Source organism: Streptomyces sp. NPDC017936 (genome assembly GCF_044328485.1).
Taxonomy (GTDB): domain Bacteria; phylum Actinomycetota; class Actinomycetes; order Streptomycetales; family Streptomycetaceae; genus Streptomyces.
The window spans coordinates 1-54108 of the sequence record NZ_JBIRHK010000005.1; the positions used below are offsets into that span (position 1 = coordinate 1).

55 protein-coding genes and 1 rRNA gene (1 of these 56 only partly in view) are annotated in these 54108 nt (G+C 72.3%); 28 read left to right on the top strand and 28 right to left on the bottom strand.

Annotation, left to right across the window (positions count from 1 at the left end; all coding sequences use genetic code 11):
• Nucleotides 1–128 precede the first annotated feature (128 nt).
• Together rrf and ACH4F6_RS11760 are read left to right on the top strand one after the other, a co-directional pair.
• Nucleotides 129–245, top strand: a 5S ribosomal RNA gene (gene rrf, locus ACH4F6_RS11755).
• 90 nt (nt 246–335) lie between these two features.
• Nucleotides 336–890, top strand: coding sequence for a GNAT family N-acetyltransferase (locus tag ACH4F6_RS11760; RefSeq protein WP_397959851.1), 555 nt, complete (start codon nt 336–338; stop codon nt 888–890).
• A 37-nt stretch (nt 891–927) separates the two neighbouring features.
• On the opposite strand, the gene ACH4F6_RS11765 is transcribed toward ACH4F6_RS11760, so the two are convergent.
• The 6 genes from ACH4F6_RS11765 to ACH4F6_RS11790 form a co-directional block, all read right to left on the bottom strand.
• Nucleotides 928–2484, bottom strand: a complete 1557-nt coding sequence (locus ACH4F6_RS11765) for a TraM recognition domain-containing protein (protein WP_397959852.1) — start codon at nt 2482–2484, stop codon at nt 928–930.
• A 13-nt stretch (nt 2485–2497) separates the two neighbouring features.
• Nucleotides 2498–3925: an ATP-binding protein gene (locus ACH4F6_RS11770; protein WP_397959853.1), complete on the bottom strand. Its 1428-nt coding sequence runs from the start codon at nt 3923–3925 to the stop codon at nt 2498–2500.
• Between the two features lie 8 nt (nt 3926–3933).
• A complete protein-coding gene (locus ACH4F6_RS11775) occupies nt 3934–5493 on the bottom strand; it encodes an SCO6880 family protein (protein ID WP_397959854.1) in 1560 nt (519 codons plus the stop codon).
• Nucleotides 5490–6854 (bottom strand): hypothetical protein, encoded by a 1365-nt coding sequence (locus ACH4F6_RS11780; protein WP_397959855.1) that lies wholly within the window; start codon nt 6852–6854, stop codon nt 5490–5492. Before ACH4F6_RS11780 ends, ACH4F6_RS11775 begins: the two co-directional genes overlap by 4 nt.
• Nucleotides 6844–7659 (bottom strand): hypothetical protein, encoded by an 816-nt coding sequence (locus ACH4F6_RS11785; protein ID WP_397959856.1) that lies wholly within the window; start codon nt 7657–7659, stop codon nt 6844–6846. Before ACH4F6_RS11785 ends, ACH4F6_RS11780 begins: the two co-directional genes overlap by 11 nt.
• Nucleotides 7660–7843: 184 nt before the next feature.
• Nucleotides 7844–8152 (bottom strand): hypothetical protein, encoded by a 309-nt coding sequence (locus tag ACH4F6_RS11790; protein ID WP_004000049.1) that lies wholly within the window; start codon nt 8150–8152, stop codon nt 7844–7846.
• Nucleotides 8153–8546: 394 nt separating this feature from the next.
• Between ACH4F6_RS11790 and ACH4F6_RS11795 the strand changes: the two genes are divergently transcribed.
• Nucleotides 8547–8693: a GNAT family N-acetyltransferase gene (locus ACH4F6_RS11795; protein ID WP_397959857.1), complete on the top strand. Its 147-nt coding sequence runs from the start codon at nt 8547–8549 to the stop codon at nt 8691–8693.
• A gap of 79 nt (nt 8694–8772) precedes the next feature.
• Here ACH4F6_RS11795 and ACH4F6_RS11800 read toward each other — a convergent pair whose 3' ends face one another.
• The gene (locus ACH4F6_RS11800) at nt 8773–9054 is read right to left on the bottom strand and encodes a DUF397 domain-containing protein (RefSeq protein WP_397959858.1); all 282 of its coding nucleotides are present in this window, start codon (nt 9052–9054) and stop codon (nt 8773–8775) included.
• Between the two features lie 254 nt (nt 9055–9308).
• On the opposite strand from ACH4F6_RS11800, the gene ACH4F6_RS11805 reads away from it, so the two are divergent.
• The 3 genes from ACH4F6_RS11805 (at nt 9309) to ACH4F6_RS11815 (ending at nt 13138) form a co-directional block, all read left to right on the top strand.
• Entirely contained in the window at nt 9309–11120 is a 1812-nt protein-coding gene (locus ACH4F6_RS11805) for a serine/threonine-protein kinase (RefSeq protein WP_397959859.1), read from the top strand.
• Between the two features lie 48 nt (nt 11121–11168).
• Entirely contained in the window at nt 11169–12188 is a 1020-nt protein-coding gene (locus ACH4F6_RS11810) for an NlpC/P60 family protein (RefSeq protein ID WP_397959860.1), read from the top strand.
• A gap of 239 nt (nt 12189–12427) precedes the next feature.
• The gene (locus ACH4F6_RS11815; protein WP_397959861.1) at nt 12428–13138 is read left to right on the top strand and encodes a phosphatase PAP2 family protein; all 711 of its coding nucleotides are present in this window, start codon (nt 12428–12430) and stop codon (nt 13136–13138) included.
• Between the two features lie 136 nt (nt 13139–13274).
• Here the strand turns inward: ACH4F6_RS11815 and ACH4F6_RS11820 are convergent, their stop codons facing one another.
• The gene (locus tag ACH4F6_RS11820) at nt 13275–13466 is read right to left on the bottom strand and encodes a hypothetical protein (protein WP_397959862.1); all 192 of its coding nucleotides are present in this window, start codon (nt 13464–13466) and stop codon (nt 13275–13277) included.
• Between the two features lie 157 nt (nt 13467–13623).
• On the opposite strand from ACH4F6_RS11820, the gene ACH4F6_RS11825 reads away from it, so the two are divergent.
• Entirely contained in the window at nt 13624–14460 is an 837-nt protein-coding gene (locus ACH4F6_RS11825; RefSeq protein ID WP_397959863.1) for a hypothetical protein, read from the top strand.
• Nucleotides 14461–14595: 135 nt separating this feature from the next.
• Nucleotides 14596–14763: a hypothetical protein gene (locus ACH4F6_RS11830; protein ID WP_397960353.1), complete on the top strand. Its 168-nt coding sequence runs from the start codon at nt 14596–14598 to the stop codon at nt 14761–14763.
• Nucleotides 14764–14850: 87 nt separating this feature from the next.
• Here ACH4F6_RS11830 and ACH4F6_RS11835 read toward each other — a convergent pair whose 3' ends face one another.
• Nucleotides 14851–15249, bottom strand: coding sequence for a metal-sensitive transcriptional regulator (locus ACH4F6_RS11835; protein ID WP_397959864.1), 399 nt, complete (start codon nt 15247–15249; stop codon nt 14851–14853).
• Between the two features lie 227 nt (nt 15250–15476).
• Here ACH4F6_RS11835 and ACH4F6_RS11840 point away from each other — a divergent pair, with 227 nt between their 5' ends.
• Nucleotides 15477–16097, top strand: a complete 621-nt coding sequence (locus ACH4F6_RS11840) for a DUF47 domain-containing protein (RefSeq protein WP_189942130.1) — start codon at nt 15477–15479, stop codon at nt 16095–16097.
• Between the two features lie 7 nt (nt 16098–16104).
• On the top strand, nt 16105–17103 hold the full coding sequence (locus ACH4F6_RS11845; RefSeq protein WP_397959865.1) for an anion permease: 999 nt from the start codon (nt 16105–16107) through the stop codon (nt 17101–17103).
• 237 nt (nt 17104–17340) lie between these two features.
• Here the strand turns inward: ACH4F6_RS11845 and pstB are convergent, their stop codons facing one another.
• From pstB to ACH4F6_RS11900, 11 genes are all read right to left on the bottom strand, one after another.
• Entirely contained in the window at nt 17341–18117 is a 777-nt protein-coding gene (gene pstB / locus ACH4F6_RS11850; RefSeq protein ID WP_397959866.1) for a phosphate ABC transporter ATP-binding protein PstB, read from the bottom strand.
• 71 nt (nt 18118–18188) lie between these two features.
• Complete coding sequence (pstA, locus tag ACH4F6_RS11855) at nt 18189–19250, bottom strand: phosphate ABC transporter permease PstA (RefSeq protein WP_397959867.1); 1062 nt, start codon at nt 19248–19250, stop codon at nt 18189–18191.
• Nucleotides 19247–20260 (bottom strand): phosphate ABC transporter permease subunit PstC, encoded by a 1014-nt coding sequence (gene pstC, locus ACH4F6_RS11860; protein ID WP_397959868.1) that lies wholly within the window; start codon nt 20258–20260, stop codon nt 19247–19249. Before pstC ends, pstA begins: the two co-directional genes overlap by 4 nt.
• Nucleotides 20261–20396: 136 nt before the next feature.
• Nucleotides 20397–21524 carry a phosphate ABC transporter substrate-binding protein PstS gene (gene pstS, locus ACH4F6_RS11865; protein ID WP_397959869.1) on the bottom strand — a complete coding sequence of 376 codons (1128 nt, stop codon included), beginning with the start codon at nt 21522–21524 and terminating at the stop codon, nt 20397–20399.
• A 327-nt stretch (nt 21525–21851) separates the two neighbouring features.
• Nucleotides 21852–22274 carry an NUDIX hydrolase gene (locus tag ACH4F6_RS11870; RefSeq protein WP_397959870.1) on the bottom strand — a complete coding sequence of 141 codons (423 nt, stop codon included), beginning with the start codon at nt 22272–22274 and terminating at the stop codon, nt 21852–21854.
• Nucleotides 22275–22403: 129 nt separating this feature from the next.
• Nucleotides 22404–23714, bottom strand: coding sequence for a CHAD domain-containing protein (locus ACH4F6_RS11875; protein WP_397959871.1), 1311 nt, complete (start codon nt 23712–23714; stop codon nt 22404–22406).
• Nucleotides 23695–26049 carry an RNA degradosome polyphosphate kinase gene (locus ACH4F6_RS11880; protein WP_397959872.1) on the bottom strand — a complete coding sequence of 785 codons (2355 nt, stop codon included), beginning with the start codon at nt 26047–26049 and terminating at the stop codon, nt 23695–23697. The genes ACH4F6_RS11875 and ACH4F6_RS11880 overlap by 20 nt, the downstream gene beginning before the upstream one ends.
• A gap of 244 nt (nt 26050–26293) precedes the next feature.
• Nucleotides 26294–27298, bottom strand: coding sequence for a hypothetical protein (locus ACH4F6_RS11885; RefSeq protein WP_397959873.1), 1005 nt, complete (start codon nt 27296–27298; stop codon nt 26294–26296).
• Nucleotides 27295–28320 carry an ABC transporter permease gene (locus tag ACH4F6_RS11890; RefSeq protein ID WP_397959874.1) on the bottom strand — a complete coding sequence of 342 codons (1026 nt, stop codon included), beginning with the start codon at nt 28318–28320 and terminating at the stop codon, nt 27295–27297. Before ACH4F6_RS11890 ends, ACH4F6_RS11885 begins: the two co-directional genes overlap by 4 nt.
• Nucleotides 28317–29207, bottom strand: a complete 891-nt coding sequence (locus tag ACH4F6_RS11895) for an ABC transporter ATP-binding protein (RefSeq protein WP_397959875.1) — start codon at nt 29205–29207, stop codon at nt 28317–28319. The genes ACH4F6_RS11890 and ACH4F6_RS11895 overlap by 4 nt, the downstream gene beginning before the upstream one ends.
• The gene (locus tag ACH4F6_RS11900) at nt 29204–29656 is read right to left on the bottom strand and encodes a GntR family transcriptional regulator (RefSeq protein WP_397959876.1); all 453 of its coding nucleotides are present in this window, start codon (nt 29654–29656) and stop codon (nt 29204–29206) included. The genes ACH4F6_RS11895 and ACH4F6_RS11900 overlap by 4 nt, the downstream gene beginning before the upstream one ends.
• A gap of 336 nt (nt 29657–29992) precedes the next feature.
• Between ACH4F6_RS11900 and ACH4F6_RS11905 the strand changes: the two genes are divergently transcribed.
• From ACH4F6_RS11905 to ACH4F6_RS11930, 6 genes are read left to right on the top strand one after another with little or no spacing between them, the layout of a single operon-like run.
• Nucleotides 29993–30535 (top strand): RNA polymerase sigma factor, encoded by a 543-nt coding sequence (locus tag ACH4F6_RS11905; RefSeq protein WP_397959877.1) that lies wholly within the window; start codon nt 29993–29995, stop codon nt 30533–30535.
• Nucleotides 30532–30666, top strand: coding sequence for a hypothetical protein (locus tag ACH4F6_RS11910; protein ID WP_397959878.1), 135 nt, complete (start codon nt 30532–30534; stop codon nt 30664–30666). The genes ACH4F6_RS11905 and ACH4F6_RS11910 overlap by 4 nt, the downstream gene beginning before the upstream one ends.
• Nucleotides 30663–31499 carry a zf-HC2 domain-containing protein gene (locus ACH4F6_RS11915; protein ID WP_397959879.1) on the top strand — a complete coding sequence of 279 codons (837 nt, stop codon included), beginning with the start codon at nt 30663–30665 and terminating at the stop codon, nt 31497–31499. Before ACH4F6_RS11910 ends, ACH4F6_RS11915 begins: the two co-directional genes overlap by 4 nt.
• A gap of 47 nt (nt 31500–31546) precedes the next feature.
• Complete coding sequence (locus ACH4F6_RS11920; protein WP_397959880.1) at nt 31547–32416, top strand: ABC transporter ATP-binding protein; 870 nt, start codon at nt 31547–31549, stop codon at nt 32414–32416.
• Nucleotides 32413–33963 (top strand): ABC transporter permease, encoded by a 1551-nt coding sequence (locus ACH4F6_RS11925; protein WP_397959881.1) that lies wholly within the window; start codon nt 32413–32415, stop codon nt 33961–33963. The genes ACH4F6_RS11920 and ACH4F6_RS11925 overlap by 4 nt, the downstream gene beginning before the upstream one ends.
• A complete protein-coding gene (locus ACH4F6_RS11930; RefSeq protein WP_397959882.1) occupies nt 33951–34730 on the top strand; it encodes an ABC transporter in 780 nt (259 codons plus the stop codon). The genes ACH4F6_RS11925 and ACH4F6_RS11930 overlap by 13 nt, the downstream gene beginning before the upstream one ends.
• 323 nt (nt 34731–35053) lie before the next feature.
• Here the strand turns inward: ACH4F6_RS11930 and mshD are convergent, their stop codons facing one another.
• Entirely contained in the window at nt 35054–35980 is a 927-nt protein-coding gene (gene mshD / locus ACH4F6_RS11935; protein ID WP_397959883.1) for a mycothiol synthase, read from the bottom strand.
• A 238-nt stretch (nt 35981–36218) separates the two neighbouring features.
• On the opposite strand from mshD, the gene ACH4F6_RS11940 reads away from it, so the two are divergent.
• From ACH4F6_RS11940 to ACH4F6_RS11955, 4 genes are all read left to right on the top strand, one after another.
• Nucleotides 36219–38021 carry a bifunctional metallophosphatase/5'-nucleotidase gene (locus ACH4F6_RS11940; protein WP_397959884.1) on the top strand — a complete coding sequence of 601 codons (1803 nt, stop codon included), beginning with the start codon at nt 36219–36221 and terminating at the stop codon, nt 38019–38021.
• Nucleotides 38022–38251: 230 nt separating this feature from the next.
• Nucleotides 38252–38377, top strand: a complete 126-nt coding sequence (locus ACH4F6_RS11945; protein WP_397959885.1) for a hypothetical protein — start codon at nt 38252–38254, stop codon at nt 38375–38377.
• Nucleotides 38378–38430: 53 nt separating this feature from the next.
• Nucleotides 38431–38562: a hypothetical protein gene (locus ACH4F6_RS11950; protein ID WP_397959886.1), complete on the top strand. Its 132-nt coding sequence runs from the start codon at nt 38431–38433 to the stop codon at nt 38560–38562.
• Nucleotides 38563–38677: 115 nt separating this feature from the next.
• Entirely contained in the window at nt 38678–40426 is a 1749-nt protein-coding gene (locus tag ACH4F6_RS11955) for an ABC transporter ATP-binding protein (RefSeq protein ID WP_397959887.1), read from the top strand.
• Between the two features lie 138 nt (nt 40427–40564).
• Here the strand turns inward: ACH4F6_RS11955 and ACH4F6_RS11960 are convergent, their stop codons facing one another.
• The 7 genes from ACH4F6_RS11960 to ACH4F6_RS11990 all read right to left on the bottom strand — a co-directional run bounded on the left by ACH4F6_RS11960 (nt 40565) and on the right by ACH4F6_RS11990 (nt 48698).
• On the bottom strand, nt 40565–42664 hold the full coding sequence (locus tag ACH4F6_RS11960; RefSeq protein WP_397959888.1) for a pectinesterase family protein: 2100 nt from the start codon (nt 42662–42664) through the stop codon (nt 40565–40567).
• Nucleotides 42665–42774: 110 nt separating this feature from the next.
• Nucleotides 42775–44274, bottom strand: coding sequence for a sensor histidine kinase (locus tag ACH4F6_RS11965; protein ID WP_397959890.1), 1500 nt, complete (start codon nt 44272–44274; stop codon nt 42775–42777).
• Nucleotides 44271–45008, bottom strand: a complete 738-nt coding sequence (locus ACH4F6_RS11970; RefSeq protein WP_397959891.1) for a response regulator transcription factor — start codon at nt 45006–45008, stop codon at nt 44271–44273. The genes ACH4F6_RS11965 and ACH4F6_RS11970 overlap by 4 nt, the downstream gene beginning before the upstream one ends.
• Before the next feature lie 104 nt (nt 45009–45112).
• Nucleotides 45113–45328: a hypothetical protein gene (locus ACH4F6_RS11975; RefSeq protein ID WP_397959892.1), complete on the bottom strand. Its 216-nt coding sequence runs from the start codon at nt 45326–45328 to the stop codon at nt 45113–45115.
• Nucleotides 45329–45357: 29 nt separating this feature from the next.
• Nucleotides 45358–46563, bottom strand: coding sequence for a S1C family serine protease (locus ACH4F6_RS11980; RefSeq protein ID WP_397959893.1), 1206 nt, complete (start codon nt 46561–46563; stop codon nt 45358–45360).
• A 227-nt stretch (nt 46564–46790) separates the two neighbouring features.
• Nucleotides 46791–47813 carry a LacI family DNA-binding transcriptional regulator gene (locus tag ACH4F6_RS11985; protein WP_397959894.1) on the bottom strand — a complete coding sequence of 341 codons (1023 nt, stop codon included), beginning with the start codon at nt 47811–47813 and terminating at the stop codon, nt 46791–46793.
• A 105-nt stretch (nt 47814–47918) separates the two neighbouring features.
• Nucleotides 47919–48698, bottom strand: a complete 780-nt coding sequence (locus ACH4F6_RS11990) for a winged-helix domain-containing protein (protein WP_397959895.1) — start codon at nt 48696–48698, stop codon at nt 47919–47921.
• 171 nt (nt 48699–48869) lie between these two features.
• On the opposite strand from ACH4F6_RS11990, the gene ACH4F6_RS11995 reads away from it, so the two are divergent.
• The 8 genes from ACH4F6_RS11995 to ACH4F6_RS12030 form a co-directional block, all read left to right on the top strand.
• Nucleotides 48870–49709 (top strand): alpha/beta hydrolase, encoded by an 840-nt coding sequence (locus tag ACH4F6_RS11995; protein WP_397959896.1) that lies wholly within the window; start codon nt 48870–48872, stop codon nt 49707–49709.
• Between the two features lie 41 nt (nt 49710–49750).
• A complete protein-coding gene (locus tag ACH4F6_RS12000; protein ID WP_397959897.1) occupies nt 49751–50005 on the top strand; it encodes a MoaD/ThiS family protein in 255 nt (84 codons plus the stop codon).
• Between the two features lie 2 nt (nt 50006–50007).
• Nucleotides 50008–51441, top strand: a complete 1434-nt coding sequence (locus ACH4F6_RS12005; protein WP_397959898.1) for a hypothetical protein — start codon at nt 50008–50010, stop codon at nt 51439–51441.
• A 123-nt stretch (nt 51442–51564) separates the two neighbouring features.
• The gene (locus ACH4F6_RS12010) at nt 51565–52290 is read left to right on the top strand and encodes a DUF2993 domain-containing protein (RefSeq protein WP_397959899.1); all 726 of its coding nucleotides are present in this window, start codon (nt 51565–51567) and stop codon (nt 52288–52290) included.
• A gap of 289 nt (nt 52291–52579) precedes the next feature.
• On the top strand, nt 52580–52660 hold the full coding sequence (locus ACH4F6_RS12015; RefSeq protein WP_350751515.1) for an Ms5788A family Cys-rich leader peptide: 81 nt from the start codon (nt 52580–52582) through the stop codon (nt 52658–52660).
• Nucleotides 52661–52795: 135 nt separating this feature from the next.
• Nucleotides 52796–53641: a sulfurtransferase gene (locus ACH4F6_RS12020; protein WP_397959900.1), complete on the top strand. Its 846-nt coding sequence runs from the start codon at nt 52796–52798 to the stop codon at nt 53639–53641.
• Nucleotides 53642–53686: 45 nt separating this feature from the next.
• On the top strand, nt 53687–53974 hold the full coding sequence (locus tag ACH4F6_RS12025; protein WP_004986406.1) for a DUF1416 domain-containing protein: 288 nt from the start codon (nt 53687–53689) through the stop codon (nt 53972–53974).
• Between the two features lie 88 nt (nt 53975–54062).
• A protein-coding gene (locus tag ACH4F6_RS12030) for a DUF3099 domain-containing protein (protein WP_397959902.1) crosses the window boundary here: on the top strand, nt 54063–54108 show its start. The gene runs 215 nt beyond the window's last position; the window shows 46 of its 261 coding nt (coding positions 1–46); it begins with the start codon at nt 54063–54065; the stop codon falls past the right edge of the window.

Genomic DNA, 54108 nt, shown 5'->3' on the forward strand with positions numbered 1-54108 from the left:
TGTGGAGGTGACCGGTACTAATAGGCCGAGGGCTTGTCCTCAGTTGCTCGCGTCCACTGTGTTGGTTCTGAAACCACGAACAGCCCCATGCGTGTGCGCATGGTGCGGCGTTCACAGTTTCATAGTGTTTCGGTGGTTATAGCGTGAGGGAAACGCCCGGTCACATTCCGAACCCGGAAGCTAAGCCTTACAGCGCCGATGGTACTGCAGGGGGGACCCTGTGGGAGAGTAGGACGCCGCCGAACAAATTGTGAGAAAACCCCCGTGCCGTTCGGCACGGGGGTTTTCTGCATTCGGAGTTCTTTTTAAATGCCCCGGGTACTACGGTGAACCGCATGAGCTACGTGATCCGGTCCGTGCGTGCCGACGAGTGGGCTGCCGCAAGGGAGTTGCGGCTCCTGGCGCTGCGGGACCCGATCGCACACCTCGCCTTCCTGGAGACGTACGAGGAGGCCCTGGCGAAGCCGGACTCCTTCTGGCGGGAGCGGACGGCCGGCGTCGCCGCGGACGTCGAGGGGGCGCAGCAGGTCATCGCGGAGGGCCCGGACGGGGAGTGGGTCGGGACGTTGACCGTGCTGCTCGAGGAGGCCGGCACGAAGGACTGGGCGGGGCTGCCCGTCGAACGGTTCCAGGGGCACGTCGTCGGCGTGTTCGTACGGCCCGAGCACCGCGGATCGGGTCTGACGGAGGTGCTGTTCGACGCCGGGCTGGAGTGGGCCTGGGCGCGGGGAGTGGAGCGGGTGCGGCTCATCGTGCACGAGGACAACGGACGGGCGCGGGCCTTCTACCGCAGGGCGGGTTTCGAGCCGAGCGGGGTGGTCGTGCCGCTGCCGTCGGATCCGGACGCTCGTGAGCTGGAGTTCGTCATGGAGCGCCCCGAGGAAGCGTGAGACCGGCGGCCTCCGCCCCACAGGCCGCGGGCCCCGACTAGACCGGCAGTTCGGTGTTCGGCCAGCGGGTGCGGGCCTGTTCGCGGGACCGCAGGAGAGCCAGGGTGGGCAGGCCGCGGTCCCTGCCGGTGGCCAGGAGGTGCGGGAGCTGGGGGAGAGGGGCCACGGCCGCGATGTCGTCCAGGACCAGCGTGAGTGGTGGGTCGAGGCGACCGGAGGATGACCGTTCGGCCATGCGCCGGCCGCGCTCGACCACGCTGGAGACGAGGGCCGTGAGGAAGGGCATGGCGCCGGGACGGGTCCTCGGGTCCTCGATGGATTCGCCTACCACGTAAAGCGTTCCCCCTTCGTTCACAAAGGAATCCAAGGCGAGGGCATCACTTCGGTGCGGAGTGCACGCCTCGCGGATGTTCACCGTGGAAAGGGCGGAGAGGGCGCGGGTCGTCAGTTCCTGGGCGATGTCCCGGCGTTCGGGGTGGGAGGTGAGGGCCGCTTCGAGCTCGCCGGCCGCGCCGGAGGCCGCCTTGGGGTTCGTCCGGAGGATGCGCACCGCTTCCTGGACGGCGGTGCCCTGGGACCAGCGGTGGACGTGGCGGATGGTGCGGCCGTCGGCGGCGGCCGCGTGGAGGTAGCTGCGCAGGAGCGTTTCGGCGGTGTCGGTGACGGCCTGGTCGAGGCGGGCGGTGGGGCGTACGGGGGCCAGGAGGGCGGTGGCCCTGGCGGCCGCCGTCGCTCTGTCCTCGCAGCCGGCGATGGGGGACCAGTGCAGGCGGGCCGGGGTGTCGCAGCGGTGGGCGGGGTCGTAGAGGAGGACCGGGCCGAGCTTGGCGCGGGCGTCCTTGGTGTGCTGCCAGAGGGCGGCGCTGGAGGTGACGACGAGGACGGGCCCCTCCGCGTCGCGCACGGCCTGGGACGCGGTGACGTGGCGGACCTCGGCGGGCGCGTACAGCACCGGGCCGTCGGCACGGGCGGCTTCCCGGGCACCGGCCGGTTCGCCCGGGGACGACGGGACGGACGACGGGGGGTGCGGCACCGGCTCCGTCCTCGGCTCCGGGTGCCCCCACCCCTCCGGTCGCCTTCCCGGCTCCGGCTGTCCCCCGGCTTCCGCCGACGGTCCCGCTTCCGGCTCCGTCCGGGGGGTGGGGACCTCGTGGGGGACGGTCGGCGGGACCGGCGCCGTGTGCGGGGGAGGGGTCGGGATTCCGGCCCTGCGGCGTGCCCGTACCGCTCTCCACCGGGTCACCGTGCCGATGACGAACACCGTGAGGACGAACAGCAGCATCAGCTGGCCGATGAACAGGCCCCAGAAGAGGCCGTAGCCGGAGAGCGCGGTGGGGGCGGCGTCCGGCCAGGCGCCCGCGACGTCGTGCGGCCGGGTGATGAGGTGGCGCATGGCCAGGGGGGTGCGGCCGAAGGTGACGCCGCCGGGCCAGGCGCCGTGGGCGAGCACGGCGGCCAGGCCGGTGGCCGTCCAGACCAGCACGGCCATGCCGAGCAGGAACGCGAGCATGCCGACCAGGAGGCCGTCGGGGACGCCGCCCTGACCGCCCGCCCCGTGACCTCCCCGGCCCCGACGGTCGTCACCCGGTCTCATGGCGCCCTTCCCCTCACGCCACCGTCGACTCGGACGAGCCGTCCAGGTCGGCCGCCAGGTGCTGTTCCATGTAGGCCGCCGCCCGCTGTTCCTGCTCCAGTTCGGCGGCGCGCAGGACGTCGTCGTCGGCCAGGTCGGCGGACGACTCGGTCATGGCGCGGTCGGTGAAGACCAGGGAGCGTTCCGTCTCGGTGACCAGGTGTTTGACGACCTGGACGTTGCCGTTGACGTCCCAGACGGCGATGCCGGGGGTGAGGGTCGGGATGATCTCCACGGCCCAGCGCGGCAGGCCGAGGACACGGCCCGTCGCCCTGGCCTCGTCGGCTTTCTGGGCGTAGATGGTCCTGGTCGACGCCATCTTCAGGATCGCGGCGGCCTCCTTGGCGGCCGCGCCGTCGACGACGTCCGACAGGTGGTGGACGACGGCGACGAAGGACAGGCCGAGCCGGCGGCCGAACTTCAGCAGGCGCTGGAAGAGCTGGGCCACGAAGGGGCTGTTGATGATGTGCCAGGCCTCCTCGACCAGGAAGATGCGCTTCTTCCGGTCGGGGCGGATCCAGGTGTGCTCCAGCCAGACGCCGACGATCGCCATCAGGATCGGCATGGCGATGGAGTTGCGGTCGATGTGGGAGAGGTCGAAGACGATCAGCGGGGCGTCCAGGTCGATGCCGACCGTCGTGGGGCCGTCGAACATGCCGCGCAGGTCACCGTCGACCAGCCGGTCCAGGACGAGTGCCACGTCCAGGCCCCAGGCCCGTACGTCGTCCAGGGCGACGTTCATCGCCTCCGCCGACTCCGGTTCGGGGTGGCGGAGCTGCTCGACGATGTCGGAGAGGACCGGCTGGCGTTCGACGATCGTCTCGTTGACGTAGGCGTGGGCGACCTTCAGGGCGAAGCCGGAGCGCTCGTCCAGGCCGTGGCCCATGGCGACCTCGATGATCGTCCGGAGCAGCGCGAGCTGCCCGGTCGTCGTGATCGCGGGGTCGAGCGGGTTCAGGCGGATGCCGTGGTCCAGGGCCGCCATCGGGTCCAGACGGATGGGAGTTATTCCCAGCGCCTGCGCGATGAGGTTCCATTCGCCGACGCCGTCCTCGCCCTGGGCGTCCAGGACGACGACCTGGCGGTCGCGGAAGCGCAGCTGGCGCAGGACGTACGTCTTCTCCAGGGCGGACTTGCCGTTGCCGGACTCGCCGAGGACCAGCCAGTGCGGGGCCGGCAGCTGCTGGCCGTACAGCTGGAACGGGTCGTAGATGTAGCCCTTGCCGGAGTACACCTCGCGGCCGATGATCACGCCGGAGTCGCCGAGGCCGGGGGCGGCGGTCGGGAGGTAGACCGCCTGGGCCTGGCCGGTGGAGGTGCGGACCGGCAGACGGGTCGTCTCGACCTTGCCGAAGAGGAAGGACGTGAAGGCGTCGGTGAGGACGGACAGCGGGTCCCGCATGTGAAGCCCTACCTTCGGATGCCGGTGGCGAACGGGAGTGTGTTCACGAAGGCGCGGTGGTGCTCTCGGTCGCACCACTCCAGCTTGAGGTACGACTTTCCGGCGGACGCCCTTATCGTCCGCTTGTCGCGGGCGAGGGCCTCGGGGGTGCGGGAGGAGACGGTGATGTAGCCGACCAGGTTGACGCCGGCGGCGCCGCTGGCCAGGTCCTCGCCGCGCTGGTCGAGGCGGGAGTGGGCGGCGACGTCGCGGGGGTCCACGGTGCGGTTCATCTTGGCGGCGCGGCTCGCCTCGGCCTCGTCGTTGGTCTTCTCGGTCAGCATGCGCTCGATGGCCACCTCGGTGGGTTCGAGGTCCATCGTCACGGCGACCGTCCGGATGACGTCCGGGGTGTGGACGAGGAGCGGGGCGAGGAAGTTCACGCCGACCGGGGTCATCGGCCACTCCTTGATCCAGGCGGTGGCGTGGCACCAGGGGGCGCGGGTGGTGGACTCGCGGGTCTTCGCCTGGAGGAACGTGGGCTCCATGGCGTCGAGCTCGGCCGGCCAGGCGTTGCGCCGGGTCATCGCCTGGATGTGGTCGATGGGGTGGTCCGGGTCGTACATGGAGTGGACGAGCGACGCGAGGCGGCCCTGGCCGAGGGGCTGGCGGACGCGGATGTCCGCCTCCTGGAGGCGGGAGCAGATGTCGGTCAGCTCGCGGGCCATGACGACGGCGAGGCCGGCGTCCCGGTCCAGCTTGCGGCCGGTGCGGGGGCGGGCGGCGCGGGCCATGGCGTGGGCCTCGGCGGCCAGTTCGCGGGTGAAGTGCATGCAGGCGACGAGGTAGGCGCGGTGCTGCTCGCTGCTCGTCGACACCATGGACTGGAGCTGGTCGTACGAGGTCTGGAGCCACGGCAGGGACTTGTCGTCGCCGCGCTGGGCGACGTCCTTGGCGTGGGCGTCGGGGTCGGCGGGGAGGGTGCGGGCGAGCATCTGCAGGCGGGTGACGAAGCCGTCGCCGTTGGCCACGTGCTTGAGCAGGGTGCCGAAGCGGTCGACGAGGGCCTCCTGGTCCTCGCTGTCGCGCAGGCCGACGCCGGGTCCCTCGATCTCGATCGCGGCCGTGACGGTGCGGCGGTCGGCGTGCAGGAGGACGGCGATCTCGTCGGGGCCGAAGGGGGCGGCGAGCCAGGTGATGCGGCCGATGCCCGGGGGCGGGCCGACCTCGACCTCCTGGCCGTCGAGTCGGGTGCCGGCCTCCATGGCGCCGGAGCGGTACGTGGTCCCCTGGCGCAGGGTGCGCTTGTAGCTGCGGTTGATCTCGAACCACTTGTAGAACGTGCGGTGCTTGTACGGCATGTAGACCACGGCCAGCGCGAGCATGGGGAAGCCGGCCAGCAGCACGATGCGCAGGGCGAGGAGGGGGACGAGGAGCCCGCACATCATGCCGAGGAACGCGCCGACGACGATGAGCGCGATCTCGCCGGTCTCGCGGTTGCGGCCGACGATCGCGTTCGGCCGGGCGCGGCCGATCAGGTATGTCCGGCGGGGCGCGATCGTGTGGGACACGTGGGACTCGGTCGTCAACGCCCTTCACCTCCCGTGCGGTTGGTACTGCTGTTGCGGGTGTTGCTGGCGTGCGGGGTGTTGACCGCGCTGCTCGTGCGGGGCGGGGGTGCGGCGGAGGGGACAGATCCGCCGCCCCCGTTCGAGGTGCGCGAGCTGTGCGCGGCAACGCCGCCGGCGGCCTGGTTGGCCGGGCGGGGGCCACTGGAGGCGGACGCGCCGCCGCCGTTGCTGTCGGCGCGGGTGCTGTGCGTCTTGATGCCCTGGGCGACGAGGGTCGCCGGGGAGCTGATGACGGCGGCGGCCTTGCCCTCCGCGCCCTGCATGATGCGGTTGTTGCGGCTGCCCGCGATCTCGTCGCCGAAGCCGGGGACGAAGCGGTAGATCATCGCGCTGGCGAAGATGGCGAGCAGGATGATGGCCAGGCCGGAGACGACCGCGGAGAAGGCGTCGGGGCCGTCGTCGGCGGACAGGGCGCCGGCGAGGCCGAGCACGATCACGATGACCGGCTTGACCAGGATGACCGCGATCATGATGCCCGCCCAGCGGCGGACGTGGCCCCACAGGTTCTTGTCGACCAGGCCGGCGTAGACGACCGTGCCGAGCAGGGCGCCGACGTAGAGGAGGGCGGCCCTGATGACCAGCTCCAGCCAGAGCACGCCGGCGGCGAGGATGGAGACCAGGGAGACCACGATCAGCATGATCGGGCCGCCGCCGATGTCCTCGCCCTTCTCCAGGGCGGCGGAGAAGGTGCCGAAGAAGGTGTCGGTCTGGTCGCCGGTCGTCTTCGCGAGGACGTCCGTGATGCCGTCGGTGGCGGACACGACGGTGTAGAGGACCAGCGGGGTGAAGGCGGAGGCCAGGACGGTGAGCCAGAGGAAGCCGATGGCTTCGCCGATCGCGGTGGTCAGGGGGACTCCGCGGACCGCCCGCTTGGCCACGGCCAGCAGCCACAGCAGGAGCGTCAGGACGGTCGAGGCGGCGAAGACGACGGCGTACTGCTGGAGGAACTTGGGATTGGTGAAGTCGACGTTCGCCGTGTCCTTCACGGCCTCGCTGAGCTTGTCGACGGTCCAGGCGGCGGCGTCGGCGCAGCCCTTGGCGAGGGAGGAGAGGGGGTCGAGGGTGTCGGAGACGCCGGGGTTGGTGGTGGTGCCGGAGCGGCTCTCGCCCCTGTTGCAGTAATCCGCGGCGGGCCCACGGATGAGGTCGCAGGTGCTGTCGCTCGGAGAGGGCGACGCCGAGGGGGACGGGGCCGTCGAACCGGAGGGGGACGGATCGGGGGTCGGCACGGCGAAGGCACGGGTCGCCAGCAGGACTGCGGTGGTCTGAACGGCGACGACGGCAGCCGTCAGTTTCAGGGAAAGGTGCTTAGCGCGCATACGTGAACCCTCCGTACTCCTCGACGGCCTTCGTCATGTCGTCGGCAGTGGAGGCCTTCTGGTCGCGCCCGACCGGCACGGGTCCGTCCTTCTGCTGGAAGTCGGTGACCTTCCAGTCGTCGTTGACCCACTCGAGCCGGTACGTGGTGGTGTACCAGCTCTCGGACACGGGGTTGGTGGAAGCTTCGCCGGAGAGACCGAAGAGCGATGTGTACCAGACCTCGACGGTGGCGTCGTTCGCGCTGACCGCCGTGACCTTGGTGCCGACCGGGATGACCCGGGAGACGAAGTTCTGACCGTCCGGCGCGGTGCCGTCCTTGTCCAGGCCGATGTTGCTCAGGAACGTCGCGTTCGAGTAAGCGGTGTCCAGGGCGGACTGCCGGGCAGCGGCGACATCGGGCGCGTACACGGCGTTGACGATCTCGTGTCGTCGGGTCCCGTTGAACATCTCGGCGGATCCGAGGACCACGCAGTAGTTGGCAGCCGCGCTCTGCGCTCCCTGCCCGTCGCGCGCGAATCCCGAGGGGATCCCCGCGCTCTTCGTCTCCACCGGTTTGGTGCCGCTCGCCGCCGTGGTCGCCGTTTCCGGCTTGTCGGTCCCGGTGCGGGCGGCGGGGGAGTCGGAGTCGTCGCCCCCGCGGTTCGCGAAGGCGATCGCGGCGATGAGGAGGACGACCACGCCGACCACCGTGACCAGGCTCCGTGAGGACGAGCGGCCGGGGCGGCGGGCGCCGCCGTAGGGGTCGGCGTCGGGCAGGCGCATGCGGGTGCCCGACGGCTCGCCGTAGTCGTGTTCGTCGCTCATGCCGTGTACGCCCCCTCGTTGCCGTACCGGAACGCGTAGAAGTACGACGGTAGCCGTGCTGGTTCCCGCGCGGGCGCGGTGTGGTGACTCGACATCAGGGAGACGCAACCTCAGCCGGTGGGCGCGACGGGTGGGTGGGGTGGAGGGGGCCGGGCGTGCCCGGACGGGACTGGGGAAGGTGCGGCTACACGGCCATGCCGTACACGATCGTGAACAGTGTGCCGAGTGATCCGATGATGAAGACGCCCGTCAGACCGGCGATGATGAGGCCCTTGCCCTGTTCCGCGCTGAAGGTGTCCCGCAGGGCCGTGGCTCCGATGCGCTGCTTGGCGGCGCCCCAGATGGCGATGCCGAGGCAGATCAGGATGGCGACCGCCATCACGACCTCGATCATCACCTTCGCCTCGTTGCCCAGGCTGCCGAAGGGGCCCCAGTCCGGAGCGATCCCGCCGATGATGGTGTTGATGTCTCCCTTGTCGGCCGCAAAGAGCATGTAAGTCACCGCCCCTGGTGGGTTGTTCCACGGTCGCCCCCTGCGGTGTGCAGAGGTCACGCCTCATTCTCGCCGACAAAGCCGCCGTCGTATGTCGACTTGGCGTCTTTGGCGGTCGGGATCCGTACGAACGGCTCGTACGGTCACTCTGTGTATCACGGCAGGTCACGCCCGGCAATGAAGTCCGTGCGGAACCTGTCGTGTGGTTCCGTCGTTGACCCACTTCACGGCGTCCTGCCGCTTCTGACGGCCGGTCGGGTGAGGGGCCCTCTCGATGGTCTCATGCCGACGGGCGGTGCGCGGCGAGCGGACGGCGGCCGGATTCCACGACTCCGCCAGGTGCGGTGACGGACGGTCAGCCGATCCGTGCCCGTCCTCGGGGGACCGGAGGGCGGTGCGGCGGCTGACCCGGTGGGCCTTCGACGAACTCGGACTGCACCGGCTCCGGCTGTGCCACGCCGTGGCGAACGAGGCGTCGTGCCGGGTGGCGGGGAAGGCGGGGTACGCGTACGCGGGGACCATGCGGGGGGACGCCGTGTGAGGCTCCCGGGGACGGGGACGGGGACGGGGACGGGGACGGGGACGGGGACGGTGGTGGTGCCGGGCCGTCTGTGGGCGCGTCAGCTTTCGGCTGCCGCGTCCCCAGGTCCCGCCACGCCCTCCACCCCCTCCGCTCCCTCCACGAAGTGGTCGAACTCGCCCGCCTGCACCCCCAGGACGAACGCGTCCCATTTCCGGCGGTTCGTCGTGACGACGTTCTCCGGGTCGCTGGTCTCGCGGAGGTAGACCGGGGCCTCGCCGTCCTCGCCCTCGCCGAAGGCGATCTCGATCCAGGGGCCGGGGCCGGTCGCCTCCGGCGGGGCGGCGCGGACCCAGGTGAGGTCCGGGGGGATGTCGGGCATGGGGGCGTCCTCCTCCGGTGTGAGGGTGGTGAGCTGCGCGGCGAAGGCGGCCGGGGCCGCCGTGAGCGTCGACGTCCTCGCAGTGGTCGGCTTCCGTCCCCACCGTAGCCGCGCCCTGGTCCTGCCCCCTCCGACTTCCTGATGGCGCAAGCACACCGGGGATCGCCCGAACACCCTGCGGGCGGTCCGGGGCGGGCGGGAGCCGGCGCAGGGGTGCGGGGCCACCCGGCCGACCCCTGTGGCATGGTCATGCGGTGGATGCACTGAAAGCACACGACCCCGCCCGGATAGGGGCACACACCCTTCTCGCCCGCCTCGGCGCCGGCGGCATGGGCCAGGTCTACCTCGGCCGCTCCCCCGGCGGCCGGCTCGTCGCGCTCAAGGTCATCCGCGACGAGATCACCGACCATCCGGAGGCGCTGGCCCGGTTCCGGCGCGAGGTGGAGACGGTGCGGGCGGTGCGGAGCGCGTACACGGCGAACCTGATCGACGCGTCGCTGGAGACGGCGCCGTACTGGCTGGCGACCGAGTACGTCCCCGGGCCGACGCTGAGCAAGGCCGTGGCGGCGCGGGGGCCGATGCCCGCCGAGACGTGCCGCGCGCTGCTCGCGGCGCTGGCCGAGGGCCTCGCGGCCGTGCACGCGCACGACGTCACCCACCGGGACCTCAAGCCGCAGAACGTCATCCTCGCCGCCCAAGGCCCGCAGCTCATCGACTTCGGGATCGCGCGCAGCGCGGCGCAGACGGCGCTCACCGAGGCGGGGTTCGCGCCCGGCACGCCCGGCTACACGGCCCCCGAGGTGCTTCTGCGCAACGAGGTCGGGCCGGCCGCCGACGTCTTCGCGCTCGGTGCGACGCTCGCCCATGCCGCCACCGGCCGGTCGCCTTTCGGGTACGGGGAGCCCACAGGGGTGAACTACCGCGCCGTGCACGAGGCCATCGACCTCGGCGGCGTGGAACCGGACCTGGCCGCGCTCGTCGAGTCGTGCGTCGCCAAGGACCCGGCGGCCCGGCCCGGCCTCGCCGAGGTGATCGCGCGCTGTGGGGTGCGGACTGCGCTCATCGAGGACGCGTTCTACGGCGGGCTCGCCGGACTGGCGGAGACCCCTCCGCCGTCCCTCGTGCCGGCAGAGCCGTCCCCCGCGGCGGCAGCGGCATCGTCCGTGACGCCGCCCGGGTCCGCGGCACCGGCACCGCCGGCCCACCCGCCCTTCGGCACCCACGACCTGCCCACGGCGACCTCCCCGAACGGCAACGGCCACGGGTACACGCCCACCCAGCTGCCCCCGACGACCCCGCCGTCCCCGGCCGGCCGGCCGCGCCCGAAGGCCTGGCTGTTCGCCGGGGCGGCCGGCCTGGCCGTGGGAGTGAGCGTGGCCGCGGCACTCACCTTCCTGCCCGGGGGGAACGACGACACCGGCAGGGACAAGCTCGGCGCGGCAGGACCGGGCACCACCTCGGCGTCGGCCAGGACCTCGGTGCCGGCGAGCGCCACCACGGCGACGCCCGGCATCACGACGACGCCCAGTGCGACGGAGGACGACGGGCCGGCGCTCCAGCCGCCCGCCTACGTCGAGCAGACGAACCCCTCGCGGGACTTCTGGACGACCGACGAGTCGGCCTGGGGCGGAGGGCAGTGCAATCTGCCGGCGGAGGAACGCAGCGATCAGTTCCAGAGCTCGATCTCGGCCGCGGATTCCGACGACCCGTACACCTCGGGCAAGGGCAGGATCGGGATCCGGCTCAAGTACGAGTCCGAGGAGCCGTACTACGTCTCCGTGGCCGTGAAGTCCCCGCACGAGATCGACGCGGACACCGGCAGGCCCATCGAGGGGTCCCCCGCCCAGAACCTGGGCCTGGGGTACACCAGCAAGCCCGTCGCCATCGGCACGGACTGGACGTACCTGACGTACCCCGACGACTTCCAGCAGAACGTGCTGGGCAAGAAGTACAGCGACGCCATTCCCGTCGAGAACGACCCCGGTGACTGGACGGTGCTGTTCCTCCACGTACGGGGGGCCAAGGAGTACGCGAGCATCGACTGCCGTGGTTTCCTCTCGAAGTAGCGCACGCGACACCGACAGTCGCACGAAAGGCCGGTAAACACCGTTGTGATGGGGGAGGGTTGGGACGTGCGAAAAGTCTGGATGGTGGGCGGAGCCGCGGTCGGGCTCGGGCTGAGCTTTGTGATGCTCCTCGTCGTCGGGGTGTACGTCGTGGCGGGCAACCTCGTCAACGGCGTCGGCAAGGGGAGCGTCGGGCTGGCCAAGGGAGCCGTGCCGACGGCCTATCAGGCGCTGGTCCAGAAGTGGGGCAACCTCTGCTCCAGCATCAACCCGGCGCTTCTGGCCGCCCAGTTGTACCAGGAGAGCGGCTGGGATCCGGATATCGTCAGCCACGCCGACGCCCGCGGCATCGCCCAGTTCATCCCCGGCACGTGGGCCGCGCACGGCATCGACGGCGACGGGGACGGGGACCGCGACATCTGGGACCCGAACGACGCGATTCCCTCGGCCGCGTCCTACGACTGCGAACTCGCGAAATACGTCAAGGACGTACCGGGCGACACGACCGACAACATGCTCGCGGCCTACAACGCCGGCGCCTACCGGGTCATCAAGGCGGGCGGCGTTCCGTCGATCCGAGAGACGCAGAACTACGTCAAGACGATCCGCACCCTCGAGAAGTCCTTCGCCGCCCCCGTCACCCGGGTCGATCCCTCCGAGCAGGCCGCCGGGGCCATCTACTACGCGCAGAAGAAGCTCGGGACGCCGTATCTGTGGGGCGGGAACGGTACGCCGGAGCAGGGCGGGCGGTTCGACTGCTCGGGGCTGACCAAGGCGGCCTACGCGAGTGTCGGGATCACCCTGCCCCGGGTCGCGAACGACCAGTACAACGCCGGGCCGCACCCCGCGCGGGACGAGCTGCTGCCGGGGGACCTGGTGTTCTTCTCGCCCGACCCGCACAACTCCCGCGCCATCGATCACGTGGGGATCTACGTCGGCGGCGGATACATGATCGACGCGCCGTACACCGGTGCCGTGATCCGCTTCGACCCGATCGACACCCGCAAGTACTTCGGCGCCACCCGGGTGACCGAAGATGGCGCGAAAGCGCTCCCCACGACGATCTGAACCGGACGCTTCTCACCTTTCTGATCTGCGACGACGTATCTCTCTTCGATAACGTCTGCGTGATCATTCAGTGGAGAGTGGAACGTATCAAGCGGGGCCGTGCGTTCCTGTTGACGTAGCCGAGCAATGCCTGTGACCGAATGGACCGGCGGAAAGCGGATCTACGACCCACGGGGGTGGGCACGAGCGGCGCGCGTGAGGCGTGCGCCGGGCAGAACACGACGAAGGGCCGCAGCACCATGGCTGGACTCGCCGCATCCGGGTCGAACCCCGACGTCGACCTGCTCTACGACATCAACGGACTCGCCAAGGACGCTCCGCACTGGCTGGACCGGGTCGTCGAGTTCGTCGGCGAGTACGGGCTGCTGTTCGCCATGGTCCTGCTGGTGCTGTGGTGCTGGTGGACCGTCCGGCGGCGGCCCGGCACGGCCGAGGACGCCGCCGCCGCGGTGGCCGCGCTGGTGTGGGTGCCGCTGGCCGCCGCCGTCGCCGTGCTGGTGAACGTGCCGATCCGCGGGTTCGTGGAGCGGCCCCGGCCGTTCCTCGACCACCAGGGGCTGGAGGTGCTCGTCTCCGGCAAGACCGACTACTCCTTCGTCAGCGACCACGCCACCATCACCATGGCGATGGGCGTCGCGCTGTTCGTCGCCCACCGGAAGTTCGGGCTCGTCGGGATAGGGCTGGGGCTGCTGGAGGGCTTCTGCCGGGTGTACATGGGCGTGCACTACCCGACCGACGTGGTCGGCGGGTTCGCGCTCGGTACGGCCGTGGCGCTGCTGCTGTCCCCGGTGGCCGCGCTGCTCCTCACCCCCGTGCTGAAGGCGGTGGAGCGCTCACCCCGGGTGGGGTGGGTCGTGCGCAGCCGCTCCGCCCGGAGGTCGCAAGGAGACGCCGTGATCCCCGGGAACCGGGTGGACCCGGCCAGTGAGGAACGGGACCTCGCGGCGTAACGGCGCCGACGTCCCTCCGGCCCTCGTAGGGGCCGGAGAAGCCCCGCGGATCACGTTCCGCGCCGCGCCTTCCACAGGCTTCGTGGAGCGCGACCGCGGCGCGCGGCGGCGGGTTCCCCGGGCGGTGCGTGGACCCTCAGCCCCGGGCGTGGCCCTCGGCGTCCGCTCTGGCCAGGCTTCTGGCCCGGCGCGCCGGACCGCGCCAGCCGCAGGAGCAGCGGGCCAGGCAGAACGGGCCTTGTTCGACGGTCGAAGTGCGGTGGACTTCCTCGCCGGAGGGGGCCGGGGCGAGGGCGGAGGCCGGGGCCGAGCGGTCCTGCTGGGTCACAAGGAGAACGTTACCCAGCCCCGGCCCGCGGACTCGCACGGCGAGCGCACGTCTTCGGCCGGGCCCGCCGGAACCGCGTGACGGGGCCCGCCCGACCGTCGTTAAGCGCTGCGACGGGGGGCCCGTGACGGACGTACCGGCTGGGGGTAGGCAGGCGATGGCGGAGCGGCAGCAGCGGCGGTGGGGAACGGCGGTCGTCGCGGGGCTCGTGGCCGGGATCTGCGCCGGCGCCGCCGGATGCTCCGGCAGCGGGGCCGCCGCCGAGGACGCGCAGCCGGGCGACCCCGTCGGGACGCTGCGCCGGGCCGCCGACGCCCTGGTGGCGGCGGGCAGCTCGAAGGCGCGGACGTCGATGGAGATGGCGACCGGCGGGACCCGGGTGACCATCCGGGGCGAGGGCGTCTACGACTACCGCAGGCAGCTCGGCCGGCTGAAGGTCGTCCTGCCGCAGGACCCGGCCGGGACCAGCGCGCACCGTCCCATCACCGAGCTCCTCGCCCCGGGTGCCCTGTTCATGAAGAACCGGGGCGCCGGCGTGCCCGCCGACAAATGGGTGCGGCTGGAGACGGCGACCCTGTCCGACGGCAACCTGGTCACCGGCGGCGCCACCGACCCGTACACGGCCGCCGAGGTGCTGCGCGGGACGCGGACGGCGACGTACGTCGGGACGATCCGGCTGGCCGGCGCGCAGGTGCGGCACTACCGCGGGACGGCCGACCTGGCCGCGGCCGCGCGGGACGCCTCCGCGGGCGGCCGTGGACCGCTGGGCGCGGCGGCGCTGGGGTTCGCCACGGCCGAGGTGCCCTTCGACGTCTACCTCGACGAGCAGGGCCGCATCCGCAAGGTCCGCCACCGCTTCAGCTACGTCAACGGCGCGCGGAGGGAGGCCCTCGCGGTCGCCTCGACGACGCTGCTGTACGACTTCGGGGTCCCCGTCGATGTACGGCTTCCGGCCGTCCGGGACATCTACGCGGGCCGGATCGCCGAGGAATGAGCGGGGCCGGCGAGCCGGAGAAGGAGCGGTTTCGGACACGGGACGGGCACAAGGACTAGCCCGTCCGTGCCATGCGCGGCGTGTGGACCGCTCCTTACTCTAGGAAGCGGTGACGGCAGAGACGAGGTGACGTGCGTGGCTCCGGTCGGCGGTACGGCGGTGCAGGACCACGTGGCCCTCGCCGAGATCGAGCTGTGCGGTGAGCTGATCATCGCGGCTTCGGAGGCCGAGGAGCGGCTCAGCCTGGAGAGCATCGACGAGGTGCTCAGGGTGAGGGAGGAGCGGGAGGTCTCCGGCCGCTGAGCCGGGTGCCCGTGATCCCGCTCCGGTGACACCCGGTGCCGGGACTGCGCGAGTCGCCCATGTCACATCTGTCGCTCACGTCACGCGTCACGTCCGCAGCAGGCGGCCGATCGCCTTCGTCGCCTCCTCCACCTTCGCGTCGATCTCGTCGCCGCCCCGGAGGGCCGCGTCGGCGACGCAGTGGCGCAGGTGCTCCTCCAGCAGCTGCAGCGCGAAGGACTGGAGGGCCTTGGTGGACGCCGAGACCTGGGTGAGTATGTCGATGCAGTAGGTGTCCTCGTCGACCATGCGCTGCAGGCCGCGGATCTGGCCCTCGATGCGGCGCAGGCGCTTGAGGTGCTCGTCCTTCTGCTTGTGGTACCCGTGCACCGCCGGGTGGGCCTCGGTGGGCTCGGCCGCGGTCTCGGAGGCGGCTCCGGGAGCAGCCCCGAGTGCGGTCTCGGATGCGGCGGAGGGCGCTGCCGCGCCGGCCTCGGTGGTGGTCATCGCGTCCTCCAGATATATACCCCTACTGGGTATATCGTACCGAACTTTCCCGGGTAGGGAGCCTGTGGCCGCCGCCGTTGTGGACGGCCCCCGGACGGGACCACCCGGCAGCCCCGCTGCCGGTCCTCCCGCCCGATGGGCGACACTGGGAGACGGCCCATTAGCCGTGGCCGGATGATGCGCCTAGCATCACCCTGACCGAAACCGATGCATCCTGAGGACCCCACGTGCGCTTTCGTCTGACCCCCAGGGAGACGAGCTTCTACGACATGTTCGCCGCGTCCGCGGACAACATCGTCACCGGCTCGAAACTCCTGATGGAACTGCTCGGGGCGGACACCGCCGGCCGGGCCGAGATCGCAGAGCGTATGCGGGCCGCGGAACACGCCGGTGACGACGCCACGCACGCGATCTTCCACCAGCTGAACTCCTCGTTCATCACGCCGTTCGACCGCGAGGACATCTACTCCCTCGCCTCGTCCCTCGACGACATCATGGACTTCATGGAGGAGGCCGTCGACCTGGTCGTCCTCTACAACGTCGAGGAACTGCCCAAGGGCGTCGAGCAGCAGATCGAGGTGCTGGCGCGGGCCGCGGAGCTGACCGCGGAAGCGATGCCGAACCTGCGGACCATGCAGAACCTCACCGAGTACTGGATCGAGGTCAACCGGCTGGAGAACCAGGCGGACCAGATCCACCGGAAGCTGCTCGCCCACCTCTTCAACGGCAAGTACGACGCCATCGAGGTGCTGAAGCTCAAGCAGATCGTGGACGTGCTGGAGGAAGCGGCGGACGCGTTCGAGCACGTGGCGAACACGGTGGAGACCATCGCCGTCAAGGAGTCCTGAGCCCTTCATGGACACCTTCGCTCTGATCGTGACCATCCTGGTCGCGCTCTTCTTCACGTACACCAACGGCTTCCACGACTCGGCGAACGCGATCGCCACCTCGGTGTCGACGCGGGCGCTGACGCCGCGCGCCGCGCTGGCGATGGCGGCGGTGATGAACCTCGCCGGCGCCTTCCTGGGCTCCGGGGTCGCCAAGACCGTCAGCGAGGGGCTGATCCAGACGCCCGAGGGCTCGAAGGGGATGGGCATCCTCTTCGCGGCGCTCGTCGGCGCGATCACGTGGAACCTCATCACGTGGTACTTCGGACTGCCCTCGTCCTCGTCGCACGCGCTGTTCGGCGGCATGGTGGGGGCGGCCCTGGCCGGTGGCACGACGGTCTACTGGAACGGGGTGCTGGACAAGGTCGTCATCCCGATGTTCCTGTCGCCGTTGGTCGGCCTGCTGGTCGGCTACCTGGTCATGACCGCCATCCTGTGGCTCTTCCGGCGGGCCAATCCGCACAAGGCCAAGCGGGGCTTCCGGATCGCGCAGACGGTGTCGGCGGCCGGCATGGCGCTGGGACACGGTCTCCAGGACGCGCAGAAGACCATGGGCATCGTGGTGATGGCACTGGTCATCGCGGATGTCGAGGACTACGGGGATCCGATCCCGGTGTGGGTGAAGATCGTGTGCGCGGTGATGCTGTCGCTGGGGACCTACGCGGGCGGGTGGCGCATCATGCGGACGCTCGGGCGGAAGATCATCGAGCTGGACCCGCCGCAGGGGTTCGCCGCGGAGACGACCGGGGCGTCGATCATGTTCACGACCGCGTTCCTGTTCAAGGCGCCGATCTCGACGACGCACGTGATCACTTCGGCGATCATGGGTGTGGGGGCGACGAAGCGGATCAACGCCGTGCGGTGGGGGGTCGCCAAGAACATCGTCCTCGGCTGGTTCATCACGATGCCGGCGGCGGCGGTGGTGGCGGCGTGCGCGTTCTGGATCGTGAACCTGGCGTTTCTGTAGGCGGGGGTCTGCCCACCCACCTGCCCGTCCCGGTCGGCTGACAGCCCGGGGGTCCGGGGGCTCCGCCCCGGACCCCCGGGCTGTGCCGCGACACGTCCGCAGGGCGGGGCGTCCTGCCGACGGTGCCTTCTCCCGCCCCCGACGACACGGGCCCGCCCCCCGGGATGCAGGGGGCGGGTCCTTTGTGGCCTCGCGGTGGCACCGCCATGCAGCACCGCGAGGGGATCGGGGGGAGGGTCAGCCGAAGCGGCCGGAGATGTAGTCCTCCGTGGCCTGGACCGAGGGGTTGGAGAAGATGCGCTCCGTGTCGTCGATCTCGATGAGCCTGCCGGGCTGGCCGACGGCCGCGAGGTTGAAGAAGGCCGTGCGGTCGGAGACGCGGGCGGCCTGCTGCATGTTGTGGGTCACGATGACGATCGTGAAGCGTTCCTTCAGCTCGCCGATCAGGTCCTCGATGGCGAGGGTGGAGATGGGGTCCAGGGCCGAGCAGGGCTCGTCCATGAGGAGGACCTTCGGCTCCACCGCGATGGCGCGGGCGATGCACAGCCGCTGCTGCTGGCCGCCCGACAGGCCGGAGCCCGGCTTGTTGAGGCGGTCCTTGACCTCGTTCCAGAGGTTCGCGCCCTTGAGGGACTTCTCGACGATGTCGGCCAGCTCGGACTTCTTGTAGTTGCCGTTCAGGCGCAGACCCGCCGCCACGTTGTCGAAGATCGACATCGTGGGGAAGGGGTTCGGGCGCTGGAAGACCATGCCCACCTCGCGGCGCACCGACACGGGGTCGATGCCCTGGCCGTACAGGTCCTCGTCGTCCAGGAGCACCTTGCCCTCGACCCGGCCGCCCGGGGTCACCTCGTGCATACGGTTCAGCGTGCGCAGGAACGTCGACTTGCCGCAGCCGGACGGGCCGATGAACGCCGTCACCGAGCGCGGCTCGACCGTCATCGAGATGTCCTCGATCGCCTTGTGGGAGCCGTAGTAGGCGGTCAGTCCGCTTACGTCGATTCGCTTGGCCATGTCTCTACTTCACTTCCAGGGTCCGGGGGTCGCTGAGTGGCCCCGTGCGGCGACAGCCGCGGATCGATGCTTTAGCGACCGGTCTTCGGGGCCTTCCAGCGGGCGATGCCGCGGGCCACCAGGTTGAGGATCATCACGAAGGCGATCAGCGTGAGCGATGCCGCCCAGGCGCGGTCGTAGGCCGCCTGTGAACCTGCGCTCTGCGAGTACTGCTGGTAGATGTACAGCGGCAGCGAGGCCTGCGCACCCTCGAAGGGGTTGGCGTTGATGAAGGGGTTTCCGAAGACGAGCAGCAGGACGGGAGCCGTCTCGCCGGCGATGCGCGCCACGGAGAGCATGACGCCGGTGATGATGCCGCCGATGGAGGTGGGGACGACCACCTTCAGGATCGTGCGCCATTTCGGTACGCCCAGTGCCAGGGAGGCCTCGCGCAGCTCGTTCGGGACGAGCTTGAGCATCTCCTCCGTCGAGCGTACGACGACCGGCATCATCAGGATCGCCAGGGCCAGCGAGCCGGCGAACCCGAAGGGCTGCATGTCGAACATCAGCATGAGGCTGAGGATGAAGAGACCGGCGACGATGGACGGGATGCCCGTCATCACGTCCACGAAGAAGGTGACGGCCTTGGCCAGGCTGCCCCGGCCGTACTCCACCAGGTAGATCGCGGTGAGGATGCCGATCGGGGCGCCGATCAGGGTGGCGAGGCCGACCTGCTCGAGGCTGCCGAGGATGGCGTGGTAGATGCCGCCGCCCGGCTCGGAGTCGGCGACGACGCCCATGGAGTGGGTCAGGAAGTAGACGTCCAGGACCTCCGTGCCGCGCTGGACCGTGGCCCAGATCAGGGAGGCCAGCGGCACCACGGCGAGGAGGAAGGCGACCCAGACCAGGGCGGTCGCGATGCGGTCCTTGGCCTGGCGGCGGCCCTCGACGCGGGCCGCGATGACGTAGGTGCCGAGGACGAAGAGGAGCCCGGCGATCAGGCCCCACTGGACACGGCTGTCCAGGCCGGTGCCGAGGCCGATGGCGACGGCGGCGGCGACGGAGCCGGCCGCGATGGCCCAGGGGGTCCACTTGGGCAGGCTGGCGCCGCGCAGGGTGCTGGGGCGCTTGTCGGTGACGGCTGCGGTGCTCATGCGTTGGCCCCCGAGTACTCCTTGCGGCGGGCGATGATCGCGCGGGCCGCGCCGTTGACCAGCAGGGTGATGACGAACAGGACCAGACCGGAGGCGATGAGCGCGTCGCGGCCGAACTCCGTCGCCTCGTTGAACTTGCTGGCGATGTTCTGGGCGAAGGTGCCGCCGCCGGGGTTCAGCAGGCTGGCGTGGATGTCGAAGTCCGGGGAGAGGACGGTGGCCACCGCCATCGTCTCGCCGAGCGCGCGGCCGAGGCCGAGCATCGACGCGGAGATCACACCGGAGCGGCCGAAGGGCAGGACCGCCATGCGGACCACTTCCCAGCGGGTCGCGCCGAGCGCCAGGGCCGCTTCCTCGTGCGTCTGCGGGACCTGGCGGAAGACCTCGCGGCTGACGTTGGTGATGATCGGCAGGATCATGATGGCGAGCAGGATGCCGACGGTGAGCATCGAGCGCGGGGCGCCCTCGTCCCAGGAGAAGATCCCGGTCCAGCCCAGGTAGTCGTCCAGCCAGCCGAACAGGCCGTCGAGGTGCGGCACGAGGATCAGCGCGCCCCACAGGCCGTACACGATGGACGGCACGGCGGCGAGCAGATCGATCACGTACGCGATCGGGCCGCTCAGCCGGCGCGGGGCGTAGTGGGTGAGGAACAGGGCGATGGCGACCGCGACCGGGACCGCGACGACCATCGCGATCACCGAGGAGACCACCGTTCCGAAGGCGAGGACGGCGATGCCGAACTTCGGGGGGACGAGGTTGGTGTTCCACTCGAAGGCGGTGAGGAAGTTCGCCTCGTCCTCGCTGATGGCGAGGGACGCGCGATAGGCGAGGAAGACCGCGATCGCCGCCATGATCACCAGCAGCAGGATGCCCGACCCGCGGGAGAGCCCGAGGAAGATCCGGTCTCCGGGCCGGGTGGCGCCGCGGGCGGCGCGCTTCTGCTCGGTCGGGGTCGGCGGAGCCGTGGGGAGAGGGATGTGGTCCGTTGACTTGTGTGTCGATATGTCCATGGGGTTCTCCGGTCTGCGGAGCCGCTCGGTGGTGGGCGGCTCGGGCGGGGCCGGATGTGCGGGTGGCCCCTGGCGGCGGTGCACCGGACGGTGCGGTCCGGACCGGGTCCCCCCGGCGCCGGACCGCACCTTCAGATCAGCTCAGGCCCTCGATGGTGGTGCGGACCTTGGAGATGATGGCGTCGGGGATCGGCGCGTAGTCGATGCCCGAGAGGATGCCCTGGCCCTCCTCGCCGGCGATGTAGCGCAGGAACGCCTTGGTGGCGGGCAGGGTGTCGGACTTGTTGCCCTTGTCGCAGACGATCTCGTACGTGACCAGGGTGATCGGGTAGGCGCCCTCGGCCTTGGTGGCGTAGTTGATCTTGAGCGCCAGGTCCTGGCCGGTGCCGACGACCTGGGCGTCCGCGATGGCCTTGGTCGCGCCGTCGGAGGAGGCCTTGACCGGGGAGGCGGCGCCCGTGTCGATGGCGACCGTGCCCAGGCCGTCCTTGGCGTACGACAGCTCCATGTAGCCGATGGCGCCGTTGGTCTGCTTCACGCCCTGGGCGACGCCGGAGGAGCCGGACGCGGACTGGCCGCCCTTGGCCTGCCAGGCCTTGCCGCCCTCGTACGGCCACTCGCTCTTGGCGGTGGCGATCAGGTACTTGGTGAAGTTGTCCGTGGTGCCGGACTCGTCCGAGCGGTGGTACGGCTGGATCTTCAGGTCGGGGAGCTGGGCGTCGGGGTTCAGCGCCGCGATGGCCTTGTCGTTCCAGTTGGTGATCTTGCCGTTGAAGATCTTGGCGATCGTCGGGGCGTCCAGGACGAGGTTGTCCACACCGGAGAGGTTGTAGGCGACGGCGATGGGGCCGCCGACCATCGGCAGGTCGATGCCCTGGCCGCCGGAGCAGACCTTCTGGGAGGCGGTGATCTCGTCGGGCTTCAGCGCGGAGTCGGAACCGGCGAAGGCGACCTGGCCCTGGGTGAACGCGGTGACGCCGGCGCCCGAGCCGGAGCCCTTGTAGTTGACCTGGACGCCGTTGCAGGCCTGCGTGAAGTTCTTGACCCAGGCGTCGATCGCGTTCTTCTGCGCGGAGGAGCCGTCGGCGAGCAGCTGCCCCTTGGCGTCGTCGCACTTGATGGAGCCGGCCGCGGCCGTGGCGGAGGACGTGCCGTTGCCGGAAGAACCGGTGTCGTCGGAACCGCACGCCGTGAGGGCCAGGGCGCCGGAGACGGCGAGAGCACCGAGGGTGAGGGCCCGCCGGTTCATGCGCTGAAGCTTCACTTGAGGGAGATCCTTCCAGGAGCCGCCGTCCTGAATTCGGCGGCGTGCGAAAGTCTGGGTGGAGCGGGCGCGCCCTCTGGGCCGCGCGTCGCACCGCGTAAGGCCGAAATTAGGCAGATCAGGTGAAGGCGCCTACGGGCGTGAATGAACGCGGGGTGAACCCCTGGGGACGGTGCGGTTAGGTCACGGAACGCTTACGTCGAGGACACGGGGTGATGCCGGGCCGGTCCGGGCGGGTCCGGGCCGGTCCGGGCGCCCCTGGTCCGGACCGGGTCCGGGCCGGGCGGGCCGGATCGATCCGCGCGCGTGAGTCCGGATCAGTCCGGACTATGTCAGGTGCAGTGCCGACAGCAGGGCGTCCACCAGCGTACGGTCCCTCGGCTGGGTGAGGCGGTGGCGCGCGGCGGCCGGGGAGAGCCAGAGGATGCGGTCCACCTCGTCGTTCGGGGTGAATCCGCCGGAGACGGCCTCGGCCGCCCAGTAGCGGACCTCCTTGGGGCGGCCCTGCGCGAGGTAGCGGTGCGTGGGGAGCGGGGAGCCCAGGCGGGGCGTGTATCCCGTCTCCTCCGCCACCTCGCGCACCGCGCCGGTCCTCGCCTCCTCGTCCTGCTTCAGTTTTCCCTTGGGGTGCGACCAGTCGTCGTACTTCGGCCGGTGGACGAGACATACCTCCAGCTCACCGTCGATCGGCGAACGGCGCCAGAGGACGCAGCCGGCTGCCTGGACGGGGGTGTCTTGGGGGGAGCTCACCGGGTCACCGCCTCCTAGTGCGGGCGAACGGGGCCGTGCTGGGTCGGACGGGGCGGGGTGCGGCGGGCCGTGCCGGTCCGGGGTGCGGGGGGCCGCGCCGCCGGTTCCGGTGCGGGCCCGGGAAGCCGGCTAGGGCGCGGTCGTGCCGACGGTCTGCGCCTGCCACGAACGCTGGAAGGCGTACCGGGCCGCCTCCACCTCGTGCCGCTGGTCCGCGTGGAGCACGCCGAGCGCGTACGCCGTGGCCGGGGCGATCCGCGGGGTGCGGGCCGCGTGGGCCGCGGCGGCCGCCGCCTCCGAGGCGTCGCGGTGCCGGTCGAGGGCCTGGCCGGCGGAGAGCAGCCGCACGTCCGGCGGGACGTCGCCGCCGTGCAGGACCTCCAGGGCGTAGCGGTGCAGCCGCAGCAGGAGGCGGACCTGGTGCCAGGGCGCGTCCTGCGGGTGGGGTGCGGGGTCCGGGGACAGGCCGTGGACCAGGGCCTCGGCGTTGTACGGATGCCCCGCGGTGACCAGGGGGAGCGCGGCGACGGCGTCCGTGAGGCGGTCCAGCGCCGCGGCCGCCAGGGGGCGCAGGTCCGTGCCGGCGGCCGCGGGGGTGAGGGGGACCTCGCTCGCCAGGACGGCGACCTTGTCCGCCACGGCGTGGAAGCGGGAGGAGCCCAGGGCCTGGAGCGCGGTGGAGTGCGCCCGGGTGCGGGCGAGGGTGAGCTGGCGGTCGAGGAGGGCGCCCGCCTTCGCCGCGCCCACGGTGAGGTTGCCGCGGTCCGGGACGACGGCGGCGGGGGCCGTCCCGCCGGACGCCGCCCTGTGCGCGGCGGGGGCCGCCCCGCCGGCCCGGCCGCCCGCGCCCACGGAGGCGCGGGAGCCCGAGAAGCCCGTGGCGGAGCCCGCGAGGGCGCGGCCGCCGTCGACGCCCGCGACCACGTCCGTCACGCCGGCGGCCGTGATCACGCCGGTCGCTCCGGCGGCCGTGACCACGCCCGTCGCGTCGGCGCCCGCGACCGTGCCCGCCCCGGACGCGTGCGACGGGCCCTCCGCGCCCGCCGCCGTCCGCACCGGGACCGCCGAGGCCCCCGACAGGCGGTGCAGGGCCAGCAACAGGCGTTCCAGACGGGCCTCACAGGCGTGTTCGAGGGCCAGCGTGCCGGACAGCCAGGCCAGTTCGGGGCGCAACTCCTCGGACCAGCCGGTGTCGAGGAGCGGGCGGAAGGTGTGCAGGCTGCCGCTGATGCGGCGGGCCGCACGGCGCAGCGCACGGGCCGCGTCGACCGGTTCCCCCGCGTCCGTCGAGCCGTTCGGCGCGCCGCCGCCGGTCTCCCCGTGCAGGCGCAGCGCGCGGAGGAACTCCGTGGCCTGGCCCCGCAGGTAGGCCGCGAGGGCCTCCCCCGTCGTCATGGGCCCGGCCGCGGAGTCCGTCGGGTCATGGTGTCGCTGTGCCACGCCGGCGCCTCCGGGCGTCTATGAGCATCTCCTGGACGTTGCGCAGGGGCACGCCGTCCGCGTCGGTGGCGTGCCGGGTCCACTCACCGTCGGGACCGAGGTGCCAGGAGGAGGTGGTGTCCGACATCCCGGTCTCCATCAGCCGGTTCAGGGCCGCGCGGTGAGCCGGGTCGGTGACCCTGACCAGGGCCTCGATACGACGGTCGAGGTTGCGGTGCATCATGTCCGCGCTGCCGATCCACACCTCGGGCTCGCCGCCGTTGCCGAAGGCGAACACGCGGGAGTGCTCGAGGAAGCGGCCCAGGATCGAGCGGACGCGGATGTTCTCCGACAGGCCGGGCACGCCCGGGCGGACCGCGCAGATGCCGCGCACCCAGACGTCGACGGGCACGCCGGCCTGGGACGCCCGGTAGAGGGCGTCGATGATCGCCTCGTCCACCATGGAGTTGACCTTGACGCGGACGTAGGCGGGACGTCCCGCGCGGTGGTGCTGGATCTCCTTGTCGATCCGTGAGACGAGGCCGTCGCGCAGGGACTTGGGGGCGACCAGCAGCCGTCGGTAGGTCTCGCGGCGGGAGTAGCCGGAGAGCCGGTTGAAGAGGTCGGAGAGGTCCGCGCCGACCTGCGGGTCGGAGGTGAGCAGGCCGAGGTCCTCGTACAGCCGGGCCGTCTTCGGGTGGTAGTTGCCGGTGCCGACGTGGCTGTAGCGGCGGAGCGTCTCGCCCTCCTGACGGACCACCAGGGACAGCTTGCAGTGGGTCTTCAGGCCGACGAGGCCGTAGACCACGTGGCAGCCGGCCTCCTCCAGTTTGCGGGCCCACTTGATGTTGGCGTGCTCGTCGAAGCGGGCCTTGATCTCGACCAGGACGAGGACCTGCTTGCCGGACTCGGCGGCGTCGATCAGCGCGTCGACGATCGGGGAGTCGCCGGAGGTCCGGTACAGCGTCTGCTTGATCGCGAGGACGTCCGGGTCGGCGGCCGCCTGCTCCAGGAAGGCCTGGACGGACGTCGAGAAGGAGTCGTACGGGTGGTGCAGCAGCACGTCCCGGCTGCGCAGGGCGCCGAAGATGTCCGGCGGGCTCGCGGACTCGACCTCGGCGAGGTCGCGGTGGGTGCCGGCGATGAACTTCTGGTACTTCAGCTCGGGCCGGTCGAGGCTGTGGATGCGGAAGAGGCCCGTGAGGTCCAGGGGGCCCGGCAGCGGGTACACCTCGGACTCGCTGATCTTCAGCTCGCGCACCAGCAGGTCGAGGACCTCGCGGTCGATCGACTCCTCGACCTCCAGGCGCACCGGCGGCCCGAAGCGGCGCCGCATGAGCTCCTTCTCCAGGGCCTGGAGGAGGTTCTCGGCGTCGTCCTCCTCGACCTCCAGGTCCTCGTTGCGGGTGAGGCGGAAGGCGTGGTGCTCCAGCACCTCCATGCCCGGGAACAGTTCCTCCAGGTGCGCGGCGATGACGTCCTCGATGGGGACGTACCGGCCGGGGGAGCTCTCCAGGAAGCGGGACAGCAGCGGCGGCACCTTGACGCGCGCGAAGTGCTTGTGGCCGCTGACGGGGTTGCGTACGACGACGGCCAGGTTCAGCGACAGGCCGGAGATGTACGGGAACGGGTGCGCGGGGTCGACCGCCAGCGGCGTGAGGACCGGGAAGATCTGGTGCCGGAAGAGCGTGAAGAGGCGGGCCTGCTCCTTCTCCGTCAGCTCGCTCCAGCGGACCAGGTGGATGCCCTCCTCCGCGAGCGCGGGGGCGACGTCCTCGTGGTAGCAGGCGGCGTGCCGGGCCATCAGTTCGCGGGAGCGGGCCCAGATCATCTCCAGGACCTCGCGGGGCTGGAGGCCGGAGGCGGAGCGGGTGGCGACGCCGGTGGCGATGCGGCGCTTCAGACCGGCCACCCGGACCATGAAGAACTCGTCGAGGTTGCTCGCGAAGATGGCGAGGAAGTTCGCCCGCTCCAGGAGGGGCGTGTTCGGGTCCTCGGCGAGTTCCAGGACGCGCTCGTTGAACGCGAGCCAGCTGCGTTCCCGGTCGAGGAAACGTCCCTGCGGCAGCTGGATAGCGTCCGACCGCGACTCCTCGTAGGCGTCGAGATCGGCATCGATGTCCGGTTCCAGATCGGACACCGCGGCGGACACCGTGTGCGGGCGGTGCGCGGCTATGGAGCCCACGGAGGGCTGCGAGTGCTGGACCTGTGCCTGGGTGTTCTGGCTCATGAACCCATTGTTCCGCGCCAGGACCGGCACAGTCGCGTCGGAACGTGCGGGTGGGATCACGGTGGCACTCCCGTCGGGGTGGTCCCCCTCGGGGGGCGGCGAAGCCTCGGGCACGGCGGGGTTCATTGACCGAGCGTCGCAAGGCCGTCTGAACCGACGGTTACGGCGACATGGCGTGTGGGATATCGGGGCGCGGCTCGCGGGGGTCGGGGGCGGGACCCGGCGGCGGGGTTCCGGGGCGTGGGCAGCCTGGGGGCGTACGGGGCGCACGGGGCGCACGGGGTGGCCGGGCGGCCTCGGGGCGTACGCCCCTCCCCCGGTGGAGGGCTCCGGGGGAGGGGCGGTGGACGTACGCCGGGGCGGCCCCGGGTCAGGCCGTACGGCGGCGCAGCACCCGGAACGCGGCCACGGCCGCCAGGGCGGCGACGGCGAGGACGACGCCGGTCTCGACGAGTTGGAGGGGCCAGAAATGGGACTCGGGGTGGTAGGTGGTGTAGAAGCCGGTCACGCCCAGGTCGTCCAGGCAGCGGCGGCGTGCCTCGACGGCGCCCTCGCACCGCCAGAACTGGACGTTCGGCACCCGGCGGCCGTGGACCAGGGCGCCGGTCTCCAACACCCACGACGTGTCGGGAGGATCGAGCACCCGGGTCGCCGAGGAGCGGTGCACCGCGGGCCACAGTGAGGCGCGGTGGTCCGCCAGGGCGAGGGCGAGCAGCCAGACCGCGGCGACGGAGACGCCGAGCGCGGGCAGGGCCCGGCGCAGCAGGAGCGCGGTGAGCGCGCCGACGGCGAGGGCGCACAGACCGTACGCGACCGTGACCGGTCCGCGGGCCGCGAACAGGTGGCTCTGCGTCCAGTCCGTGCCCCACAGCAGGTCGGCGTTGGCCGCCCAGGCCCAGCGGAACACCAGGACCAGGGCGGACGCGCCGGCCGTCACGGCGAGGGCGGGGACGGCGAGCTTGGCGGTCAGCCAGCGGGCCGGGGTGACGCCCTGGGTCCAGGCGAGGTGCGCGGTGCCGCTCTCCAGTTCGCGGCCGATCAGCGACGCGCCCGCGAAGGCGGCGACGGCGAGGAAGAGGTGGGCGGTCAGCAGGGCGATCCAGTCGACGGGCTCGGTGAAGCCGAACACGCCGAACGTCGTGTCGCACCAGTCCCGGCCCGCGCGGTCGCAGGCCTCCTCCCTCGCGCGCGCCTCGTCCGCGGTGACCTCGGTGAGCCACACCAGCCAGCCGGTCAGGCCCAGCACGGCCAGACCCCACACGAGGAGCGCGGCGCGGTGCAGCCGCAGGACGGTCCGGGCGACACCCCGGCGGGACGCCGGCCCCGCGGCGCCGGTGCCGGTGCCGGGGGTGCGGGGGGTGGCGACAGCGGTCATACGGCGGCCTCCCGACGCGCGCGAGGGGTGGCCGTGGAGCGTCTGAGCAGCCAGAACGCGGTCACGGTGACGGCGGCGGCGACGGCCAGGAGCAGGGCGGCGGTGGTGAGCTGGAGGGGCCAGTAGTGGGACTCGGGGTGGTAGGTGGTGTAGAAGGCGGTGGCGTCGAGCTCGGCGTGGAGCGCGTCGCAGGCGTCGGCGGGCGCCGAGCCGCAGCCGGGATCGGCGATGTGCGCGCCGGAAGAGGTGACGAGGCCCGCGTCGACCTGGATGCCGTCGTACACGTAGCCGGTGGCGAGGCTCGTGACGCTGGTGTCGGCCGGCCACAGGTGCGGCATGGCCGTGTCGGCCAGGACCCGGAGGCCGGCGGTGGCCGCGAGGGCGGCGGGCAGCGCGGACAGGGTGCGGCGCAGCAGCAGGCCCGCGAGGGCGCCGGCGGCGAGACCGGCCAGGGCGAGGGCGACCGTGGTGGGGCCGTTGGCGTGCAGGGTGAGGCCGGCGCTCCAGTGGTCGGCGGTGCCGATGCGGCCCTCGCCCGCCGTCCAGGCGAGGCGGTGCAGCAGCACCAGCAGGCTCGTGCCGGCGGCGACCGGCACGGCGGGGACGGCGAGTTTGGCGGTCAGCCAGCGGGTGGGGGAGACGCCCTGGGTCCAGGCGAGGTGCGCGGTGCCGTTCTCCAGCTCGCGGCCGACGAGGGCGGCGCCCGCCCAGGCGGCGACGAGGAACGGGAGCAGGTTCAGCGCGAGGGTGGTGTACGCGTACACGTCCTTGTAGCGCAGGATCGGGTCCTGGTAGTAGCTGCAGGGACCCGTCCCGTGGCAGGCGTCGTACTGCCGCCAGCTCTCGGCCGCGGCGTCGGTGAGCGGGCCTCCCAGCCACAGCAGCCCCAGGGCGAGGAGGACGACGAGGGCGGCCCAGACCCGGAGGCCGGAGCGGTGCAGGCGCAGGAGCCAGCGGAGCGGGCGGGCGGCGACGGTCGGCTGCCCGGCGGTCTTCGGGGCGGGCGTGGTGAGCGCGGTCATGCGGCGGTCTCCTCGGGCGTCGCGGGGACCAGGGGCGCCGCCTCGGGGTTGCGGAGGTAGGCCAGGACGAGCTCCTCCAGGGACGGGGGCGTGGGGCGCCAGGCGTCGGTGACGGGTCCGGACGGGCGCAGCAGCGCGGTGAGCTGGCGGCCGGTGACGCGGGACTCGACGACCGTGTGCGCGGTCAGGTCCGCCGACTCCCGCGGTGCGCTCACGCGCGCGTGGGCGGCGAGCAGGTCGTCGATCTCGCCGGCCAGGCGGATCCGTCCGCCGCCCACCAGCAGGAGGTGGTCGCAGGAGTCCTCCAGCTCGGCGACGACGTGCGAGGACATCACGATGGTGGTGCCGTGCTGCGCCGCCTGCGACATGAGGGTGCCCATCAGCTCGTGCCGGGCGAGCGGGTCGAGGTCGGCCATCGGCTCGTCCAGGAGCAGCAGTTCGGGCCGCTTGCCCAGGGCCAGGGCGAGGGCGACCCGGGTGCGCTGGCCGCCGGAGAGGGTCCGGATCCTCGCCTTGGGGTCGAGACCGCCCGCGGAGACGATCCGCTCCGCGGCGCCGGCGTCCCAGCGGCCCGGGTTGAGGTCGGCGCCCACGAGCAGGGTCTCGGCGACCGTGAGCTGCGGGTACAGCGGCTTGTTCTGGGCGACGTAGCCGACGCGCGCGCGTGCCGAGGCAGGGTCCGCGCCGAGGACGGTGAGCGAGCCCTCGGTGGGCGCCAGCAGCCCGGCGGCGAGGGCGAGGAGCGTGGACTTGCCCGCTCCGTTGGGGCCGACGACGGCGCAGACGCGTCCGGCGGGCAGCCGGAACGCGCAGTCGCGCAGCGCCCAGCCCCCGCGCCGGCCGAAGCGCTTGCCGAGCGCGGTTGCCGCCATGGCGGTGTCGGTCATGAGGGGTCCCCCTGGGAGTGCTGGTGGCGGCCGGTGGAGCGGCCGGGTGCGTGGTCGGCGGTGGGTTCGGCGGTTCCGGTGAAGTGCCGGTCGAGTACGGCGGTGAAGAGCGCGGCCACGTCGTCGCGGTCCAGGCCGGCCGCACGGGCCCGGTCCGCCCACGCGTCCAGCTCGGCGCGCAGGGGCGAGTCGGCCGGGGCGGTGCTCAGTCCGCGCCGGACGAAGGTGCCGAGGCCGCGGCGGGCCTCGACGAGGCCGTCGCGCTCCAGCTCGCGGTAGGCCTTCAGCACGGTGTTCGGGTTGATGGCGGTCGCCTCGACCACCTCGCGGGCCGTGGGCAGCTTGTCGCCGGGGCGCAGCATGCCGAGGCGGAGGGCCTGTTTCGTCTGGTGGACGATCTGGAGGTAGGTGGCCACGCCGCTGTGCCGGTCGATGCGGTATTCGACCACTCGACAACCACCCTTTCACTAGTTGAGTAGTGAAAGGGTGGTGGAGGGAGGGCGGGTACGTCAAGCGGGGCGGCCGAGTCGCGCGTTGCGAACTGCCGGCTTTCGCAGGTGAACTGACGGCCGGTCGGCGCGGCCCGGCCGGTGGCGGCCCGGGTGCCGGTCCGCGGGTCCGGACGGCATGTCGGCTGCGGCATGTCGGCTGCGGCACGTCGGCTACGGCATGTCGGCTGCGGCACGTGCGCCGGCCGACGGGCCCCGGACGCCTCGTCCGCGGGGTCCGTGAAAATCGCCGGGCGAACCGTGAACCGATCGGCGGGGCTCGTCCGATGAGGGGATGTGAGCGAAACGAGAAGCGACGGGGAGCTGCTGCGGGCCATCGCGGCGGACGGGGACCGTCACGCCTTCGAGGAGCTGTACCGGCGGTACGCGCCGTGGCTGACCGCGCGCATGCGCAGCCGCTGCGCCGACCCCGGGATAGTCGACGACGTCGTCCAGGAGACGTTCCTCGCGGTGTGGCGGGGCAGCGCCCGTTACCGCGAGGAGGGCGATGTGGCCGGCTGGCTGTGGCGCATCGGCGCCCGCCGGCTGGTCGACGCCCTGCGCGGCGACGGCGCGCGCGGCCGCCTGCGCCAGACCCTGGCCCGGCTGCGCCACCGCGACGAGGCCTCGGCGGAGGAGCGCGTGCTCGCGGGGGTGGAGCACGGGGACCTCGCCGGAGCCCTCACCCGCCTCTCCCCGGAGCTGCGGGCGGTCCTCCAGGCCACCGTCATCGACGGGCTCACCACCCGGGAGGCGGCCGTCCTGCTCGGCATCCCCGCGGGCACGGTCAAGACACGGGCGCAGCGCGCCCGCAAGCAACTGCGGGAGGCGCTGGCGTGAGCCGGTACGTACGGGACGGGCGCCGGCACGGCGCGCCGGCCGGGAAGGACGCCGGCGTGACGCGCACCGGCGAGGGACAGGGCCCGCGCGGCTGCGCGGGGGCCGAGCGGCTGAAGGAGGCGCTGGCATGACGTGGCACGTGGCGGAAGAGGACCTGCGCGCGTACGCCCGGAGCGAGCTGGCGCCGCCCCTGCTGTGGTCCGCGGACACGCACCTCGCGCAGTGCGCGCGGTGCAGGGCCCGGCTGGCGGGTGCCGTCGACCCGGCCGCGCTGGACGCCGGCTGGCAGCGGCTGGACGCGGAACTGGACGCGCCGCGGCCGGGCCCGACCGAGCGGCTGCTGGTGCGGGTCGGCGTGGCCGACCACACCGCGCGGCTGCTGACGGCGACCCCGGTGCTGCGCCGCTCCTGGCTGCTGGCGGTGCTGTCCCTGCTGGTGATGACCGTCCTGACGGTCCACCTGGCGGACCGGCCCGCCCTGTTCCTCGCCCTCGCCCCGCTGCTCCCGCTCGCGGGGGTCGCCCTCTCCTACGGCCCGGCGCTCGACCCGACGTACGAGATGGCGGTCGTCGCGCCCCTGCACGGCTTCCGGCTGCTGATGATCCGCACGGTCGCGGTGCTCACCGCGGGCCTGGTCTTCAACGGCCTGGCGACCCTCGCCCTGCCGGGGTACGGGCTGCTGGCCCTGGCCTGGCTGCTGCCCGCGCTCGCGCTCACCGCGACCGGTCTGGCGCTGACCCCCCGGCTGGGCCCGGCCCTCGCGCCCGCCCTGGTCGGCGGCGCCTGGCTGACGCTGCTGGTGGTGGCCCAGGCCCACACCCAGGGCACGCTCGCCCCCTTCACGGCGGCCGGACAGTCGGCCGCGGCGGCGGTCGCGGTCCTCGCCACCGCGCTGCTCTACCGGACCCGTGACCGTTTCGACGTCCGTCCCGTCGGCGGCTTCCCGGACGAGGGCGCCGGATGACACCGCCCCCCGCCCCCGACCACCGACCGGACCTCCAGGAGCACTCCATGACCACCGCGCCCACCACCGTGACGGCCACCGGCCTGTCCCTGCGCTACGGCGGCACCCACGCCCTCGACGGCGTCTCGCTGCGGCTCACCCGGGGCGTCACCGGCCTGCTCGGACCCAACGGCGCCGGGAAGACCACGCTGCTGCGGGTGCTGGCCACGGCCGTCCCGGCCGACCGGGGCGAGTTCGAGGCCCTGGGCCACGACCCGGGCACGGCGGCCGGACGGCTGGCCCTGCGCCGTTCCCTCGGCTACCTGCCCCAGACCCCCGGCTTCCACCCGGACTTCACGGCCTTCGAGTTCGTCGATTACGTCGCGATCCTGAAGGAGCTGACCGACCGGGGTGCCCGGCACCGCGAGGTGCGGCGCGTGCTGGAGGCGGTCGACCTCTCGGCGGTGCGCGGCCGGCGCATCAAGCGGCTGTCCGGCGGCATGCGGCAGCGCGTCGCCCTGGCCGCCGCGCTCGTCGGCGACCCCGGCTTCCTCGTCCTGGACGAGCCGACCGTCGGACTCGACCCCGAGCAGCGGATGCGGTTCCGCGAGCTGATCGCGGATGCGGGCGAGGGCCGCACGGTCCTGCTGTCCACCCACCAGACCGAGGACGTCGCGATGCTCTGCCACCGGGTCGTCGTCCTCGCCCGCGGCCGGGTCCGCTTCGAGGGCACCCCCGCCGAGCTGACCGCCCGGGCGGCCGGCCGGGTCTGGAGCAGCGCGGAGCGCGACCCGGGGGCGCTGGCCGGCTGGCGCACCGGCACCGGCGCCTTCCGCAACATCGGCGACCCCCCGCGGGGCGCCGATCTCCTCGACCCCACCCTGGAGGACGGCTACCTGCTCGCCCTCGACAGCGAGAGCAGGACGGTGACGGCATGAACGGCACGATCACGCCCCTGACGGAGCCGGCCGCCGCCCTCCCCGCTCCCGAGCGCCCCGCCCGCCGCACCGGAGCGGTCCTCGCGCTGGCCCGCTTCGAGGCCCGTGAACTCGCCCTCCAGATCCCGGTGCTGGTCTTCTTCGCCCTCTACGTGGGACTCGTCGCCCTGCGGATGACCCACCAGGAGGGCATGGACGACTACCCCGTCCTCCACGTGGTCGACCGCCAGATCCAGACGGCACCCCTGCTGTTCTCCATCGCCCTGCTCATCTGCGCCAACGCGGCGGCACTGCGCTCCCGCAAGCACGGCACGCTCCAGCAGTTCGGCGTCCTGGCCATGGAGCCCTGGCGGCGCACGCTCGCGCACCTGCTCTCCGTGGTGCCGTACGCGGTGCTCACGGCGGTCGTCGTCGCCGTCGAGTACACCCGGGAAGCGCTGAAGCCCGGGGCGATCGGGCACGGCTCGCTCGCCGAGCTGGCCGTCGGCCCCCTGGGCGTCCTGCTGGCCGGCGTCACGGGCGTCCTGCTGGCGCGTCTGCTGCCCTCCCCCTTCGCGCCCATACTGTTCGTGGTCGTCGTGTACGTGCTGACCGTCGTCGCCTCGGCGGCCGGGGTCAGCGACGCGTGGGTGGGCCGGCTCTCGCCCGTCGCCTTCCTCGACGTCGAGGGCGGCGACGACCCCGTTCCCTCCGACCTGCTCGGCCGCCCGGCGGCCTGGCACGCGCTCTACGTCGTGGGCCTGTGCGCGGTGCTGACCTGCGCGGCCCTCCTGCTCGCCGGCGGCCGCACCCGCGCCGTCAGGACGGCGACCGCTCTCGCCCTCGCGGCCACCGCGGCCGGTGTGATCGGCCAGATCCCGCGCGACACGGCGGCTCTTCAGGCGGCGCGGAAGACGGCGTCCACCACCCCGCAGAAGGTCCAGTCGTGCACGACGTACGGCAGGTCGACGTACTGCGCCTTCCCCGAGTGGGACGGCGTGCGCGACGACTGGTCCCGGGTCGTCGACCGGGTGCAGTCCGCAGCCGGCGGCAGCGCCGCCCGCACCCGTCTGACGGTGCGCCAGCGCATCGACACCAGCGGCGGTGTGGAGGTCGACACCTCCCTGGCCTCCTCCACCACACCCGCCGAGGTGACCGTCGGCACCCGCTGGGGCGGCAACCGCGTCCCCGAGTTCGCGGTCGGCGTCGCCTCCGTCCTGGTGGCGGGCTCCGAGGACGCGGCCCAGCACCTGTGCGGCGCCAGGCCGGTGACGGTCATGTGGCTGGTCCTGGGCACCGACCCCACGCCCATGTCCACCTTCAAGAACGTGCGCCTGGACGACAGCGCCACAGGCTCCGGCGTGGTCCTGACCCCGACGGACGGCCTGTTGCTGTCGGACCAGCAGACGGCGGTGGTCGGTGCCATGCTGGCCCGCCCGAGAGCGGAGATGACGGCCCGGGTCAAGGCCCACTGGACCGAACTGACGTCGCCGGAGACCTCCACGGCGGAGGCGGCGAAGCTGCTGGGTGTCTCCGCGCCGAAGGGAGCGGAAGCATGCGAGGAGTAGAGAAGGACACGTATCGGCGGGAGGGCCGTCCGACGGGCCGCGTCTCGGGACCCGGAGGACCGGGCACAGGGGTCCGTACCGACGGCAGGGGGGTCCTCACCCCTGCCGGTGACAAGGCGGTCCTCACGTCCGCCCTGCTCCGCTCCCTCGCCCCCTGTCTCTGGCGGACGCTTCCCTGGCGGGCGTTGGGTGCGGCCGGGGGGACGGGTCTGCTGCTCGCCGCGGTGGTGCGGTGGAAGGAATGGGCGCCCGGAGACGGGTCGACACTGGGGATCGTGCGGCTGATCGCGCTGAGCGGCGCGCTCGGTCTGGCCTTCCTGCTCGACGACCCCGCCCGCCACACGACCGCGACGACCCCGCTCGGCCGTCCGCTCCGCGCCGGCCTGCGGCTGGCGCTCGTCGCCCCGCTCACCGCCCTGTGGTGGACGGCGGCCCTGCTCCTCATACCCGGCCCGATCCGCCCACCGCTCGGTACGGCCACCCTCGAGGCCGCCGCCGTGGCCGCCTCCGCCGTCGCCCTCGCGACCCTGACCGTCCGCTTCACGGACGTGGCGGAAGCAGGCAGGGCGACGGCGGTCCGGCTCGGCGTCGTCACGGCCGTGGCGCTGCTCGTCCCGCAGCGGTGGGGACTGTCGGCCGTGCCGGGGGAGCCCTGGTGGGAGGCGACGCAGGTGAGATGGGCGGTGCTCCTGGGCGTGGCGCTCACGGCGACAGCCCTGTGCACACCGGAGCCCTTGCGGCGCCGGCCGGTGAGGTTCGGCACGTGAGGAGGGCCGGCCGGGACGCCCCGCCCGGTGCGGTTGCTCGGCGGCGCCCGGCGGTCCGCCCCGGCCCGCCGGCCGCCTGACGGTCGGGGCCGGGCGAACCCGGCCCGTCCGAGGGCGCCCCCTCCGGACGCGTGCGAGGACGGGGCCCGTTCGCAACCGGAGCAGGGCGCCGGGGACGGCAGCCCCCGGCGACACCGGCACCGGGGCGTCACCGGAGAAGCATCCGCACCGGCACCGGGGCGTCACGCGGAAGCGTCCGCGCCGAACGTCGCCCCGGAGCTCGCGCCGCACCGCACGCCGAACCCCGCACCGTCGACGAAGCCTCAGGTCTCCGTCCGGTACATCAGGTCCGTCTCGTGCGTGACGAACCCCAACCGCTCGTACACCGACACCGCCGCCTTGTTGTCGGCGTCGACGTACAGCATCGCCGTGGGCAACCCCTGCGCCGCGAGGTGCCGCAGGCCGACCGTGGTCAGGGACCTGCCGAGGCCGCCCCCCTGGGCGCCGGGCGCGACGCCGAGGACGTAGACCTCGCCCAGGCCCTCCTCGGCGTGGACCTTGGTCCAGTGGAAGCCGACGAGCCGGTCGCCGCGGAAGGCGAGGAAGAAGCCGGCGGGGTCGAACCAGGGCTCGCCCATGCGGTCGTCGAGGTCGCGCTGGGTGAGGGAGCCCTGCTCGGGATGGTGGGCGAAGGCGGCGCCGTTGACGGCGAGCCAGGCGCCGTCGTCCTGCCCGGGGACGAAGGCGCGGACGGTCACGCCTTCGGGCAGCACCGGCTCGGACAGGTCGAGGTCGGTCAAGGAGCGGCGCATCTGACGGAGTTCGCGGAACAGCGTCAGCCCCAGGACCTGTGCGAGGTGCCGGGCGGCGGGGTGGCCGCCGTGGGCCCAGACCCGCAGCCGCTTGCCGGTGGCGGCGAGCAGGGCCGAACCGAGCGCACGGCCGTGTCCGTGCCCGCGGTGCGCGGGGTGGACGACGAGCTCGGCGGCCGGGGCCTCGACGGGGTCGGTGTCCTCCAGCTGGGCGTAGCCGACGAGTTCGCCGTCCAGGGTGAGCAGCAGGTGGGCGACGCCCTCGCGGGCACCGCCGCGCAACTGCAGCCGGCCCTGCTCGGACACCGCCTGCTGACCGTCGCTCCGGGCGGCTTCCGCGAGCAGGTCGAGGACGGCCTCGGTCTGTTCGGGGGAGAGCGCGGAGTAGGTCTCGATGGATCGGGAGCCGGGGAACCGTGCGGTGTCGTCGCTGGTCATGCGTACGAGGGTAAGGGGCGGGCCGGGCAAAGTGGCGGTACGGGAAGGGGGAACGGCGCAGCGGAACGAACGACAAGCGGAAGGCAAAGGGAAACCAGGATGTAACCATGAACCCCCTGTCGCGCTACGCGCGTTGACTCTAGGCTGCCGCCCGACGGGGCCACTTGTCTCACACGCCTCCCAGGGCCGGTCCGGCCCGGAGGACGCCGACACCACTGCCGACACCACAGGGGGGCGCATGCCAGCCACTTCCCAGTCGTATCCGAGCCGCAGACGCCGTACGTACGGGCTGCTCGCGGCGGCCGCCGGTCTGGCCACCGCCGGCGCCCTGGTCTCCGCGCTGCCGGCCGGCGCGCACGACGCCGAGCACGGCAAGCCGCTGCCGAACCGCTACGAGGACGTGCAGCTGCTGTCCTTCAACGACCTGCACGGCAACCTCGAGCCGCCGTCCGGCTCCTCCGGCCGGGTCACCGAGCTCCAGGCGGACGGCACGACGAAGACGATCGACGCGGGCGGTGTGGAGTACCTCGCCACGCACCTGCGCGAGGCCCGCGCGGGCCACGCGTACTCGATCACCGCGGCCGGCGGCGACATGGTCGGCGCCTCCCCGCTGATCTCGGGCCTGTTCCACGACGAGCCCACCATCGAGGCGCTCAACAAGCTGGACCTGGACGTCACCTCCGTCGGCAACCACGAGTTCGACGAGGGCGCCAAGGAACTGGCCCGCCTGCAGAACGGCGGCTGCCACCCGACGGACGGCTGCTACACGGACGAGGAGTTCACGGGCGCCGACTTCCCGTACCTCGCGGCGAACGTGCTGAACGAGAAGACCGGCAAGCCGGTCCTGAAGCCGTACTGGGTCTGGAAGAAGAAGGACGTCAAGATCGGCTTCATCGGCGTGACCCTGGAGGACACGCCGGGCGTCGTCTCCGCCGAGGGCGTCAAGGGCCTGAAGTTCAAGGACGAGGTCGAGACGATCAACAAGTACGCCAAGGAGCTCCAGCGCCAGGGCGTGAAGTCGATCGTCGCGCTGATCCACGAGGGCGGCCAGCCCGCCTCGACGTCGTACAACTACGACTGCGACTCGCCGGGCGCGGGTGACGGCATCTCCGGCCCGATCGTCGACATCGCGAAGAACGTCACGCCGGCGGTGGACGCGCTGGTGACCGGCCACACCCACGCCGCGTACGCGTGCACCGTCAAGGACCCGTCGGGCAAGCCGCGCACGGTGACCTCGGCCGCGTCGTTCGGCCGCCTGTACACGGACACCACGCTGACGTACGACCGCTTCACCGGGGACATCGCCCGCACGGCCGTGAAGTCGGCGAACCACGTGGTCACCCGGACCGTGGCCAAGGCGCCGGACATGACCCAGCTGATCGGCAAGTGGAACACGCTGGCCGCTCCCATCGGCAACCGCGCGATCGGCTACATCTCCGGCGACGTCCCCAGCACGGGCACCGAGTCCCCGATGGGCGACCTGATCGCGGACGCGCAGCTCTGGTACGGCAAGCAGCTGGACCCGGAGACCGACCTGGCGCTGATGAACCCGGGCGGTGTGCGGGCCGGCCTGACCTACGCGGCCAAGGGCAACGAGGGCGACGGCGTGGTGACGTACGCCGAGGGCTTCACCGTGCAGCCGTTCTCCAACACGGTGAACCTCCAGGACTTCACCGGCGCGCAGCTGATCCAGGTGCTCAAGGAGCAGGTGACCGGCACGAACGAGGCGTCGCCGAAGGTTCTCCAGCCGTCCTCCGGCCTGACCTACACCCTGGACCTGACGAAGTCCGGCGCCGACCGGATCGTCACGGACTCCATCCGGCTGAACGGCGCGGCCATCGACCCGGCCGCCACCTACCGCGTCGCGACGAACAGCTTCCTCGCGGGCGGCGGTGACGGCTTCACCACCCTGGGCCAGGGCGGCAACGACCTGGTCGGCAGCGACGACCTGACGGCCCTGGAGCAGTACCTGACGGCCAACTCCTCGGCCGCCGCTCCGATCGCGACCCCGGCCGCGAACCGGATCACGATCGTCAGGTAACCGGACCTCCGGTCCCTTCGAGGGGCCCGGGAAGCGCGCCACGCTTCCCGGGCCCCTCGCGTTTTTCGCCGTCATAAATTCTGTGTGAATCGGATTTCGGTTCCCCGGGCGCCCTGAAATTCGTCTCAGATGGATTTCATCGAGGTCTCAGCGGAATGGGCCTTCTTCCGGCTTTCGGTGACGTAGTGTTTTCCATGTCGGAACGCAAACGACGAAACAAGGAGAAGGTCATGAGCTTCCACAAGGTCACCCCCGTGAAGAAGGCCCGCAAGACCGCCGTTACCGCCCCGGCATCGAAGAAGAAGGCGGCGAAGAAGACTGCTCCCAAGCGCCGCCCGGTGGCCCATGAGGGCTGACAAAGCTTAACCAAAGCAAATCACAGGAAAAGGCAAGAGAGAGGGAGAAATCCATGAGCTTCCGCAAGGTCACCCCGGTGAAGAAGACCCGCAAGACGGCCGCCGTCCCGGCTCCGAAGCCCGCCGCGAAGAAGGCCGCCAAGAAGACCGCCCCGAAGCGCCGCCCGGTGGCGCACCAGGGCTGAGACACGCCGCGAGGCGGGGCCGCCGGCACGGCGATCGGCGGCCCCGCCTCGGCATGTCCGCCGCCGTGACGCACACCGGCGCCTGTCCGCCGTACCCCGAAGGGAGTTGCCGACGATGAGGGAAGCCCGGGAGGCCTTCCGCCGCTTCTGGCCGCTGACCCGCGGCGACCGCGGGTGGATGCTGGTGATCGTGGCCTGCGTGGTGGTGTCCGCGCTCACCGAGACCGCCGCGATCCTGCTGTTCGCCGAACTGACCGACAACGCCCTGGGGGCCGGATCGCTCTCCGCGTTCTGGGGACCGGCCGGGGCCTGGCTGGCCGTCGCCGCGCTCGGCGCGCTCGTCGGCTACCTCGGCAACTCGCTCGCGACCTGGACGGCCGAGAGATTCGTCCTGCGCCTGCGCGCGAGCGTCTTCGGACACGTCCAGGGACTGCCGCCCCACTTCTTCCAGCGGCACCGCCAGGGCGACCTGGTCGCACGCCTCACCGGAGACGTCGAGGCCATCGAGCAGATGGTCGTGTCGGGGGTCGTGGGCACCGCCTCGGCCGCCTTCTCCGCGGTCTTCTACGCCGCGGCCGCGCTCTTCCTGCGCTGGGACCTGGCCCTGGCCACCTTCGTCCTCGCCCCCCTCTTCCTCCTCGCCGCCCGCCGTTTCTCCGGCCGCATCAAGCGGGCCTCGCAGGACGAGCGGGTCGCGGACGGCGCGATCACCTCCGTGGTGGAGGAGTCGCTCGGCACCATCGTGCTGACGCAGGCCTACAACCGGCGCCGGGACGAGGAACGGCGCCTGGAGAAGGAGGCGCGCGCGTGGATGCGGGCGAGCGTGCGCGGGGCGCGGCTGAGCGAGATGTACGAGCAGTTCGTGGAGGTCGTCGAGACGCTGTGCGTGCTGGCGGTGATCGGACTCGGCGTCTGGGAGATCTCCGCGGGCCGGATGACGCTGGGCGAGCTCCTCGCCTTCGCCGCCTTCGTCGGCTACCTCTACCCGCCGGTCCGCGCCCTCGGAGGGCTCGGCCTGACGGTCACCGCGGCCACGGCCGGGGCGGAACGCATCGCCGAGGTCCTGGACGCCGAGCCGGCCGTCCGGGACCCCGCGGCACCGGTCGATCCCTGGCCGGTGAGCGGCCGGGTCGGCTTCCACGGCGTCACCTTCCGCCATCCCGGGGCGGCCCGGGACTCCGTGCGGGACATCGCCCTCACCGCCGGCCCCGGCGAACTGGTCCTGGTCACCGGCCCGAGCGGCGCCGGCAAGTCCACCCTCGCCAAGCTCCTCACCCGCTTCTACGACCCCGGCGCCGGCGTCGTCACCCTCGACGGCGTCCCGCTGACGGACGTGCGCCTGGACTTCCTCCGGGAGAACGTCGCCCTGCTCCCGCAGCAGACCCTCGTCCTCAACGGCACGATCCGCGAGAACATCGCGTGCGGCCGGCCCGGGGCCTCGGACCGGGAGATCGAGCAGGCCGCGAGGTCGGCGGCGGCGCACGCCTTCATCACCGCCCTCCCCGACGGCTACGACACCCTCCTCGCCCCCGGCACCGCCGCCCTCTCCGGCGGCCAGCTCCAGCGCGTCGCCATCGCCCGCGCGATGCTCCGCGCGGCCCCCGTCCTCGTCCTCGACGAACCGACCGCCGGCCTCGACTCGGTCGCCGCCCGGCAGATCGTCCAGCCCCTGCGCCGCCTGATGTCCGGCCGTACGACCATCATGATCACCCACGATCTCGGCTTCGCCCCGGACGCGGACCGCGTCCTCGTGGTCGACGAGGGCCGCCTCGTGGACGCCGGGACGCACGACGACCTGATGACCCGCTGCCCGGTCTACGCGCGACTGGCGCGGCCCTGGCCGGCGGAGGCGTCCGCGGCGTGAGACGACGCAGGGCACGGCCGTCCGGGGACCGCGGCGACGAGCGACGGCCCCCGGACGACGGAAGCGGTCCCCGGGCAGGGGACCGCTTCGTGGCGCCGGTGCGGGGGACGCGCCCGCGGGGCGGTCGGGAGGACGAGGTCAGGAAGCCGTGGGCGTCCAGTCGCCCAGCCAGTCCGCGACCTCCTGGCCGGCGGCCTGGGCGTCGGTCAGCTGGGGCCGGTCGGCGCTCGCGCTGCCGGATCCGGCGCCGGTGTTCTTGTACTCGGCGAACCGGTCGTCCTTCCAGGAGAAGCCGCTCATGTCGGTCCACGGCGTGGTCCTGACGGCGGCGCTCAGGGAGGTGTTCCGCACGGTGGTCTGCGGGTCGAGGCTCGCGTCACCACCGGCGTGCCACGGCCGGCCGAGGTAGAAGGACCGGTCGGAGACGTCCCCGTTCACGGTCGAGTTGGCGATCAGGATCCCCTTGCGGCCGGCGGCGGTGCTGGGCGCGGTGACGTAGCCCGCGGAGGTCCCGTTGAACCGCTTCTTCAGCGTGATGACCGACTTGTCGATCACCGCGGTGGCCCGCCCGAAGATGAAGTCGACGTTGCCGATGACGTACGAGTTGGTCATGTAGACGCGGCCGAGCTTGTCCTTGGACGCGGTGTCGACGAGCAGGGTGTCCTGGTCGCCGCTGACGATGACGCCGTCGAGGAACACCTTGTCGGCGGCGGTGCGCAGGGCGACCGCCTGCTGGGCGATGTCCTGGTGGGCGGCCTCGTCGAAGTCGTTGGAGATGGTCAGGTTGCGGGCCTGGAAGTCGTCCGCCTCGACGGCGACGGTGGCGCTGCCGCCGGTGCCGTACGTCCCCGAACCGTCGGGCTTCTGCGTGCCGGACGCGTTGTTGTAGACGATCACCGTGTCCTTGCGGCTGCCACCGGTGCCCTGGATGGTGACGTGCGGCTTGTTGCTCGGCACCTTGACCAGCTCGCGGTAGGTGCCCGGCTTGACGGAGACGACCACCCGGGACGGGTTGTTCGCCGGCACGGCGTTCACGGCGGCCTGCACGGTGCGGTACTGCCCGCTGCCGTCCTGCGCGACGGTGAGGGTGGTGGCGGCCGCCGCCTTGGTGGTCGCCGTGGCCGTCGTGGCGGCCGTCGTGGCCGCCGTCGTGCCGAGGGTGCTGCGCGGCCCGGCGCCCGACTTCAGGAGCGCGGGCACGTCGGCCGTCTTGTCGAGGGTGTAGCCGTAGTACGTCTTCGGGTCGAAGGCGGTCCCGCCGCTCTCGTTGCGCCCGGTCGTCCCGGAGAAGGTGTTGCCCTTCTGCACGACGGTCGCCGTGCTGTCCTTGATGACCGGGTTGTTGACGCCCTGGAAGTAGGAGTTCTCCAGGACCATCTTCGTCCTGCCGCGCGAGTAGTTGCCGTACGAGGACGTGACGGTGGTGCCCGCCACGTCCTCCAGGAAGTTGTTGTAGAGGTGCGCGTGGGCGGCGTTGTCCGTGGACGGGTTGCGCTGCTCGGTCTCGCGGATCCAGTTGTGGTGGATCGTGATGTCGGTGACGACGTTCTCGGTCCAGCCGATGCCGAAGGCCTTGTTGTCGTCGCTCAGCTTGTTCCAGGAGACGGTCACGTACGTGCTGTCCTTGCGGACGTCGATCAGTCCGTCCGCCATGTGCCGCAGGTCGTTGTGGTCGATCCAGACGTGGTGCGCCCCGTCCATCTGGATGCCGTCGAAGTCGTGGTCCTTGTCGTTCCAGACGCCCTGGTACGCGTCCCGGATCGTCAGGTTCCGGATGATCACGTTGTGGACGCCCTGGCCGAGGAAGAAGCCGCCGCCCACGATGTGCCCCGAGGTGCCGGAGCCGATGATCGTCTTGTCGGACTGGACCTTGATCTCCTTGCCGACCGGGTTCATGGTGATCGTCCCGGCGACGACGATGACGTACGGCTCGGCCGCGGTCGCGTACTTCTCGAGGTCCGCGAGCGTCTTCACGGTGACGGTCTTGCCGTCCCGGCCGCCGTACGTCCCGTTCTGGCCCAGCGCGTCGACCGAGGCGAAGCCGTCCGCCGTCGCGGTCGCCCACGCGGGGGCGGCGGCGGGGGCGGCGGACGCGTTCTCCTGGGCGCCGAGCCCGAAGACGGACCCGTACGCCAGCGTGCCGGCCGCCGTCAGGGTCAGCGGCACCCCGAGCGCGAGCGTCCTCCCGCGCCTGCGGTGGCGGGGCCTGCCGGTGTCTGTGTCGCGGTGCGCACTCATACGACCTTCCGTTCCTGTGGGGGACTGGGACCGCTGGTGGGTCGCCGCCCGGGACGGAAAGGTTGCCGCGGCAGGAAGGGCGGGGAGCCGCCCGGCCGAAGGACGCGGTGTCACACGGCCGGCGTCTCCGGCGGCGGCGTCGGAGCCCCCGGCAGACGGACGGTCGCCACCGTGCCGCCGCCCTGGGCGCGGGCCAGGGTGACGTCGCCGCCGGCCTGGCGGACCGTGCGGGCGACGATGGACAGACCGAGCCCCGAGCCGGGGAGGGCCCGCGCGCTCGGGGAACGCCAGAAGCGGTCGAAGACGTGCGGGAGTTCGTCCTCGGGGATGCCCGGACCGTGGTCGCGGACGGTCAGGACGCCGCCGGCCAGTCGCACGTCGACCGTGCCGCCCTCGGGGCTGAACTTCACCGCGTTGTCGAGGACGTTGACCACCGCGCGTTCCAGGGCAGCCGGTTCGGCCCGGGTGTACCAGGGTTCCAGGGACGAGGTGATGGTCAGCTCGGGGCCGCGCAGCCGGGCCCGGCCCAGCGCCGCCTCGACCGTGTCCCCCAGCGACACCACCTGGACGCGTTCGCCGCGCTGGCCTTCCGAGCGGGACAGCTCCTGGAGGTCGCCGATCAGCGACGCCAGCTCCGTCATCTGCGCCTTCACGGAGGCGAGGAGCGCCTTGCGGTCGGCGGCGGGGATCGGACGGCCCGTCTCCTCGCTGCGGGTGAGGAGTTCGACGTTCGTGCGCAACGACGTCAGGGGCGTGCGGAGTTCGTGTCCCGCGTCCGCGATCAGCTGCTGCTGCAGCTCGTGCGAGCTGGCCAGGGCCGAGGTCATCGAGTTGAAGGAACGGGAGAGCCGGGCGACCTCGTCCTCGCTGTCGTCCTCGACCGGGATGCGGATGCTCAGGTCCTCGGTGCGGGCGACGTGCTCGACCGCCTCCGTGAGCCTGTCGACGGGCCGCAGCCCGGCACGGGCGACCGCGAGACCGGCGGCCCCGGCGCCGAGGACCCCGACGCCGGAGACGAGGAGGAGGATGAGGGCGAGGTCGTTGAGGGTGGACTGGGTGCTCTTGAGGGGGAGCGCGATCTGGAGGGCGGTGTCCGGGTACAGCCGCGGCGGGCCGCCCATGGTGACGAGCAGGGGCGTGGTCAGCACGCGTACGGCGTTGCCCTCCGCGTCGGTGCCGTTGCGGATGATCCCGTCGTGCAGGACGTCGTCGTCGCTGTTCGCGTCCTCGATCACCTTCTTGTCGGCGCCGGTGACCTCGACGGTGCCCGTCGAGTTCGAGGAGACACAGGGCGTGCCGTCCGCCTTGACCAGCTGGACGTAGGTGCTCTGCGTCCGCAGGCCGCCGAAGTCGTTCCGGTCGTTCTGGGGCGCCTGGTCGGTGGGGGCGGCCTCGGGGCAGGTCACGAGGAGGTCCTCGACCTCGTCGAACCGCTGCGGCTGCGACATCTTGTTCAGGTCCTCGTTGACCTGCTGGTACAGCTTCCCCTGCACGATGAACCAGCACGTCACGGAGACCGCCGCCACCGCGAACGCCACGGCCGCGGCGACGAGCATCGACAGCCGGGCCCGAATGGGAAGGGTCCGGAGCCGCCGTACGAGCCTGTTCACTCCGCTCCGCCCTGCCGCAGCACGTATCCCACGCCCCGCACGGTGTGCACGAGGCGCGGCTCGCCGCCCGCCTCCGTCTTGCGGCGCAGGTACATCACGTACACGTCCAGCGAGTTGGAGCTCGGCTCGAAGTCGAAGCCCCACACCGCCTTCAGGATCTGCTCGCGGGTGAGGACCTGGCGCGGGTGCGCCATGAACATCTCCAGGAGCGTGAACTCCGTCCGGGTCAGCTCCACCGGCCGGCCGGCCCGGGTGACCTCGCGCGTCGCCAGGTCCATGCGCAGGTCGGCGAAGACGAGGGCCTCGTCCTCCTCCGCGGCGGCCGCGCCGGCCGCCGCCGCGTACGAGCTGCGCCGCAGCAGCGCCCGCACGCGGGCGAACAGCTCGTCCAGTTCGAAGGGCTTGACCAGGTAGTCGTCGGCGCCCGCGTCGAGGCCGGTGACCCGGTCGCCGACGGTGTCGCGGGCGGTCAGCATGAGGATGGGTGTGGTGTCGCCGGCCCCGCGGATACGGCGGGCGGCGGTGAGCCCGTCCATGCGGGGCATCTGGATGTCCAGCACGACCAGGTCGGGGCGGTAGGCGGTCGCCTTCTCCAGGGCGTCGGCGCCGTCGACGGCGACCTCCGTGTCGTAGCCCTCGAAGGCGAGGCTGCGCTGGAGTGCTTCGCGCACCGCCGGCTCGTCGTCGACGATCAGGATGCGGTGGGGGTCACGGTCGCCTTCGGCGGAGCTCATGGGCGTCGGTTCCTCGGGTGCGGGGGACGGCGGGAGGCCGCGGGTGCTGAACGCTTTCAGCGTCGCATGCTTCCCGGCCTGCGGGTGAGGGCGGAGGGCCGGGCTCAGCCGTGCATCGTGGCGAGCCGGTTCAGCGGCACCTTGCGGCGGTGCGGGCGGGCGGCCGTGGTGCGCAGGCCCATCATCTGCGGGGCCGCGACCTCCGGGGCCCGCGGGGCCGCCTGCGGCACGGGCGCGTGCAGCTCGTACGCCACGTCGAGGGCCAGGCCGAGGTCGGCCGCGCCGACGCCGTTCACCGGGTGCGAAACCTGCTTGATCATGACGTTCTCCCTGCTCGTCGGGTGGAGGTTCAGCTGTCGGAGCCGCCGGCCCGCAGCGCGGTCAGGTCGGCCTTGACGGTGTTGACCGGGATGGCGAAGCCGAGGCCGACGCTGCCGGCGTCGGAGGAGGTGGCGTCCGCGGCGGAGTACATCGCGGAGTTGATGCCGATGATGTTGCCGCTCGCGTCGATCAGCGCGCCGCCGGAGTTGCCGGGGTTGAGGGACGCGTCCGTCTGGATCGCCTTGTACGTCGTGGTCGACGAGCCGGTGTCGCCGTTGAACTGCTGCCCGCCGAACTCGAAGGGCCAGCCGCCGCCCTGCTGCTGCCGCTGCTGCCCCTGGCTCTCGTCGGTGGAGACGGTCACGTCCCGGTTCAGGGCGGAGACGATGCCGCTGGTCACGGTGCCGGTGAGGCCCTCGGGGGAGCCGATCGCGACGACCGTGTCACCGACCTGGACGTCGTCGGAGTCGCCGAGGGTGGCCGCCTTCAGGCCGGAGGCGTCCTCCAGCTTGATCAGCGCGAGGTCCTTCTTGCTGTCGGTGCCGAGGACCTGGGCGGTGTACTCCTTGCCGTCGCTGGTCTTGACCTTGACCGCGGAGGCGCCGGAGATCACGTGGTTGTTGGTGACGATCTCGCCGTCGCCGGTGATGATCACACCGGAGCCGGTGGAGGACCCGCTGCCGAGGGTGGCGTTGACCTCGACGACGCTCGGGCTGACCGCGGAGGCGATCGCGGCGACGTCGCCGGCCTTGCCGGCCGCCACCACGCTGGTGCTGGTGGCCGTGGCGGCCACCTCGTCCTTGCCGGTCAGCTCCTGGATGCCGTAGGCCGTGCCGCCGCCGATGGCCGCGGCGACGATCGCCACGGCGGCGAGCAGCGCGAACGGACCCCGGGCGCGCTTCTTCGGAGCCGGAGCCGCGTCCGCAGCCGCATCCGCGGCCGGGGCGTGCGGCGCGGGCCCGGCCGTCACGGGGGTGAGCAGAGCGGTCCCGCCGCCGCTGCCGTCCCCGGCGGCGGCGTACGCCTGCGACGGCCGGGCGTGCGCCGGCGCCTGCCACGCGGCCGCCGGCTCCGCGGCCGTCGGCTCGCCGGGCTGCGGCGCCGGCCGGTACCCGGGCGGGGGCGGCCACTCCGGGTTCACGGGGGCGGAGACGTGCTGCGGGGCGCCCTGGTACGGGTCCGCGGGGTTCTCGTACGCGTCGTGATCGCCGCTGCGGCGGAAGCTCTCGGTCATGCCATCGAGCTTCGCGCCCGACCATGAGAGCTCCCTGAGTGCTCCCTGAGAACCCCGGCAGAACCTCGTGGGTCCCGGATGAAGCGGTTCCCGGATCGGCCCGGAGCCTCTCGGACGCCCCTCACGGAGCCGTCCCACGCAGCCGTCTCACGCAGCCGTCCCACGCAGCCGCTCCCGCAGACGGCGAGGCCCGGGGAGAAGGCACGGGCTCGCGGTCGGGCCGGCTCCTACGGGCAGCCGCAGGACCGCCGCACCACCAGCCGCGACGGGAACGTCTTCAGCCGTTCACGGCGTGATCCCGCGACGCGCAGCCCGTCGTCCAGGACGAGGTCGACGGCCGCGCGGGCCATCGTCGAACGGTCGGACGCGACCGTCGTCAGGGGCGGGTCGGCGAGGGCCGCCTCCTTGATGTCGTCGAAGCCCGCCACGCCCAGTTCGCCGGGCACGTCGATGCGCAGCTCGCGCGCGGCCCGCAGCAGACCGATCGCCTGGTCGTCCGTGGAGCAGAAGACGGCGGGCGGCCGGTCCGGCCCCGACAGCAGCTCCAGGGCGATCCGGTAGGCGTCGTAGCGGTTGTACGGCGCCTCGAACAGCCGGCCCTCGGTGCTGATCCCGGCCTCGTCCATGGCGCGCCGCCAGCCCTCGACGTGGTCGGAGACGGGGTCGCCGACGGACGGCGTCTCGGCGGTGCCGCCGAGACAGGCGACGTACTCGTAGCCGTGCTCCAGCAGGTGCCGTACGGCGAGCTGGGCGCCGCCCAGGTCGTCGGTGACGACGGCGACGTCGTCGATGGCCTCGGGCCGCTCGTGCAGCAGGACGACCCGGGCGTCCCAGGCGTCGATCTCGGCGGCGGCCAGGTCGTTGAGGGCGTGGCTGACGAGGATCAGCCCCGACACCCGCATCCCGAGGAAGGCGCGCAGGTAGTGCACCTCGCGCTCGGCCACGTAGTCGGTGTTGCCGACGAGCACCATCTTCCCGCGCTCGGAGGCGGCCTGCTCGACCGCGTGCGCCATCTCGCCGAAGAAGGGCTGGCGGGCGTCCGGGATGATCAGGCCTATGAGGTCCGTGCGCCGGGACGCCATCGCCTGGGCGACCCGGTCGGGCCGGTACCCCAGCTCCTTGATGGCGGCGAGGACACGCTCGCGCGTGGCCGGGGCGACCGGCCGGGGTCCGTTGTTGATGACATAGCTGACGACGGCAGTGGAAGTCCCTGCCAGCCGTGCCACGTCGTCCCGAGTCACCTTGGCCACGCGCGGAGTCTACGCGGATGGACCCGCCGTGGGCAGGGCGTACGCCGGTTCCCTGTGCGCGGCCCGTGCCCTCGCCGAGCGGGTGCCGGAGGGTACCGGCGGGTACTACGCCTCCGCCGCGACCTCGTCGGCGCCCACGGGGGCCACGTTGTCCGCATCGTCCGTCTTTGCCCGGTCCGCCGCGCCCTTGGCCTCGTCGGCGGCGCGGTCGATCTTCTCGGGGGTAACGAATCGGTAACCGACGTTCCGGACGGTGCCGATCAGCGACTCGTGCTCGGGTCCGAGCTTGGCGCGCAGCCGCCGTACGTGGACGTCGACCGTCCGGGTGCCGCCGAAGTAGTCGTAGCCCCAGACCTCCTGGAGCAGCTGGGCGCGCGTGAAGACCCGGCCCGGGTGCTGCGCCAGGTACTTCAGCAGCTCGAACTCCTTGAAGGTCAGGTCGAGGACCCGGCCCTTGAGCTTCGCGGAGTAGGTGGCCTCGTCGACGGACAGGTCGCCGTTGCGGATCTCCATGGGGGAGTCGTCGTTGACGATCTGCTGGCGGCCCATGGCGAGCCGCAGCCGCGCCTCGACCTCGGCCGGGCCGGCGGTGTCGAGCAGGACGTCGTCGATGCCCCAGTCGGCGGTGACGGCGGCCAGACCGCCCTCGGTCACCACGAGGACGAGCGGACAGCCCGGGCCGGTGGAGCGCAGCAGCTGGCACAGGCTGCGCACCTGCGGCAGGTCACGGCGGCCGTCGATCAGGATGACGTCGGCGCCCGGGGTGTCGACGAGCGCGGGTCCCTCCGCGGGGGCCACGCGCACGTTGTGCAGCAGCAGGCCGAGGGCGGGGAGCACCTCCGTCGACGGCTGGAGGGCGTTGGTCAGGAGCAGCAGAGAACTCATACGTCTGGTTCCTCCTCGGTCCCTGCGAGGACGTGGGCGGTGCGGAACTGCTCTGCGATCCCGAAGGCCCCGTACACCTGCGGTTTCCCGCTTCGTATACAACGCTTCCGAAAGCACAAAAGGACCCGGGGGCAACGCTGCCCGAGTCCTCTGCCCAGCAGAATAGCTCACATGAGCAACAGCCCGGCAGGTCAAGCGGCGCGATCCACCGATCGTCCGGATGCCGAGACGAGCAGACGCGCACCTATCCGGACGTTTCTGCGCACAGTCGACGGGATTCCCGTCGATTCCGTATACGAACCGGCACGGGTCGTATACGACGCCTCCGCGCCACCCTCCCGTGACCTGGTGTTCGTCGTCGCCCACGGCTTCACGGGGGACGCGGACCGCCCGCACGTGCGCCGGGTGGCGTCCGCGCTCGGGCGGCACGGAGCCGTCGTCACCTTCTCCTTCCGGGGCCACGGCCGCTCCGGCGGACGCTCCACGGTCGGCGACCGGGAGGTCCTCGACCTGGCGGCCGCGGTGGGCTGGGCCCGCGGTCTGGGGCACGCGCGCGTGGTCACCGTCGGCTTCTCCATGGGCGGCTCGGTGGTGCTGCGGCACGCGGCCCTGCACCCGGGCACGGTCGACGCGGTGGTCTCGGTCAGCGCGCCGGCCCGCTGGTACTACCGGGGCACGGCCCCCATGCGCCGCCTGCACTGGCTGGTCACCCGCCCCGAGGGCCGTCTGGTGGGCCGCTACGGCTTCCGCACCCGCATCCACCACCGTGACTGGGACCCGGTCCCCCTCTCCCCGGTGCAGGCGGTCCCGCGGACGGCCCCGACGCCGTTGCTGATCGTCCACGGCGACCGGGACGGCTACTTCCCCCTCGACCACCCCCGGATGCTGGCCGAGGCCGCCGGCGACCGCGGCGACCTCTGGCTGGAGCACGGCATGGGCCACGCCGAGCACGCCGTCACCGAGGGCCTGCTGGCCCGCATCGGGGACTGGGCGGTCTCCCGGGCGGGCTAGCCTGACCCTGTTGACCGTCGATGGACTGACTGAGGAACCAGATGGCAAAGGGCACGGTGCGCTACTGGGCGGCCGCCAAGGCCGCGGCGGGCGTCGCCGAGGAGCCGTACGACGCGGCCACGCTCGCCGACGCGCTGGAGAGCGCGCGGCAGCGGCACCCCGGTGAACTCGTGCGTGTGCTGCAGCGGTGCTCGTTCCTCGTCGACGGCGACCCCGTGGGCACCCGCGCACATGAGACGGTACGGCTGGCCGACGGCGGCACGGTCGAGGTGCTCCCGCCGTTCGCAGGAGGGTGAGGATGACCGACCAGCCCCATGGCCGGGGACAGGGCCAGGGACAGCAGCAGGGGTACGAGGGCTACGACCCGTACCGGCAGCCGCAGCAGCCGCAGGCGTGGCCCGGGCAGCACCAGCAGGGGTACGACGACCCGCAGGCGCACCTCCAGTACACGCAGGAGTGGCAGGGCCAGACCTGGGAGACCGGCGTCCAGCCGCCCGTCCCCGCCGTGGACGCGGCCGAGACCGCGTACCTGCCGCCGCAGACGGGCGACGCCCCGGTGTACGGCGGCCCGCAGCCGGGCGGCTCCCTGCCCCCGCACGGCCCCGCCCAGGCGCCCGGGGCCTGGCGGCAGCAGGCGCCGCACGGGCAGCAGCACACGCCGTACGGGCAGCAGCAGGCCGCCCACGGGGAGCGGCAGGAGACGTACGGACAGCAGGCGCCGTACGGGCAGCAGGCACCGTACGGGCAGCGGCCTGCCTCCCCCGGCGGGCGGCAGGAGGCGTACGGACAGCGGCAGGAGGCGTACGGACAGGAGCAGTCGTACGGAGGGCAGCAGGCGTCCTACGCTTCCGCTTCCCCCGCCCCCGAGCCGGCGCCCGCCGCCCCTGTCCCCGCCCCCGCCCCCGACTCCCGGTCGGACGGCGCCGAGGGCGCCGGACCCGCCTACGGCCCCGCCACCCTCGCCGGCAACGCCCGGATCACCGACGCCCAGCGGGCCCGTCTGGAGGGCCGTTCGCCGGTCATCGAGCCCGGGATGCAGCCCGCCGCGCTCACCGCGCTCCTCGGACTGCTCCTGTCCGGCGCGGCGGCCGTCGGCACGTACGCCCTGCTCGTCCCGCTCGTCGTCCTCCAGGCCGTCACCGCGGCGGGCTGGTTCCGGCTGAACGGCATGTGGCCGGCCCGGCAGGGCATCGCCCTGGCCTTCCTGGGCGCGCTGGTCTCCGACGCGGCGCTCCTCGTGGCGGGCCGCGCCCACGCACCCGCCGCCATCCTCGGCACCCTCGGCGTCTGGGTCCTGCTCTGCCTCGTCCTCCAGCTGCGCTCGCACGCGGACCCGGACGAGCGGATGTACGGCCTGATGGCGACCGTCGCCTCGGCCGCGCTGGCCATCGTCGCCACCGGCCACCTGGGGGCCGACCCGGACGCGGTGACGGTCGGCGCCGCCGCCGTCGCGGTCGCCGTCCTGGCCCGTGCGCTGCCGCTGCCGACCCCGGCGTCGGTGGTGGTCTCCCTGCTCGCGGCCGCGGGCGCCGGCATCGCGGTCGGCGGGATGACCGGCCTGGGCGCCCGGGGCGCGTTCCTCGGCGCGGGCGCGGCGGTCTGCGCGCTGATCGGCCACCGGGTCGCCGGCTACGACTACCCGTCCCGCTTCGTCCACTTCACGGCGGGCGTGGCCCTGCCGCTGGCGGCCGCGGCCCCGGCGGTGTACGTGCTGGGACGGGCGCTGGGCTGAGCGACGGGCGCCGCCGGCCCGCGGCGCCCCCTCTGTCACAGGTGATCGACAAATTCCGGACCCCCCTCCACGCGGCGTTACCGTGAGCCTCTACCGACTGTCGGACCCCCGGGGGAACACCGCATGCGTGCGCTTCGAATACTGCTGGTCGTCGTCGTGGTCCTGGGCGGCCTGTTCGTGCTCGCGGACCGCCTCGCCGTGAACTTCGCCGAGGACGAGGTCGCGGACAGGCTGCGGACGACCGAGAACCTCGCGGCCACCCCGGACGTGTCCATCAAGGGCTTCCCCTTCCTCACCCAGGTCGTCGGCGGCGAGCTGGACGACGTGGAGGTCGGCATCCAGGACTACGAGGCCGCGGGCGCGGAGGGCCGGAAGATCCGCATCGACGACCTCGAGGCGCACATGAAGGGCGTCGAGTTCTCCGGCGACTACAGCTCGGCCACCGCCTCCAGCGCCACCGGCACCGCGTCCATCAGCTACGCGGAGCTGCTGAAGACCGCCGCGTCGGAGCCGACCGAGATCGGCCCGGCCACCGCGCGGGTCACCGGCCTCGCCGACGGCGGCAACGGCAAGATCAAGGTCACCGTCGAGGTGTCCGCCCTCGGCATGAAGCAGACCGTCCCGGTCCTCAGCACGGTCACCGTCGAGGGCGACACGGTCCGGGTGCACGCCGACACGCTGCCCAGCTTCGGCGGGGTGCAGGCCGCCGAGGACCAGGTCCGCGGCATCACCGACTTCGAGCAGAAGATCGACGACCTGCCCGGCGGCATCCAGCTCGACAAGGTCGAGACGGGGCAGAACGGCGTGAACATCTCGGTGAAGGGTTCCGACGTCCGTCTGGCCGGGTAGGGCTGGACACGGCCGGACAGGACCGTGAGGACGTGGCCGGACACGGCCGGACGGCGCGGGGCGCGGGCCGGACGGGGCCCGGCCGGGCTTTCGGCCGCGCGGACGAGCGGCAGCCGTCCGACAGGCGAGACGTCCGTGTCCGTACCGCAGATGTGAGCGCCCGGGCGTCTGCCCGCGACGCGCGCGGAGGCACCCGGACGCCGACGCTCGTACCGCTATGCGGACGATCGCGTCTCATCATGCGACACGCCGGTGACACGTGCGCCTGTCCCTCCCTACGATCGACCGCATGAAGCGACAGGCGGACCTCACGAAGCGGCGGGCAGTAGACCTGTGCCGCGTCGCCGCCATGCTCTGTCGCCCCTTCTGAGCGGAAGCGCCGCCGGCCTTCCGCGCCTCCCGGCGCCCTCACCGAGGGCACCCGTGCGCCGGCCGCCGGCGAGACCCGGTCGCGCACCCCTTCTTCTTGCACACGCCGCCGTAACTGCCCCGGAGGAGAACGAGCATGAGCCGCAGCGACGTCCTGGTCGACGCCGACTGGCTTCAGGACCACCTGGACGACGAGAACATCGCCATCGTCGAGGTGGACGAGGACACGTCCGCCTACGAGAAGAACCACATCAAGAACGCGATCCGGATCGACTGGACCAAGGACCTCCAGGACCCGGTCCGCCGCGACTTCATCGACCAGGAGGGCTTCGAGAAGCTCCTGTCGTCGAAGGGCATCGCCAACGACAACCTGGTGATCCTCTACGGCGGCAACAACAACTGGTTCGCGTCCTACGCGTACTGGTACTTCAAGCTGTACGGCCACGAGAACGTCAAGCTGCTCGACGGCGGTCGCAAGAAGTGGGAGCTGGACGCCCGCGAGCTGGTCGACGGCACCGAGGTGCCCGAGCGCCCGGTCACCGAGTACAAGGCCAAGGCGCAGGACACGTCCATCCGCGCCTTCCGCGACGACGTCGTCGCCGCGATCGGCTCGCAGAACCTCGTCGACGTCCGTTCGCCCGACGAGTTCACCGGCAAGCTGCTCGCCCCGGCCCACCTGCCGCAGGAGCAGTCGCAGCGTCCGGGCCACGTCCCGAGCGCCCGCAACATCCCGTGGTCGAAGAACGCCAACGACGACGGCACCTTCAAGTCGGACGAGGAGCTCAAGGAGCTCTACGCCGCCGAGCAGGTCGACCTGGCGAAGGACACCATCGCCTACTGCCGCATCGGTGAGCGCTCGGCCCTGACCTGGTTCGTGCTGCACGAGCTGCTGGGCGTGGAGAACGTCAAGAACTACGACGGCTCCTGGACCGAGTACGGCTCCCTCGTCGGCGTGCCGATCGAGCTCGGCCCCGCCAAGTAACCCCGACCGACCGACCTTCTGGTCAGACCCCCTCTGGAGAATCACATGTGTGGAGCGAAGGCCGGCGGCCCGGACGCCTCGACGATCAAGCCCGGTGAGACCACGATCCAGGGTCAGGTGACCCGCGACGGCGAGCCGGTGACGGGCTACGTCCGCCTGCTGGACTCGACCGGCGAGTTCACGGCGGAGGTCCCGACCTCCGCGACGGGCCAGTTCCGCTTCTACGCGGCCGAGGGCACCTGGACCGTGCGAGCTCTCGTCCCCGGCGGCACCGCGGACCGCACGGTCGTCGCCCAGCAGGGTGGCCTCGCGGAGGTCGCGATCGCGGTCTGAACCGCTGACGACCGGCCGAAGGGCCGCACCCCTCGGGTCGGACACCCGGGGTGCGGCCCTTCGGCCTGCGCGGACCTACGCTGGACGTATGTACGCGCGGCGACGTCACCTGTACTTCGCCATGATGGGCACCT

Bases quoted from the DNA above. Each gene is read 5' to 3' on its own strand.
- ACH4F6_RS11760 (WP_397959851.1), top strand. From the start codon at position 336: ATGAGCTACGTGATCCGGTCCGTGCGTGCCGACGAGTGGGCTGCCGCA.
- ACH4F6_RS11765 (WP_397959852.1), bottom strand. From the start codon at position 2,484: ATGAGACCGGGTGACGACCGTCGGGGCCGGGGAGGTCACGGGGCGGGC.
- ACH4F6_RS11770 (WP_397959853.1), bottom strand. From the start codon at position 3,925: ATGCGGGACCCGCTGTCCGTCCTCACCGACGCCTTCACGTCCTTCCTC.
- ACH4F6_RS11780 (WP_397959855.1), bottom strand. From the start codon at position 6,854: ATGCGCGCTAAGCACCTTTCCCTGAAACTGACGGCTGCCGTCGTCGCC.
- ACH4F6_RS11785 (WP_397959856.1), bottom strand. From the start codon at position 7,659: ATGAGCGACGAACACGACTACGGCGAGCCGTCGGGCACCCGCATGCGC.
- ACH4F6_RS11790 (WP_004000049.1), bottom strand. From the start codon at position 8,152: ATGCTCTTTGCGGCCGACAAGGGAGACATCAACACCATCATCGGCGGG.
- ACH4F6_RS11800 (WP_397959858.1), bottom strand. From the start codon at position 9,054: ATGCCCGACATCCCCCCGGACCTCACCTGGGTCCGCGCCGCCCCGCCG.
- ACH4F6_RS11810 (WP_397959860.1), top strand. From the start codon at position 11,169: ATGGGGGAGGGTTGGGACGTGCGAAAAGTCTGGATGGTGGGCGGAGCC.
- ACH4F6_RS11815 (WP_397959861.1), top strand. From the start codon at position 12,428: ATGGCTGGACTCGCCGCATCCGGGTCGAACCCCGACGTCGACCTGCTC.
- ACH4F6_RS11825 (WP_397959863.1), top strand. From the start codon at position 13,624: ATGGCGGAGCGGCAGCAGCGGCGGTGGGGAACGGCGGTCGTCGCGGGG.
- ACH4F6_RS11835 (WP_397959864.1), bottom strand. From the start codon at position 15,249: ATGACCACCACCGAGGCCGGCGCGGCAGCGCCCTCCGCCGCATCCGAG.
- ACH4F6_RS11845 (WP_397959865.1), top strand. From the start codon at position 16,105: ATGGACACCTTCGCTCTGATCGTGACCATCCTGGTCGCGCTCTTCTTC.
- pstB (WP_397959866.1), bottom strand. From the start codon at position 18,117: ATGGCCAAGCGAATCGACGTAAGCGGACTGACCGCCTACTACGGCTCC.
- pstA (WP_397959867.1), bottom strand. From the start codon at position 19,250: ATGAGCACCGCAGCCGTCACCGACAAGCGCCCCAGCACCCTGCGCGGC.
- pstC (WP_397959868.1), bottom strand. From the start codon at position 20,260: ATGGACATATCGACACACAAGTCAACGGACCACATCCCTCTCCCCACG.
- ACH4F6_RS11880 (WP_397959872.1), bottom strand. From the start codon at position 26,049: ATGAACCCCGCCGTGCCCGAGGCTTCGCCGCCCCCCGAGGGGGACCAC.
- ACH4F6_RS11885 (WP_397959873.1), bottom strand. From the start codon at position 27,298: ATGACCGCTGTCGCCACCCCCCGCACCCCCGGCACCGGCACCGGCGCC.
- ACH4F6_RS11890 (WP_397959874.1), bottom strand. From the start codon at position 28,320: ATGACCGCGCTCACCACGCCCGCCCCGAAGACCGCCGGGCAGCCGACC.
- ACH4F6_RS11895 (WP_397959875.1), bottom strand. From the start codon at position 29,207: ATGACCGACACCGCCATGGCGGCAACCGCGCTCGGCAAGCGCTTCGGC.
- ACH4F6_RS11915 (WP_397959879.1), top strand. From the start codon at position 30,663: ATGACGTGGCACGTGGCGGAAGAGGACCTGCGCGCGTACGCCCGGAGC.
- ACH4F6_RS11920 (WP_397959880.1), top strand. From the start codon at position 31,547: ATGACCACCGCGCCCACCACCGTGACGGCCACCGGCCTGTCCCTGCGC.
- ACH4F6_RS11925 (WP_397959881.1), top strand. From the start codon at position 32,413: ATGAACGGCACGATCACGCCCCTGACGGAGCCGGCCGCCGCCCTCCCC.
- ACH4F6_RS11930 (WP_397959882.1), top strand. From the start codon at position 33,951: ATGCGAGGAGTAGAGAAGGACACGTATCGGCGGGAGGGCCGTCCGACG.
- mshD (WP_397959883.1), bottom strand. From the start codon at position 35,980: ATGACCAGCGACGACACCGCACGGTTCCCCGGCTCCCGATCCATCGAG.
- ACH4F6_RS11940 (WP_397959884.1), top strand. From the start codon at position 36,219: ATGCCAGCCACTTCCCAGTCGTATCCGAGCCGCAGACGCCGTACGTAC.
- ACH4F6_RS11945 (WP_397959885.1), top strand. From the start codon at position 38,252: ATGAGCTTCCACAAGGTCACCCCCGTGAAGAAGGCCCGCAAGACCGCC.
- ACH4F6_RS11950 (WP_397959886.1), top strand. From the start codon at position 38,431: ATGAGCTTCCGCAAGGTCACCCCGGTGAAGAAGACCCGCAAGACGGCC.
- ACH4F6_RS11955 (WP_397959887.1), top strand. From the start codon at position 38,678: ATGAGGGAAGCCCGGGAGGCCTTCCGCCGCTTCTGGCCGCTGACCCGC.
- ACH4F6_RS11960 (WP_397959888.1), bottom strand. From the start codon at position 42,664: ATGAGTGCGCACCGCGACACAGACACCGGCAGGCCCCGCCACCGCAGG.
- ACH4F6_RS11970 (WP_397959891.1), bottom strand. From the start codon at position 45,008: ATGAGCTCCGCCGAAGGCGACCGTGACCCCCACCGCATCCTGATCGTC.
- ACH4F6_RS11975 (WP_397959892.1), bottom strand. From the start codon at position 45,328: ATGATCAAGCAGGTTTCGCACCCGGTGAACGGCGTCGGCGCGGCCGAC.
- ACH4F6_RS11980 (WP_397959893.1), bottom strand. From the start codon at position 46,563: ATGACCGAGAGCTTCCGCCGCAGCGGCGATCACGACGCGTACGAGAAC.
- ACH4F6_RS11990 (WP_397959895.1), bottom strand. From the start codon at position 48,698: ATGAGTTCTCTGCTGCTCCTGACCAACGCCCTCCAGCCGTCGACGGAG.
- ACH4F6_RS11995 (WP_397959896.1), top strand. From the start codon at position 48,870: ATGAGCAACAGCCCGGCAGGTCAAGCGGCGCGATCCACCGATCGTCCG.
- ACH4F6_RS12000 (WP_397959897.1), top strand. From the start codon at position 49,751: ATGGCAAAGGGCACGGTGCGCTACTGGGCGGCCGCCAAGGCCGCGGCG.
- ACH4F6_RS12005 (WP_397959898.1), top strand. From the start codon at position 50,008: ATGACCGACCAGCCCCATGGCCGGGGACAGGGCCAGGGACAGCAGCAG.
- ACH4F6_RS12010 (WP_397959899.1), top strand. From the start codon at position 51,565: ATGCGTGCGCTTCGAATACTGCTGGTCGTCGTCGTGGTCCTGGGCGGC.
- ACH4F6_RS12015 (WP_350751515.1), top strand. From the start codon at position 52,580: ATGAAGCGACAGGCGGACCTCACGAAGCGGCGGGCAGTAGACCTGTGC.
- ACH4F6_RS12020 (WP_397959900.1), top strand. From the start codon at position 52,796: ATGAGCCGCAGCGACGTCCTGGTCGACGCCGACTGGCTTCAGGACCAC.
- ACH4F6_RS12025 (WP_004986406.1), top strand. From the start codon at position 53,687: ATGTGTGGAGCGAAGGCCGGCGGCCCGGACGCCTCGACGATCAAGCCC.